The sequence below is a fragment of the Corynebacterium pilosum DSM 20521 = CIP 103422 genome (assembly GCF_000373805.1).
In the GTDB taxonomy this organism is placed as follows: domain Bacteria; phylum Actinomycetota; class Actinomycetes; order Mycobacteriales; family Mycobacteriaceae; genus Corynebacterium; species Corynebacterium pilosum.
In genome coordinates, this window is record NZ_KB892467.1 from 115,343 (window position 1) to 173,013 (window position 57,671).

The window sequence follows — 57,671 nt, forward strand, 5'->3', positions numbered from 1 at the left end:
GGCTGCGGTCCAAGTCATGGATGTGAATCAGGCCCTTGATGTGGGCGCGGCGCACATCCTCGGGAAACATCTGCAGCCCTTTGGCCTTGGTGATGGTGCCGGCCAGGATGTCGCGCTGCACGATGAAAGTGCGGGAGTCTTTGTTGCCGTTCTCGTTGAGCACCTTTACGTCGTTCAGGCGACCTAACTGGTGCTGCAGGTCGGTGGAATTAGCGATCTGTGTGTTCTGGATCTGCTTGTACTCACGAAAGGCCGCCAAGACGGCTGGGGAATCCGCAAGCTCGTCCTGCACGATATCGAAAAGCTCGGCGCTGGTCAGGGAGCCTGCAGCCTGTGCGCGTGACGTGACCGCCTCCACGATCTGGTGGGGAGTACGGTGAAACTCAACGTTGAAGACGCGCTGGGCCGATTTCAGGTCATTCAAGATCTTGGACGGAAAGAAGCGCACGGTGCGCCCGTCTTTCTTCGTGACGGTTGTGGTCGTGGCTGTCTTCACGGTCATCCTGAGTCGCTCTCCCCTACTGCGTAATTACATGGTTGTACTTTTCGTCTATAAAGATCACCCTATTGACTTTATCCACATAATGCATGATGAAAATGATTCCACCCGTTCGAACTTTTTATCTATGCAGTTCACGCCTATCTAGTGGGTGTCGACTGCCAGGGACACCACATCTAGTGCCTACCCCCTTTCAGGTTGGTCCGCCGCGCGATCGACAGACTAGGCTTGCTTCCATGAGCGAAGCACCCGAAGCAGTCCCCGCAAAAAACGATCGACTTGTCTGGATCGACCTTGAAATGACCGGCCTCGACGTCCACGAGCACGTGATCGTCGAAATCGCCGCCTTAGTCACGGACGCCAACCTGAACATCTTGCCCGGCTCCATCGACATGGTCATCCACGCCAGCGATGAGGATCTGGCAAAGATGGACGAGGTCGTCACCACCATGCACGCGGAGAACGGCCTGACCGAGCAGATCCGCACCTCCACAGTGACCATGGAGGAGGCTGAGAGGGCAGTCCTCGCGCTTATCGACGAGCACTGCGACCCTGCCCACCCCGCTCCGCTGGCGGGCAACTCGATCGCCACCGACCGCGCCTTCATCCGCGAGCAGATGCCCAACCTTGACAAGGCCCTGCACTACCGCATGATCGATGTGTCCTCCATCAAGGAGCTGACGCGCCGCTGGTTCCCGAAGGCCTACTTCAACCAGCCAGAAAAAGGCCTAGCGCACCGCGCCCTGGCCGATATCGTCGAATCCATCCGCGAACTCGGCTACTACCGCCGCGCCGTCTTCGTGGAGCAGCCCGGCCCCAGTAGCGAAGAAGCAAGCGAACATGCCACCGAAGCAACCGCCTCCTACCAGGCGTTTTTGTAAAACTTAGCTTCTGGGTTAAGGTAGATTCCGCTGTTTAAAAGCAGCGATGGTGGCTGTAGTTCAGCTGGTAGAGCACCAGGTTGTGATCCTGGGTGTCGCGGGTTCGAGCCCCGTCAGCCACCCCAAAGAATATGCCCCGGCCGTTTGGCCGGGGCATATTGTCATTTCGCTACATCACCAGTAGCTCTTCACTGCGGCGCTGGCCCGCAACATCCGCCATGCCGCCGGTGACCATCACCTCGTTCACACCGCAGTATTCACACAGCTGGCCAAGTTGATCACGCACCTGCTCTGGGCTGCCATAGATGCTCATGGCCAAGGATTCGTCGACACGCGCCTGCTGCGTTGCCGTGAGCCGCTGTGGAGCTGGATCCAATGCGCCGAAGGAGCCCGTGGTGCGCGACAGGACACCCGCCACGATTTGGGGCATCAGCAACTCCCGCGCCTCTGCCTCTGTGTCGGCGACGGCCACATCCACCGCCACCATCGCCTGGCCAGCCGGATGAAGCTCACGGTAGCGCTCCAGATAAGGATGGCGGGGCTCATCACGCGCAAAGAGGCTGGGCCCACCCACAATCACGTTGATGCCCAGCTGCGCAGCCGTCAGAATCGACTTGAACCCAGCCAGTAGCCACACGGGCGTCGCACCGGCGTTGGCAGGGCGCGCAGTGATCGCGGCCTCGCCGCGCAGGTAATCAAGCAGCTCCTCCACCTCGGAAGGAAAGGCCGCTTTCAGCTCCGTGGGATCACCTTGGCACAAAGCATCGCGCACCGGCTGCGTAAAACCCACCGAATTCCCAATCCCAGCGTCGATCCGGCCCGGGAACAGCGCCTCCAACACCCCGATCTGCTCAGCAACCACAAGCGGCTGGTGCGCGGGCAGCATAATCCCGCCTGTGCCCACGCGTATCGACGAGGTCTCCCCCGCAACGGCCGCTGCCAGAACCGTCGGGGCCGATCCTGGAATCCCCGGAACCCCGTGGTGCTCCGCCACAAAGAAGCGGGCGAAGCCGAGCTCTTCTACATGGCGGGCATGGTCGAGTGTTCGCCTTAAAGCGTCTGCGTCGGAATCACCGACGATAGATTGTGCACGGTCGAGGATAGAAAATTGCATCTAGGATGCGGAACCTGTGTCCGCGTTACCTTCCTTCCACGTGTCCCAATCGATATTCCAGTAGCCTAGGCCATCCCAGCCCGGCAGCGTATCGGCCGTGGTGTTTTTCACGGTGATTGGGTCGCCGCGCTTGAACGTCTGCTGGATCCAGGCGGCGTCGTCGACAGTCATATTGATACAGCCGTGGGACTGATTGTAGCTGCCCAGTGCGCCCACCGCCCACGGTGCGCCGTGGATGTAGATGCCCGAGTAGCTCATCTGCGTCGCATACTTCACCGGGGTGACATAGCCGCCCTCCTCAATGGAGTAACCGAAGGTGGAGGAATCCATCACCAAGGACTCGTGCTCATCGCCGACCACGTAGATGCCGTTCGGTGTGGCCCAACGCCCGCCGTCACGGCCGAGCGATACGGGGATCTCACGGATTGCCTTGTCGTTTTCGTACACGGTCATGGTCTTGGTCTTGTCGTCGACCACGCCACGAATATCGCTTCCCACAGTGAAGCTGGTCGCATTGTCATCGGAGCCGTACAGGCCCTCACCCATATCAAGACCGTAAATATCAGCGTTCACGGTGACCTCGGTACCCGGCTCCCAGAATTCGGCTGGGCGCCAGCGCAGCTCATAAGGATCAATCCAGTAGAAGCCGCCCTTAGTATCATTCGAGGTTTCCACGGTGATCGCTTCCTCGACGGCCTCGCGATCATTCGGCGCCGTGGCGAAGCGGAACGTGACGGCCTGGCCCACACCCACGGTCGAGCCTTCCAGCGGGCCCAAGGCAACGCCTGTGGTCGCACTCGGAGTGGAGGTGGAGAAGGTGATGGTCTCTGTTTCCCCGTCCTTGTCCGTGGCTTCAATGGTGTAGACGCGGTTGTAGCCCAACACCTCAGCGGTGGTCCACTCCTCGCCGTCGTCGCTCAGCTCGGACTCGACCACCTTGCCGTTCTCATTAGTCATCTCCACCGATTCCAGCCCCACGTTGGACGTTACGGTGACTGGTTCCGATGGATCTACGTCTTCGGCCCCATCTTTCACAGAAAAAGCTGGTGGCGCAGGTTCGGTGTTTTCCGGCGCCTCGGCTGTTGCCGCCGCGTCGGAAGAGCGGGCGGACGTGTCAATGGTGCAGGATGAAATCCCAACCCCCACAACTGCCACCAGCGCCAAAGCCACATATTTCTTTGCACGGAAGAAATTTCTCACAGGTACCCTTATGTAATGCAGTTTTGCTCCTGAAGTACGCGACTGATCCCTCGTCGCAACATGTTCACAACATCTTAAAGCCTACCGTGGCAAGAATCCACATCGACGCGACGTTATCTAATGTTTACTTTACGCCTCACTTTTAGGCCTGTGAGCTGGCGATTTTACGTTATGCAACGATCGGTGTTATATTTTTCTTCGTTGCCAACACAGCAGCACGCGCCATTAGCTCAGATGGTAGAGCAACTGACTCTTAATCAGTGGGTCCGGGGTTCGATCCCCTGATGGCGCACAACAGAAACAGTCCCCGGCTTGGATCACCAGGCCGGGGACTGTTTCGTTTCGCCCCTCGCCTACTCCGTGAAGCGTTCCACCTGCGCGTCGAAGACGGCAGCCACGGTAGGCTCAGTAAACCCCATCGATCCGACGACAACAGCGTGGTTACCAACCATCTGGTGCATCACCACCATCGTCGTCATCTCTCCCCAGCGGGAGCGGGATTCCACCACCATCCCAGTGACATCAGGGCCAGCATCGGTGAGCTGGTCCACGGTATATTCCATGCCGGTACCTTCATGGACGATCGGATCAGGGCAGTACGCCAGAATGTCGCTATAGAGACGCGCAACAGGTACGGCCTCCGGATCGTCGACAGAGTAGATGCCCGTGGCGATTTGATCGTTATCCGATACGAATACTTTGGATGCCGCCCCTACAGTCTGGATACGAGTATCCAAACCTTCCTGGATGACCTCGGCACAGTTGGTCTCCCCAACGACAGGCAGCATCGCCATGCCCGGCTGGATAAGGTCACCATCCGACCAGACCTCACTGTCGCTCGTAATACCTGTGATGGTGAGATCCTCGGCGGGCAGCAAGAATTGCGTCAGTTCTTCCCCGCTTTTCGGCGGAGCGCTTTCTGCCGACGAGCAAGCCGCGAGCCCGACAGTTGTCAGCACACACAGTGTGACTATGCCACGGCGCAGTGTGGAACTAATATGTGCAGGCATGATGGCTGCCTTTCTCGCTTTCTTTGGAGGCGTTCACTGTTAGCGTAGCCCCTCCGCCGGCTACGATTTACATAAGTCTGCACAAGTTTGGATCAAGTGGGTCCGCGTTTGGGCGACTAGTGTAGGAGCCATGGCCCACAAGCCGGGATCTTCTGTCACTATTTACGATATCGCTGAGGCAGCAGGCGTAAGCCCCTCAACGGTATCGCGCGCTTTTTCACGCCCAGATCGCGTCAGTTTCAACACTGCTGAAAAGATCCGCACCATCGCGGAGGAATTGGGCTATCGCACCAAGCTGGAAACGCGTAACTCGGTGCGCACCACGAAAGACGTGATCGGCTTTGTCGCCGCGGACCTAAGCAATCCGTTTTTCGTCGAGGTGCTGCGCGGAGCCTCTCACGCAGGGTGGGTTCAAGACGTATGGATTCATGCCAGCGACGTGCAGGAATCTCAGGAAAAGTCACGTGCGGCCGTCGATAAGCTCATGGGACATGTTGACGGACTACTGCTGGCGTCCGCGCGGCTGAGCAATTCGGAGATCCAGAAGATCGCCCGCACGGTCCCCACCGTGGTGATCAACCGACCAGTCAACGGGGTTCCCAGCGTGCTCGTCGACAGTTATGACGGCTCGATCCGCCTGGCCGCCCACCTTGCCGACCAGGGCGCGCGCACCGTCACTTACCTGTCGTGGCCGGAGGAATCCTGGATGGATTCCGTCCGCTGGCGCGGCTTGCGCGAGGCCACCGGCAGCGCTGCGGGCGACGAATCCCCGCTGTTTACCAGACATATCCCGCTTTCCGACGAGCGCCTGAACGCTGTAGCGCAAATGAGCGTGTCCAAAATTACTCTCGGGGCGCCGACGGCCCAGGGCGGACGGCGCGCCTTCATCGAGTGGAAGAAACATCCGACTGACGCCGTGGTGTGCTTCAACGACATGGTTGCTGTGGGCTTTTTGCATCAGGCGGCCCGTGAGGGGGTGCGAATTCCGGACGATGTTCTGGTAGCTGGTTTCGACAACAACGATGCGGCGCAGCTCGTCTCCCCTAGCTTGACGTCAGTCGCTGGTCCTCTCCGCGCGGTGGGCCGGGTTGCGGCAGCGAACTTGATCGCATTGGTGCAGGGAATTAAGAAGCCGATGGCGAAACCACGCGTTCTGCCCACGCGGTTAATTGTGCGCGAGTCCACGGCGGTGAAGAAAACTCGCCCCTAATTCGTTTAGTCAAAAGTTGGTGCAACTTCCGGCAACTTCTTGCAATGTGACCTATCTCTAACAGACAATAATCTTATGAGTAACTCACATGCATCACACCCCGACCGCCTCCTTCCGGCCGATCCGGGCACGCGTGATATCGCACGCCGCCTCTTGGCCCACGTAGAGGACCTTCCTATCATTTCCCCGCACGGACACCTGGATCCACAGATGTTCGTCGACGACGAGCCGTTTACTAACCCCACCAAACTGCTCATCTCACCTGACCACTACCTCACCCGCGTGCTGCACTCCGCAGGCTACGAGCTCTCCGAGCTCGGCGTCGGCGGGCATGAGTGCGATCCACGCGAGGCCTGGCGCATCTTCTGCTCCAACTGGCCGCTGTACACCGGTACCGCCACCGGCTACTGGGTAGAGCAGGAATTTGAGCACGTTTTCGGAATCAACCCGGACCGCATCTCCGGCGAAAATGCTGATGAGCTTTATGACGAGCTCGATGAGATCCTGAAGCGCCCGGACTTCCGCCCACGCGCCCTGGCAGACTTCTTCAACCTCGAAGTCCTAGCTACTACCGACGACCCATTGGATGACCTGGCAGCACACAAGGCACTTGCCGACGATGCTTCCTTCACCCCACGCGTCCTGCCAACCTTCCGCCCAGACGCCTACACGAAGTTCTACAACGCCAACTTCGCAGACAACGTCGAAAAGCTGATTGATCTGCACGGCAATGGCAAGACCGGCTACGAGGGCTACCTCGAGGCGCTGCGCGATCGTCGTCAGTTCTTCAAGGACGCCGGCGGCACCTCCACGGACCATGGCACCCACAATGCGGAGACCACTCCACTGGATGCCGATGAGGCGCAGCGCCTGTTTGACAAGGGACGCGACGGTTCTTGGACCCGCGAGGAAGCTCAGGCTTTCGAGGCGAACATGACCTTCCGCATGGCGGAGATGGCCCAAGACGACGGCCTGGTCATGACCTTGCACCCAGGCTCCTACCGCAACCACTCCACCTCTTCCTTCGAGAAGTACGGTGCGGACGTCGGCCACGACATCCCATTCCAGATGGAGTTCACCAACGCCCTGCAACCGCTGCTGAGCACCTTCGGCGAGAACAAGGACTTCAACTTCGTCATCTTCACGATGGACGAGACCACCTTCTCCCGCGAGATCGCTCCACTGGCTGGCTACTACCCGTCCGTCTACGCGGGCGCGCCATGGTGGTTCATTGACGAGATCGATGCGATGAACCGCTTCCGCCAGTACACCACCGGCACCACCGGTTTCAGCCGCTACTCCGGCTTCATCGATGACACTCGCGCCTACTGCTCCATCCCGGCGCGCCACAACACCTCGCGTCGTGTGGAGGCAAACTACCTGGCCCGTCTGGTTGCGGAGCACCGCATCACGGAGGACCGCGCTGCCGAAATCATCGTTGACCTGATCGACGCTTCCCCAAGGAGGGTGTTCAAGCTATGACCCAGAAACTCAACCGCACAAACTATGATGCACCTGCCGCACCAGTCCGTCTGGTTCACCTAGGCCTCGGTGCTTTCCACCGCGCCCACCAGGTCTGGTATACGCAGAAGGCTGATCCGAGCTGGGGCTACTGCTCCTTTACCGGGCGCTCCGCACGTATGTCGGACACGCTTGCGCCGCAGGATGGCCTGTTTACCCTGGTCACCCGCTCCGGCGAGGGCGATTCCCCTGAGGTGATTTCTTCGTTGGTGGAGGCGCAGCCCGCCTTCAACCTGGCACGCCTGAAGGAATTGCTTGCCGACGAGAACGTGGCTGTGGTGACCTTGACCATTACCGAAGCCGGATACCACCTGGCAGAAGATGGCAGCCTAGATACCACTGACACCGATGTCGTCCACGACGTCGAAGCGCTGCGGGCGGGTAACCCGGAGGAGCTGAAGACGGCAACGGGCCGCATCGTCGAAGGCCTGAAGGCGCGTAAGGAAGCCGGCAACGGCGGCATGGCGATCATGAGCTGTGACAACGTTGCCGACAACGGTCCGCTGACCAAGGCTGCTGTGATTGGCATGGCCAAGGCTGCGGACGAGGAGTTGGCGGACTGGATTGAGCAGAACGTCACCTTCCCGTCCACTTCGATCGACCGCATCACCCCTGCTACCACCGACGAGCTCATCGCCGACGTGGCGGAGGCGACTGGTTACGAGGACGCCTCCCCGGTTGTCACCGAGCCTTTCGCTTCGTGGGTCATCGAGGGCGAGTTCCCTGCAGGCCGTCCCGAGTGGGAGAAGGCCGGCGTGCTCTTCGTCGATGACATCGAGCAGTTTGAGCGCCGCAAGCTGTGGCTACTCAACGGTTCGCACTCCTTGATGGCGTACTACGCCCAGCTCAAGGGGCACGAGACCGTGGCGGACGCGATTAACGACGAGGACGTGCGCGCCAAGGTCGAAGCACTGTGGGACGAGGCAGCCAACCACCTGACTGCCGAGGGCCTGGACATTCCTGGCTACCGCGAGGATTTGATCGAGCGTTTCGAAAACCCACGCATTCGCCACAACCTGGCCCAGATCGCGATTGATGGTGGCACGAAGCAACGTATGCGTGCTGTGCCCATCATGAAGTCCGAGCTGGAGGCTGGCCGTGACGGTTCCGCCGCTGCTTTGTCTATCGCGGCGTGGATCGAGTATGTCCTGCGTGCCGACGAGATCCAGGACGCGCGTGCCGACGAATTGGACGCCGCGCGGAAGGCTGAGGACCCAGTCAAGGCCCTGGTCGCTGCGTTGGATGAGGAGCTCGCCTCGAATGAGGACGCTCTTGAGCGCATCCGCGGGCTACACGACGAGGTCAAGGACCTCTAAAACCTGCAGTGAGCTGGCACTGTTTTGGTGCCAGCCACACAATAATTCTCATATCTATTAATTTTTGGTCATGATAGGAGTTCACCTATGACCACCCAAACAAAGGCGCAATCAGCGCCTCCGTCTACGGCAAAATTGCCGAACCATAGAGTTCTTACCTATACCTTTGGTGACGTTGCTAACAACCTCACCTTCATGATGACCTCGATGTTCCTCATGGTGTACATGACGGACATCGCGGGGCTGTCCGCTGGCGTTGCCGGCATGATTTACGGTGTCACCAAGATTTGGGCCGGTGTTTCGGACCTGATCGCCGGTCAAACTGTTGACCGTGCTGACACCCGTTGGGGGCGCCTGCGCCCATGGATCCTGTGGGTCTCGCCCATCCTGGTCGTCATCTTCGTCCTGCTGTTCTCCACGCCTGCGGGCCTGCCAATGGCGGGTACCATCGCGTGGATCTTCCTGCTCGACGCCGCCTACCAGCTGTGCTATTCCTTCGTGAATATTCCGTACGGCTCCCTGTCTGCGGCAATGACGCAGGACCCGGTGGACCGTTCGAAGCTCTCGGGTGCGCGTTCGATCGCGTCCTCGCTGACCACAGTGGCCCTGTCGGCTGTTGTGGCACCACAGTTCGAGGACACCACGGCCGACAATATTCGCCTGAAGTTCACGCTGACCTGTGTTGCTCTGGCGATTATTGCGCTGATTCTTTACCTGATCTGTTTCGCTAACGCCCGCGAGGTTGTTCCCCGCGGCCAGGGCGAGATCTCGCTGAAGAATACCTTCCGCATGCTGAAGGAAAACAAGCCGCTGATCATTCTCTGCCTCGGCGCATTCTTCCTGCTGACCAGTATTTTCATCATCAACGCGATCGGTATGTACTGGGCGCGTGACGTGCTGGGTAATGCATCCTGGTACGTGTTCCTGACCTTGGCGCAGACCGTCGGCACGATCTTGGCAGCGTCCTTCGTTCCTACCGTGACGAAGCGCTTCGGTAAGCGCTATAGCTACATGGGCTTCGGCTTCGTGATTGCGCTCGGCTTCGTGCTTCTCTACTTCGTCCCTCCAGGTTCGCTGACCGTTGCGATTGTCGCTTGGTTCCTCTACGGCGTGGGCTCTGGCGGTACGAACGCCATGATGTTCTCCATGCAGGCAGACACCGTGGACTACGGCGAGTGGAAGACTGGCATTCGTTCCGAGGGTGGTTCCTACTCCATCCTGTCGTTCGTCCGTAAGGTCGGCCAGGGTGTCGGTGGCTGGTTGGGCGGTGCCCTGATTGGCTACTTCGGCTACGTTTCCGGCGCTGGTACGCAGTCGGCGGAGGCTCTCGACGGTATCCGCATCACCATCGGTTTTGTCACTGCTGGTTTCGCGTTGGCTGCTGTGCTGGTCATGTTCTTCTACCCACTGACCTCCGCTAACCACGAGGCGCTGGTGGCTGACCTCAACGAGCGCCGTACCCAGTCCGCGATTGGTAAGGCCAAGGGTGTCGATGCTGAGCAGACCATCAACAAGGACTATGCCGGTGACGGCCGCTCCACGTTGATGCGCCACCAGGATGCAAACCATCCTCCGATTGTCACCTTGTTCGGTCTCCGCGGCTCGGGCGCAACCGATATCGGCCCGATCTTGGCGAAGGAGCTCGGAGTCGAGTACATCGACCAAGCCTTCAGCTCCACGGAGCTGGCACAGGTTGATGAGAAGGACCTCATTTCGGACAGCGCATTCGACCGCTGGATGCGTGCCGTTTCCACCGCTGGTCTGGACGACGGTTCGCTGGTCACAGCAACCGAGCAGTCCGCGAACCGCAATATGGCTAACACCAACACGGAAAACGTGTTGCGCTCCGTCGAAAACGGTGGCGTGCTACTGGGACGCAATGGTGCCCTCGTGCTGGGCGATGTTGTTGGCGCCTTCCACGTCCGTCTGGTTGCACCGCTTGAGAAGCGTATCGAGCGAGTCCAAGCGCAGACCGGCCTGTCCTATGACGCAGCTCGTGAGCAGTGTCTGACCGAGGACCGGATCCGTGCAGAGATGGCGGACCGCCTGTACTCGTGGGATCCGAACCATGACTCGGACTACGACATGGTGATCAACACCGCGTCTGTGACCTATGAGCAGGTCGCGGAGTTCATCGCATACTCCTTCCGCTCGAAGTACCCTGAGTCGAAGCCAAATGAGGCATCGCTCGAGGCTGCTCCGGACGAGGCGGATCTACCGGATAAGGACAATCCGATGGAGCCAGACAAGCTGTAATTCGTCCCCTCTAAAACGGGCCCGCACCACCGTGCGGGCCCGTTTTCGCATCGCTAGACCAATACGGGATCATATGACCAATCGCTACGGGCGGTCAGGTACGGTGGAGTTATTACGGTATAACTCAGATTCATTTATTCGATCACACTCGTGCATAGAGAGGACAATGATAGCCATGGGAAAGCACATCGTCGTGATGGGTGTCTCCGGCTCCGGCAAGTCGACCATCGGCGAAATGTTGGGCGAAGCAATGGGCTTGCCCTACAAGGATGGCGATGACCTGCACCCGCAGCTCAACATCGACAAGATGGCGGAAGGCATCCCACTCACCGACGACGACCGCTGGCCCTGGCTCCAGCAGATCGGCGAATGGCTCGTCGCCCACCCAGACGGCGGCCTGATCGGCTGCAGTTCGCTGAAGCGCTCCTACCGTGACACGATCCGCGAGTTCGCCCCAGACGCCATCTTTGTCCACGTCCACGGGGACCGCGACGTCCTGTACTCGCGCATGTCCGAGCGCCCTGGCCACTTCATGCCGGCCTCAATGCTGGATTCGCAGCTGGCTACGCTTGAGCCGCTTGCCGACGATGAGCCCGGCAAAGTCTTTGATATCGAACACAGCCCCGCGGAGATCGTCGCGCAGGCGACTGTGTGGCTCGACGATGAGATCAAAGACGACACTGAAGACTAGAACCTGCACGGTTGGTCTTCGCTAGAATCGGGGCATGAGCACTCGCGCACTGATTCTTGTCGATGTCCAAAACGATTTCTGCACCGGCTCACTCGCTACGGCGCGCGGGCCGGAGGTCGCCAATGAGATCGCCGGTTATCTGCAGTCCGATACCCTGCCCGATTATGAGGCGGTCGTTGCCACACAGGACTGGCATATCGACCCGGGCGCCCATTTTTCTGAGGATCCTGATTTCGTCGACTCGTGGCCGGTCCACTGTGTCGCCGAGTCTTCGGGCGCTGAGCTCCACCCCGCCTTGAGCTCCGCCTCGATTGACGCATTTTTCCGCAAAGGTGCCTATGAGGCCGCCTACTCCGGTTTCGAGGGCACGCTTGCGCGTGACGACAATGACAAAGAGGCACCGAGCCTGAGCGCGTGGCTGCGTGATCGGGGCATTGACACCCTCGACATTTGTGGCATTGCCACGGACCATTGCGTACGCGCGACCGCACTGGACGCGCTCAAAGAGGGCTTCCAGGTGCGGATTTTGAGTGGCATGTGCGCCGCCGTGGACGACCAGCGTGGCGACGCAGCCCTCGTCGAGCTCAACACCGCTGGCGCTGAGCTGGTCTAACTACTTGCCGGCAAGGATGCGCTGCAGTTCCTTGAGCTCATTCTTCTTCTTGCGGTTATTTGCCACAGCCAGGCCGATCAGGCCGACAACAGCAACACCGACGCCAATCAGTACCTTCTGCACGGTAGGGTCGTTGAGCTTGTCCGTGGCTTGTGCCTTGGCATCGTCGACAATGTTCTGTGGCTTCGTGCGGTTCGCCAGCTCATCAAGGGTGCTTGCCAGCTTCTCGCGGGTGTGCTGAATGTCGCGTTCAATGTCGTTGATGTCTCGTGCCATCGTTGTTAACTCCCGTACGTGTCAAAGATTATTGATGTTTCCTTCCACAGTAGTGTAGTCGCCTATTTTGTGTCGCGGTAAGGTAATGGCCATGACCGATTCTTCACGTCTTTCCGTCGGCGATACCGCACCCGCCTTCACGTTGCTTAACGACGAAGGCCAGTCCGTGTCCCTCTCCGATTTTTCCGGCCAGCGCGTGCTGGTGTACTTCTACCCGCGCGCGAACACCCCGGGCTGCACCACTGAGGCTTGCGATTTCCGCGATAACCTGGCCCGCTTCAACGATTCCGATGTTACCGTGATCGGAATTAGCCCCGATTCCCCAGAGAAGCTGGCGAAGTTCCGCGCCGACCACGACCTGACTTTTACTCTCCTTTCTGATCCGGAGAAGGAGGTCATGACTGCCTGGGGCGCGTTCGGCGAGAAGCAGAATTACGGCAAGATCGTCCAGGGCGTGATCCGCTCCACCTTCCTAGTGGACGCTGAAGGGGTCATTGAGTCTGCACAGTACAACGTGAAGGCCACTGGCCACGTCGGCCGCCTGCTGCGGGACCTGCCACTTTCATAATGTCTGAGGACCAAGAGTTACTCGTTCCACGCCGCCGTCCCGCACAGGCTCGGTCGCGTGAACGGTTTGATCGGATCTTGTCGTCGGCACGCGCCGTGCTTGTCGATGTGGGCTTCGAATCATTTACTTTTGACGAGGTCGCCCGGCGCGCTGAGGTGCCGATCGGCACCTTGTACCAGTTTTTCGCGAACAAGTATGTGCTGATCTGCGAGCTTGACCGCGTGGATACCGCCGAGACGGTGGCCGAGTTGAAGAAGTTCTCGGAGCAGGTCCCAGCTTTGCAGTGGCCTGATATTCTCGACGAATTCATCGACCACCTTGCGCGGATGTGGCACGACGACCCTTCGCGCCGCGCTGTGTGGCATGCGATTCAGTCCACCCCGGCGACCCGCTACACGGCTAGTGTGACCGAGCGCGAGATGCTGGAGCTGATCGCGGACATCATGAAGCCGCTGGCCAGCCACGCCCCGTACGAGGTGCGCTATAACTTGGCAGGGCTGTTGGCGCACACCGCGCAGTCTTTGTTGAATTATGCGGTGCGCGACCTTGACCTCGCTGGGGGCGAGGAGGCCTTCCAGGGCGTTGTACCAGAGATTAAGCGGATGCTGGTGGCCTACCTCTTTGCCGTGGCGCAGGGCTAGAACAGAGCTAGTCCTGCACGAGGCAGACCGCTACGGCATAGTCCCCGTCGTGGCTAATCGATACTGACTGCGCCACCGGCGCCACCGCCGCGACGTGGCCTGAAAGCTGGATCGCCACCCGCCCGAAGCGGTCGGCGACCACCTCGATCTCGGCGAAATCCACGTGGTCCGGCTCAATAAGCGGCGGGCGGCCGTAGATGGACTGGCTCCACGCTTTGATGAAGGCCTCCTTGGCGGCCCACCTGCCGGCCAGGTGTTCGGCTCGGTCGGGTTTGGTGGCGGCCAGGCGCAACTCGCGGGCGGTGAACACGGCCTCAAACGTTGACCCGGGTACAGCAAGTTGCTCCCGGAACGCTGAGATGTGCACCATGTCCACGCCCACGTGCATTATTGCTTGCCTCCCAGGGTCAGTACGCCGTCGATCAGCCGGGCGGTATCGTCGAGAAGCACTGCCGCCTCCAGCTCCTTGCCTCCGCCGCCTAGGTTACGGTCGGCGGGTCGCTCATACAAAGCCTCGCCGCCATGAATGGCGTCCGCGATCCGCGCTAAGCCCTGTGCTTCACGACGACGCGCCTGCCGCTCCCAGCCGTCCGCATCCAATCCGGCGTTGCGTAGCGCCGACAGGAATGCAGCCGGGTGCACTACTGCCACCAGGGCGGAGACGTGGCCGAAGCCCAGTGAGGTCACCAGACCTGCCTTGGCGACCAGCTCGAGTGGTTCGCGCAACCAGACCATGTGCGCGTCCTTGCGCAGCGCCGGGTCGACGCAGTCGAGGGAACGGTTGGCCGGCACCACGCCGCTGCGCAGCACCTGGGTCAGCCCGACCAGCTGGAAGGCCGCCGCACCACCCTTGGCATGACCAGTCAACGTCTTCTGCGAGATCACGAACAGCGGGTTGCCCTCTGCGCGCCCCAGGGAGGCGGCGATGCGCTCGTGCATGTCGGACTCGTTGGGGTCATTGGCGTTGGTGGAAGTGTCATGCTTGGACACGATCGCGATCTCATCGGGGCTCACATCCAGTGCAGCAAGGCTCGTCGCTAAGCGCGACTGCCTCCCGCCACGTGCTGCCCCGAGCGCACCCAAGCCCGGTGCGGGGATGGAGGTGTGGGCGCCGTCGGCGAAGGATTCCGCGAACCCGACTACGCCAAGCACCGGCAGGCCCATCTCATAGGCCACCCGGCCGCGCGCAAGGATGAGCACGCCGCCGCCCTCGGACTCGATGAAGCCGCCGCGGCGCCGGTCGTTGGCGCGCGAGAAGTAGCGATGCTCGATGCCCTTGGCCTCCATGGAGGCGGAATCGGCGGTGGCGTTCATGTCGCCGAAACCGGTAATGCCCTCCACGGAGAGGTCGTCGATTCCGCCGGTGACCACCACGTCGGCCTTGCCCAGGCGCAGCTTGTCCACGCCTTCCTCCACGCTCACCGCGGCGGTGGCGCAGGCGGCAACTGGGTGGATCATCTGGCCGTAGCCGCCCACATAGTCCTGCATGATGTGCGCGGCCACCACGTTCGGCAGCGCTTCCTGCAGGATGTCGTTGGGGCGCGGTTCGGCCAGCAAGCCGTCGATATACAGCGAGCGCAGCGATTCCACCCCGCCCATGCCCGTGCCCATCGTCGAGGACACACGTGCAGGGTGCACCGCCCCTAGCAGCTCAGCGGGGCTGAACCCGCTGGAGAGGAACGCGTCGACGGTGGCCACCAAGTTCCACAGAGCCAGCCGGTCGAGGTTGTCGATCATATCGGCCGGGATGCCCCAGCGCGCCGGATCGAAACCTTCAGGCACCTGACCGCCGACAAAACGGCTCATCGCAACACGTCGCGGCACGCGCACCGGGGTTCCCGCCTTGCGCGTGACGACGAACTCCTCGCCCTGTGCCACCGCCACCGTGTTCTCGGGGTCGGAATCCACAAAGGTCTGCGCGGTGTCGCGGTCGGCGACCGTGAACGAGAGATCGCGCTCCAGGTAGATGGTGGTCAGCTCTGGTGCGAGGTTGTCCACCATGTGGAAATCATCGTGGTACTGGCGCACACCCACCCGGGCCAGGACATCGTCGTGAAGCACCTCGTAGAGGTCCTCTTCGGCGATCTCGTTGCCGTCCTGGTCCAGCCAGCCATTGTCGTAGGTGATCAGGCCCATCGACCAGGCAAGTTCGGTCACACCGGCAGCACTCAGCCCGCCGAGCTCGGCTTCGAAGCGAGTGCGCGAGGAGCCGTAGGGTCCGACTTCCGCGGCACCCACGATGACGACCATGTCGTCAATGGACTGCTCCACGTTGAACTCAGGCTGCGTCCACTCGATCGGCGCGGGCACGTTCGGCAAGGCCTTCACGGTCTCTGCCTCGTGCTTGTCGACGACTACCTCTTCCGCCTCGAGCGCGGTGAGGTCAATATCGGCCTCACCTAAACCACCAGTGAAGTCCGCCACCACCGGGGCCTGGGCGGCGTGAGTACGCACGTCCTCGCTGATCTGACTGATCAGCTTGTCGGCGATCTCCTCGGTAGAGTACGTGGTCACGCCTTCGGCTTCGACGGCTGCGACAAGCGGATCGTTGCCACCCATCAGGCCTGTGCCGCGCACCCAACCAATCAGTGCGTGGACCAGGCTTGTGCGCTCGCCCCACACCTTCTCGGCGTGCCAGCGGGTCACCACCGCGTCGAGTGCGGCCTTGGCTTCGCCGTAGGCACCGTCGCCGCCAAAGCGACCACGGTTCGGGCTGCCCGGGAGCACCGCGTGGAGGCGGTTGTTCACGTTGGTGTCCGAGCCTAGGGCCGATAGCCCGGCGATGAGGCGTTCCACCGACCACAGCAGCAGGCGCATTTGTGCTTCGGCGGCAGGGCCAGCGTCGGCAAGCGATCCGGTCACTCGCGGCGCAGCAAACGGGAAGAGCAGGGTGGGCACCAGCGCGGGCTTGGTGATCTTCTTATCCGCGCCCACGATCTCCGACTGCTCCGAGCCGATCCATTCGATCAGCTGGTCCAGGTCCCCCATGGCCGACAGGTTCGACGGTACCACCCACAGCTTTGCGGTGCCGCGGGCGTGGGTGCGGTAGAGCTGCTTATAAAACTCCAGGCGCGCATGCCCCAGGTTCGAGGTGGTGGCAATCACGGTGGCCCCGCCTTCCAGCAGCTTTCCTGCCACGGCGGCACCGATCCCGTTCGGGGAGGCACCGGTGAGCACGGCCACGTCGGCGGCATAGTCCAGCGGGCGCATATCACGGGCCTGGGCGGCTTGTTCGGTCTTGCCGTAGTGCTCGGCGATCAGCGCCACGGCTTCGCCAGCACCGGTGACATCAACATCGAGTCCGCGGGCAATGTCTTCGCGCGCGGTGGCCCAGCGGTCGTCGATTAGCACGGCCTCGCGCGCGTCGAAACGCGGCGCAACCTGGCGCGGCCAATCCGAACCAAGCTCGCGGGTGACCAGGTCGAGCAGGTTGTCATCGCTGTCCTCGAAGGTCTCCGCTGCGACGTGGTCGTGGCCGAGGCGGCGCAGCAGCTCACGCGCGGTCTCCGCCAGCACGTCCTCCTGCCCCGTCAGCTGCTTCGCGAATTCACCCAGCGCGGCCGAATCGACCACACCACCGGCGTTTCCTGCCTGCGGCAGGGCCACGGACAGTCCGCGAGAGGCGGCGACGGCCTCGACAGCGGCGTCGATCAGCGCATCCAGATCGCTTGCCGACGATACCTGCGGCAATGTTGCCAGCTCACCACCGCGCAGGGAGGCGCCTTCACGGGTGCCCATCACAATGGCGGCGGTGACGTGGTCTACCCAGCCGGGGCCGAGCTCCCACGTGCCGGTGACGCGCTCGGCGATATAGGCCGGTTTCTTACCCGCCGGCCCGGTGATGCGGCGCAAAGAATCTGCCACGGTATCGCCCAGGACTGGGCCGAAGGCGGTGTAGCCCTTGGCCATCTTCGTTACGGTCGCCTTCAGGTCATCAAGCTCAGCGTCGGCGGCGCCATCGATGGCGCCTAGGCCGAATTCCACGCCCAAGTCGAGCAGAAGCTGATTACGCCTGGACGACACACCCTCCACCAAAGTTTCGATGGAGTCGGTGGTGCCCATCTGGTCTGGGCGCACCTTCGTCCACACACTGATGAGCATTTCGGTGGCATCGGCCGGGGTGAAGGTGATGTCCGCCGGACGTTCTTGCTGCTGCCCAGCTGGCGCGGCAGGTGCCGCCTGCATTGCAGGCGTGCTCGGTGTTTCTGAGGCTGGCGCAATCTCTTCAGACGGTTCTGCCTCGTCCTCTGCCGCAGCCGGGATATCGCGGACGAACTCGTCGGTAGCAAAGACTGCGGCGCGGTCGCGCTCCACGTTGAGCACCGTAATCTCGGTGCCGGCAAACTTCGGCAGGGCCAAGGTCTGGCCCAGCATATTGGCCAGCGTTGGCGAAGCGCCCACGCCCACCTCGACGAAGCGCTCCACACCCAGGCTGGTCAGCAGCAGTTCCTGGGTTTCAATCCACCGCACAGGCGACGCGAACTGCCAGGCCAGAAGCTCAATCAGCAAGGTACGGCCCAGTTTGACCGGATCGGCGGCAGCGGCATCGAAGTCCGCCAGGATCTCTGCGATATATGGCGAATCGACCACCTCGGCGATCGACTCTGCAAATTCGCGCGTCAGCTCAAAGGGGCGCGCAACCAGGTTCGGGATGTACTGCCCCACCAACACGTCGAGGTCGACGTCCTGCGGGATCAAGGAATCAAGGTGGTCGCGGAAATCATCCACACCGCCGAGCAACTTGGAGGAGTGGAAAGGCACGTCGATGCCCGGGATCATCACCAATGCTTGACGGCCCGGCCCGCGGGTCTCGGCATCGTCGGCAAGCGCGCGCAACCCAGCCAAAGTGCCAGCTACGGCGTACTGGCGGCCATCGATGTTGTAGTTCACGATCTCCAGGAACTCGCCGGTGCGCTCCGAGAGCTCAGCCACGTAGGCCTCAACATCATCACCGGACAGGCCCATGCGGTACGGGCGCAGGGCGGCCAGCGCGTAGTTGGACACGCCCTCGTCGTTACGCTCCACAAGGCGGTGCATGGTGAGACCGCGGCGGTACACGAGCTCGACGACGGCCTCCAGCGACAGCACCTCCGCGTAGGCGGCCAGGGCGTTGTACTCGCCGACGGAGTGGCCGGCGAAAAACGCCTCCGAATTCAGCACGCCCGCTTCGCGCATTTCGGCAATCTGTGCGCAGCCCAGCGTGGCCATCGCGACCTGCGTGAACTGGGTCAAGAACAGCGCGCCATCTGGGTGGTGGAAAGCCTCGCCGTCCACCACGACCTCCGGCGGGTTGTTTCGCACGATTTCCAGGATGGAAAAGCCCAGCGCGGTGCGCGTGTGGCGGTCGGCGCGGTCCCACACAGCCCGGGCGGCAGCACTGGAGCTGTAGGCGTCCATGCCCATGCCCTGGGACTGGATACCCTGGCCCGGGAAGCCATAGAAGGTGGTCGGCGCGGCCATCACTGCGGTGGCGGTGACAGCCAGTTCGCCGTCGGCGGTCACGGTGACGGTGCGGACTTCCTCGCACCCCGGCCGGTTATCGATGCCGGTGCGCTCCACCGTCACCTCCAGCTCAGCACCCGGCGCGATCGGGGCGAGCATGGTGGCGGTGTATTCGACCACGCGCCCACCTGCCTCAGCCGCCATGAGCTGCCCGATTGCGCTGGTCCACATGCCGTGAACGATCACACCAGGCAAGCCGGCCAGCTGCGCTGCGGCATCGGAAACGTGGATGGGGTTACGGTCCCCGGAAACAATGGCGAAAGGCACCAAGGATTCCGGCGCAGACAGTTGCGCGTAGGAGCGGTGAGAGTGCGGGGCTTCGCTCACGCTCGGCAACACCGACACGTTGGCGTTGGTGTCGGCGGTGGCGGACCCGGCACGCCCTCGGATGGCGAAACGCTCCGTCAAGGTTGCCAGTTCCTCGCCATCGGCGGTGATCTCGGCGCGTACGACGACAACGCGGCCCAGCTCGGTATCGGAGACATCGTCGGCACGCGCGCTGACCTGCAGGCTCGCGGTGTCGGGCATCTCGCGCAGCATGGTCAGGTGGTGCTCAAGGTGGACCAAAGACAGCATGCCTTCGACAACCAAGCGATCGGTGCCTGGGATGCGCGCGTCGGCCACGGCGGCGAAAATGGCCGGCCAGGCCTTCCCGACCAGCACATCGGGCGCTCCCCCACCCACGCCAGGCAGGTAGCCGGCAGTCACATTGTCGTAGTCGGCGCGGTGCGCAGCACTCAGTTCGGCGCTCCAGGACGCGACGCCATCGGTGACAGGTGCGAGTTCGCCACCTGCGGCAACCCGTGTGAGTTCCAACATGGCGCGTTCGGCCTCGTCGGTAGTGACGATGGGGCTAAACGCTGGGTCGCGGGGTGCTTCGATCCGGATGCGCAGCTCCGCCTGGCCCACGTTGACGATGGCATCTGCATGCGTCTCGTCGACGTCGACAAGCTCACCCAGCTCAGCGAAACGGTTGGCTTGCTCACGGCCCGCCCAGTTCAGCGACGGTGCCGCGGCAATGCGCTCAGATGCGGTGCGCTTATCGACGACCGGCTGCTCCTCCGCTGCATCAACGCCCGCCTGTTCAAACCGAGCCAGAAGTTCGGCGACGGGCTCGTCGACACGCTCAATGCCATCAACAGCGACGATGCCAGGGATGATGCACACCCCGTCCGCATCAAAGCGATTGTCGTGCGCCTGCCAGAGACTGTCCGTACGGAAACTGCGGCGCACATCAGCACCGATCTCCTCGACGAAGCCCACCGGCTTCCCGGGACGGCGGCACAGAGCAATGAACCAGTCCTGATCGGAAGGAGTCAGCGTGGTTGTCGCCGCGTTGGGATAAGCGGCCAGCAGCTCGTCGATAAGCGACCCTGGCTCCACATCGGCATCTGCGGTGACGGCGGGAACAAACTCGCCGTGATCCAGCGGGTGCAAGCGGGTCTCAGCGCGCGCGAGCATGTCAGCAAAACGGGTGTACCACGTGCGGTCGACCCAACCATCCAGGTAGGACAGCTCCGCGTAACGACGAAGCCACTCCTCATACGTCATCTCATCGGTATCACCGAAATAAGGGCGGCAGGTATGCGACAACGCCTCAACGATCTCATCCTTGTGCTCTAAGGCGCCCTCCGCATCCCCGACGAAACGGTCCAGCAGGCGGCCTGCGCGCGCCCAGGAATTATCGATCTCATAGAGGTCCGCACCCAACTGGCTCAGAGCCGAGGCCATACCGTCGCGCCCCTGGCCCTGGCCCACCCAGCCCTCGATCCCGCGGGTCTCGGCCAGCAGCTGCTTCACCGAATCAGAAGCCGTGGACTCCTTCGTCGCCATAGCCGCGGTGCCAACGAGGATCCCGTCGACAGGCATCGCCGGCAGATCATAGCGCTTCGACCACGCGCCCGTCAGATACTCCGCTGCAGCCTCCGGGGTACCAATACCGCCGCCGACGGCCAACACCACGTTGTCACGAGCTCGAATGTCCTCATACGTGGCGATTAGCAGCTCATCCAGGTCCTCCCACGAGTGGTGACCGCCCGCCTTACCCCCTTCGACCTGGACGATGATCGGGGTGTCCGGAAGATCGTCGGCCACCTGCAAAATCTTAGAAATCTGGGCGACTGCACCCGGCTTAAACGCCACCCACGGGAAACCCTCATCGCGCAAAGTGCGCACCAAAGCCACCGCGTCCTCGTGCGGCGGAATGCCAGCCGAAACCACAATCCCGTCAACCGGCGCACCATTCGCGCGGGCCCGCGGGACAAGACGCTTGCCCTCAATCTGCATACGCCACTGCTGCGGATTCAAAAACATGGCGTTAAACTGGGCATTCGCGCCGGGCTCCAGCATGTCATTCAGTCGCTCGAGGTTCTCACCGAGGATCTCGTCAGTGACCTGGCCACCACCGGCCAGCTCTGCCCAGAATCCGGCGTTTGCTGCCGCTGCGACGATCGCCGGATCAACGGTGGTGGGGGTCATGCCCGCCAGCAGGATCGGGCTGCGCCCAGTGACCTCAGTAAAACGGGTCTGCAGGCGATCGGCCCCGCCCCGAGTGACCACGCGCGGGGCGAAATCGGAGTACGGGCGCGGGCGATGCGGGGCAAGGCCGACATCAAAGAGCTGTGCCTGCCCCTCCACATCGTCCACGGCCAACACACCGATGCCCAAGCCTGCGGTATTGGCGCGCGTCAACGCGGCAGCCCCACCCGCCGGCCCAAGCTCCAAGACCCAGGCCACCTGCTCGTCGGCAAGCGCGCGCGTCTCCTCTACCCAGTCAATCGGGTTGACCAACACGTGCTGGGCAAGCTCGCGGGCCAGCGCCTCGTCGATACCCGCAGCTCCCGCCCATTCCACGACCTGATCGGCGGCAGCCTGCATCTGCGGGTGGTGGAAAGCCGCCTGCACACGCAGTTGATTCAGCGACGGGGCGAAGGGGCGGCCGCCGCGCTCCTTCGCATCGACGGCCTTCTTGTCTGCATCCGCGGTGGCCTGCAGGCGCGCCGAGACCAGCTCAATCTCGGCGGGTGTACCGCACACCACAAAAGAATCGCGCGTATTGCGCAGGCCGATTACGACATCGGTGCCAGCCAGTGCTTTTTCGATGTGCTCGCGGCTGGTCCGGCCCACGGCCAGCATGGGCGAGGTCTCTGCGGCCCGAATCAGGCCGGTGGAACGCGCGGTACGCGTCATTGCCGCGCCGATCAGCTGGGCGATCGCCAGCACCTCCGCCGGGTTGTTCTCGAGGGCTGCTACGGCCAGCACGCCCTGGGAATGGCCAATCGCCGCGGCACGCGCGTCAACGTCGAAGCCTTGGCGTTTCAGCGACTCCAGCACCGCCAGTTGAGCCACAAGAATGCCGGGCACGCTGACCGCGGCGTCAGTGGTATCGCACGCAGGAGGGGTGTCGGCCCACGCCAATGGGTCAAAACCGTGGGGATAGAAGGCGGCCAGCTCGTCGTTAAGCGGAGCGAGCAGCTCGGCAGTACCTGCGACGATCTCAGACAGCGGCGCGGTGACCCCCGTGGCCAGCGCTGTGCTCAGTGTATCCAGCCACGAGAATCCCTGCCCCGAGAACGAGAGTGCAAATCCTGCACCGCCTGGTCCTTCTAGTTGGCCGATCAGGCGGTCGTCGCGTTGGTTGCTGCTCAGATCGTTCACGTGGAGCTCTCCTCTTGGTGGGGTGGTCGAAGACGGACAAAGGCTAGGTTTCTAGGTTTAAGGCCCAGCACATAAGTTGAGGGAACCGTCGTCTTTTGCTTTGGCGCAAAACACTACCCGCTTCCCGTCCCTAAGTCATTTCGCCTAGCTAACAAGTTCAGGGTTTAGTGCCTTCATCGTAATTTCGCCTCCTTTGGTTACACCACAGGGTAACCTAACCATGCACTTGTAATTTTTCGAAAGTTTTTCCTATGGCAAATATGAAAAGACGAGCCCACGACGTTGTTTCGTCCATGCAACAATATCCACATTCGATCCATCCGGCGATCGTCCCCGGCGTGTCTATCGAAGATCAAAAGGTCCGGTACCGGATCGACATTCCGATTGTCACCATCGTTGGACTTCTCATCATTGGATTCGTCGCCTGGGGCATCGCCGCCCCAGACCAAGTCTTCGAAGTCTCCAGTGCCGCCCTGAACTGGGTGATGGTCAACCTGGGGTGGATTTTTACCTCCCTGGCCGCCTTCCTCATGTTCTTCCTGCTCTTCCTGGCGGTCTCGAAGTACGGAAAAATCCCGCTGGGCCTCGACAATGAGAAGCCGGAGTACTCCACCCTGTCGTGGGCCGCGATGCTTTTCGCCGCCGGTATCGGCATCGGCATCATCTTCTTCGGCCCTTTTGAACCGGCCACCTACTACTTGTCGCCGCGGCCCGGCGCCTACGAGCCCGCCTCCGAAGAAGCCATCACCGGCGCGCTGGCACAGTCGGCCATGCACTGGGGCATCAACGCCTGGGCCATCTACGCGATCGTGGGGCTCAGCGTCGCCTACGTTTCTTATCGACGAGGGCGTGTGCCTTTGATGAGCTCCATTTTGACGCCACTGTTCAAGAATCCTTCGTCGAAAAGCGTGCCTGCCCGCATCATCGACTCCCTAGCGATCATCGCCACCCTATTCGGCACGGCCGCATCTCTAGGCATCGGCGCCCTGCAGATTTCGGCCGGCGTCGAGGTGGTCTCGGGCTGGTCGCCAGAAGGCAACGCGCTGGCGCTGGGCATCATCGTCATTTTGACCATCGGCACGATTGTCTCGGCGGTCTCGGGCGTGGCGAAAGGGATCCGCTGGCTGTCGAACATCAACCTGGTTCTGGCCGTTGGGCTGGCTGTGTTTTTCTTTGTCGTGGGCCCAACAGCGTTTCTGGCCAACGTTTTGCCGGCGACCATCATCGAATACATCGGCTCCAGCCCCGAGATGCTGGCGGCGAACATGGCCCAGGGCGAAGACATGCAATCCTTCCTCTCCAGCTGGACCACCTTCTACTGGGCCTGGTGGGTGTCCTGGTCACCATTTGTGGGGGTCTTCGTCGCAAAGATCTCGCGCGGACGCACCATCCGGCAGTTTGTCTTCGGCGTGCTGTTCATCCCGTCGGCGATCATCGTCTCAGCCTTCGTGCTGCTGGGCGGAACGACGATCTGGCTGCAGCGTGAATACGGCACCATCGCACCCGACGGCACTGCTGAGAGCCTACCGGCCCCGGAGCACATCTTCTTCCGCGTACTCGAGCAACTGCCTGGTGCGGAGATCGTCGCGCCAATCGTGATCATCATGCTGGCCGTCTTCTTCATCACTACGGCCGACTCCGCATCCCTGGTCAACTCCCAGCTGTCTCAAGGCGGCGACCCGAACCCGAAGAAATGGGTCACCGCGTTCTGGGCCGTGTGCATGGCTGGTATTGCCGTGGTCATTCTGCTCTCCGGCGGCTCCAACGCACTGCAGGGGTTGCAGAACTTCATCACCGTCACGGCACTCCCCTTCGCCGTGATTTTGATCGGCATGTGCGTGGCTTTGGTAAAGGAACTGCGCAATGATCCATTCGTGATCAGGAACCAGTTTGCCCGGGCCGCCGTGTCCAACGCGGTGCGCTCCGGCGTGCAGAAGTATGGCGATAACTTCCGTATTCCCGTCGAGGAAACCGACGCGGGCTCAGAGTATGCAGCCGGTGCCGACTTTGACTCCACCGCCGAGGAACACACGGAGTGGTACACGCGTACCGACGAAGACGGCAACCCCGTCGAGTTCGACTATGAAACCGGTGAATATATCGAGGAAGCCGGAGAGACAGACGCCACCAAGGATTAAATAACAAATGGGCCCATCCATATGGATGGGCGCATTTTATGCTGTGGGCCTGGGGAGACTTGAACTCCCACGTCCGAAGACACTGGAACCTAAATCCAGCGCGTCTGCCAATTCCGCCACAAGCCCGAGGCTGCGATCTAGTGTACATGCCATACTGCCCCACCAAAAATCGAGACATACCAGCACGGATTCTACAACTTTTGGAGGAATTGCTAGACTCGCTGGTGTGAGTGAGACAGTGAGTGAATCAATGGAGGAACACCTGGACGATGGGCAGGACCCTGCCCCCAAGCGCCAGAAGATCAAAATCAAGGCGTGGCACGTCATCCTGCTCGTTCTTGCCGTCATCACCACAATACTTTTGGCCTGGTGGCAATGGACCCGCTTCCAGTCCGGCACGGGCACCTTCCAAAACTTAGGCTATGCACTGCAGTGGCCCTTGTTCGGCTTCTTCTTCGTCTATGCCTACAGGATGGGCATCAAGATGGAGAACGAGAAAATCGAAGCGGAAAACGCGGTCGACGACTTGGACTACCTCTACCAGGCCGACTTGGAAGAATTCGGTGACGCAGACGGTGAGCCGGCCATGACGGAAATCGACGAGGATTTCCTCCCCTCACGCCCCGAGATCGACGTGGCCGAATTCAACGCTCTCAATCAACCACGGCGCGGCCGCAACACTGACGAAGACTGACGAAGAAAGTTCCTACATGACAACAGCAAACCAACCCAAGATCCACCCTGAGCGCAAGCGTCGCGTCAAGCAGGCCTTGACGCTTTTCTCTATCACCGCGTGGGTCACCGGCGTCATGCTCTTGCTCCTAGTCATCCGCATGGTGATGGAATACATCCTGCACATGGACGTGGGCGCGCTGAACTGGGTCGCCATTGCCCACGGCTGGTGCTACCTGTTCTTCTTCCTAGCTGCACTCAACCTGGGGCTCAAGGCGCGCTGGACGATGCCACAGTGGGTGGTCACCGTGCTTGGTGGCGTGGTGCCATTCCTCTCCTTCTTCGTCGAGAAATGGCGCCGCGACGAGGTGGCCACCAAGTTCCAGCTCAACCAGTCCTAAGGGCCACTAGCCAGCTAGTGCCGCGATATGCGGAGCTAGCTTAGTCAACGCCTGCTTCCTATGGGAGCGGGCGTTTTTCTCTTCTGCGCTCAGCTCCGCCGACGAGCGCCCAGGGGTATCGGCTGGCTCGAACAGCGGGTCATAGCCGAAACCGTTGTCGCCGCGTGGTTCGTCGAGAAGCGTGCCCTCCCACCGGCCCTCAGCGACAAACTCCTGCCCGTCGGGAGTGACCAGGGCGCAGCACGAGACGAAGGCGCAGTCACGCACAGCGATATCGTGCATTTGGGCAAGCAGCAAAGAGTTGTTGGCGCCGTCATCGCCATGTGTGCCCGACCACCGCGCGGAGAGCACCCCAGGCATCCCGCGAAGCGCTTTGACGACGAGGCCGGAGTCATCCGCCACACACGCAAGGCCCGTGGCACGAGCGCCCGCGCGCGCTTTGATCAGGGCGTTGTCCTCGAACGTCAGCCCATCTTCGACGGGTTCGTCATAGGGTGCAACGTCACGCAGCGAGACAAGTTCCACGCCCGTGATGTTCTGGTCGATAAGGACCTGCTCCAACTCACGTAACTTCTTCGCGTTGCCGGAAGCAACCAGGATTTTTACCATCCCAACGCTGCCTTTTGGGCGGCGATCAGCTCCTCGCAGCCAGCCTGGGCCACGTCGAGCATCTCATTGAGTTCCTTGCGGCCGAACAGGCCGTGCTCGCCGGTGCCCTGGATCTCAACGAAGTTACCGCCCTCCTGCATGACAACGTTGAGGTCCACCTCTGCGCGGGAATCCTCCTCGTAGGGCAAGTCGAGGCAGACGTGGCCGTCGACGATGCCCACAGAGATCGCGGCGATCGGGTCCAGCAGCGGCTCGCCGGGGACGACGCCACGTTCCTTGAGCACGGCAATGGCGTCAGCAAGTGCCACATAGGCGCCAGTGATGGACGCGGTGCGAGTACCGCCGTCGGCCTGCAGCACATCGCAGTCCAACTGGATGGTGTTCTCGCCAAGCTGGCTCAAATCCACGGCGGCGCGCAGTGCACGGCCCACTAGCCGGGAAATCTCATGCGTGCGGCCCTTGACCTTGCCCCGCATGGATTCGCGGGGCATGCGCTCGTGGGTGGCTGACGGCAGCATCGCGTACTCGGCGGTCAGCCAGCCCTCGCCGGAATCCTTCTTGAAGCGGGGCACGCCCTCCTCCACGCTGGCGGTGCACATCACGCGGGTGTTCCCGAATTCCACCAGCACTGAGCCGGCTGGGTTATCAGTAAAACCGCGGGTGAGGCGGACGGCGCGGAGCTGGTCTAGATCGCGCCCATCGGCGCGGGTAAAAGTATCAGTCATAGCGCCCAGGGTACCCGCCTAGACGTTGAACTCCATGCCGGGCTCGGCGACAATAACTTCACCATCAAACTGGGCGGCGGCAGCGGCGGCGGTGTCCTTCTTGCTCACCCACGGCTGGATATGCGTGAGCACCAGCGTCTTCACTTCTGCGTGCGCTGCCGCCAGGCCGGCTTCCTCACCGGACAGGTGCATGCCCTCTGGGCGGCCTTCTGCGGTGGGGCCCCATGCGGCCTCGCAGAGGAGGATGTCAGCGCCACGGGCGGCGTCGACAAGCGCGGGCGTGTAGGCGGTGTCGCCCGAATAGGTGATGACGGCACCAGTCGCAGGTTCTTCCACACGCAAAATGCGTGACCCCGCGGCTGGGTGTTGTGCGGGATATGGCGTAATCGTCAGGTCGCCCAGGATCTCGCGCTGCCCATCCACCCACGGTGCGAAGGCGAAAGAATCGGAGATGTCGTCGAAGTCGTCGGGGCCGTCAGCGCCCATGCGCCCAAAAAGTTCGGGGGTGTGAGCGGGCCCAAACATGAGGTTGCGTCCCTGCGAGGCGTGTTCCGGGTGGTAGCGGCGCCAGACCATCAGCGACACGAAGTCGGAACAGTGGTCCGCGTGCAGGTGGGAGAATACCGCGTGCACGTCCGATGGGTTTTCTTCCTCAATCAGCTTGGCCAAGGAGCCAGGTCCGAGATCCATGACCACGCTTGGTGCATTGTCGACGCTAAGAAGGTACGACGAGCCGGGGTTTCCCGGCGCCCCGAGCGAGCCCGAACAGCCCAGAATTGTCAACTTCATATAGTTACTGTCCCATGAATTTCCCATTTATGACAGATAAAACACCAAAATGGGCGAAATTCGGGTTCCTTTCAGCTTGGATCGGCGTGGTTGATCGTCGGCAAGCTCGGCCCTAAAAAGCGTTCTGCAAGGTGAGAGAAGGTGGCGGGGTCGCCCGTCGATTCAAAGCTACGGACAGGGGCGTGCTCAGGGTCGGCGAACATGTCTGCCTCCGTCAGCACGCGCATGACATCCTTGGTGGTCTCTTCGGCGGAAGACACCAACGTCACATGATCGCCGATGGCCAGCTGGACCACGCCGGACAACAGCGGGTAGTGGGTACAACCAAGCACGAGCGTATCGACGCCCGCGGCCTGCAAAGGCTCTAAGTAGCCCTCAGCGACACCCAGAATTTGACGGCCGGAAGTAATCCCCCGCTCGACGAATTCGACGAAAAGAGGGCAAGCAACCGCGGTCACGTCCACATCCGGGTTCAGTGAGAAGAGATCCTGGTAAGCACCAGATTTGATAGTTCCCTCCGTGCCAATCACGCCGACCTTGCCGTTGCGGGTGGTTGCCATCGCGCGGCGCACAGCGGGCCGAATCACTTCAACCACCGGGATGCTGTACCGCTCCCGCGCGTCATGCAGGAACGCTGCGGTAGCGGTATTGCAGGCGATGACGAGCATCTTGCACCCGCGTGCCACGAGGTCGTCGGCAATGCGCATGGCATGGCTGCGGACCTCGGCGATCGATAACGGGCCATAGGGGCCGTTCGCGGTATCCCCCACATACAGAATGGATTCGCCCGGAAGCTGCTCCATCATTGCGCGTGCGACGGTCAAACCGCCGACGCCGGAATCAAACACCCCAATGGGCGCGTTACGATCAGGTTGCGGAGAGGAAGAAGAGGGACTCACGCGCACGATCCTACGCTGCGTGCTCCGAGTTCATCGCATCGACGATCTTGGCCATGGCAGAAGACATAGCGCGACTCTCTTCCTCAGTCAGGTTGTCGAAGACGAGGCGACGAACCTGGGAGACGTGACCAGGGGAAGCCTTATTCACAGCTTCCCAACCCTCCTCGGTGAGCTCCGCCAATGTGGAGCGGCCATCATTCGGATCGGGCACGCGCTCGACGTAGCCCTTCTTCTCCAGGCGGGTGATCACGCGCGAGAGGTGGGACAGGCTCATGTCCGATGCCTCAGCGAGTTCGCTCATGCGCAGCGAGCCCTCGTCGGTAGCGGCGATATTGATCATTGCGTAGAAGTCAAAATGGCTGATGCCGGCATCCCGCTTCAGCTGCGCATCGAGCTTCGTCGGCAGGCCAACATAAAACGACCACACGTTTTCCCAGGTCTCATTTTCTTCCTCGGTGAACTTCGGATTCATCTTCTCAGTCATAGGAAATATGATACGCGACAACTTAAGAAAATAAACTTAGGAACACTTAGATACGCCCAAGCAATCCCCCCTGACAGCCGCCCAAACTGGGACTATTAAACTTTATTCATACTCTTAAATACCCCTTAGCAGAGAAATCTTCTTAGTTTCCTAGGCAACTGCCAGGAACCTGCCTGGACTACCGTTCCAATTTCTTCCGCTGTCGTCGAGCCTGCAATGCAGGAGGATCATCCGAGGTAATGAATACGCCTGCAGCCAGCCCGCCGAGCGCTCCAAACAGGTGCGCCTGCCAACTGACACCCGGAGTTCCCGGCAGCACTCCCCAGACCAGGCCCGAATAGGAAAACCCAAGGATAACGCCCAAGAGGATCTGCCGGAATGAGCGGTTAAAGATGCCGCGGATCAGCAGGTAGGCCAGCCAGCCGTACACCAAACCCGACGCGCCGATATGGTTCGTGCCTATTCCGCCGAACATCCACACGCCTGCCCCACCGACGACCGCGGCGATCAGCGTGACCTCCCAGAACACACGGTGACCCGAGTATCCGATGATGAAACAGAAAATCGCGCCAGGCACCGTATTGGAGATCAGGTGTTCCCAACTGCCGTGCAGCAACGGCGAGGTGAACACGTTGAGCAGGGACGAGGGGTCCAGGGGGTGGATACCAAACGCGATCAGGCCGCCACCAAAGAAGAACATGTTGATGATGTGGACCGCCCAGATCACCACCACGTAGCCGATGGCGTAGCGCAGCCCGGTTCTGAAGCCATAACTGCGCGCGTGACGGACAGCGGGCTGGCGCTGCCGTCCCAACGGTGCTCCGGAGCTGGGTCGCGGGGGCTGGGAAGAATATGGAGAGTACTGGTAGTTAGTCATCCCCATTGATCATAATTGTCTTAACAGACGATGTCGTTCCAGCAGGCCACACCGTATCCCGGCGTGGCGGAACGCACCGCATTCACGATCGCTGCCTGCACACACTCGGCGGCGGCTTCGCAGAGCGTGCCGACGAGTTCGGCCTCCTGCGGGCTTGTGCTTTCCGCCGTGGAGACCGCAAATAGTGTGTCCCCATCCAGCGGCGAGTGGGCCGGCCGCACAGCGCGCGCCAGTCCATCATGCCCGGTCATCGCCAGACGTTGGAGTTGGGCCACGGGCAGAGGCGCGTCAGTAGCTACCACGCCGATCGTAGTATTTAGTTTCGGCATCGACCGCTCGAGGGCCCCAAATTTTTCAAGGTCCACCCGTGGGCCGTCCGGATCGCCGTACAAAGCGCCGGTGGCCGGATCGATCACACTGCCCATTGGGTTCGCCACCACTCCGGCAGCCACGGTGTATTCGTCGATAAGCACAGACGCCTGCCCGAAGCCGCCGCGCAGCACTCCCGCGGTAGCCCCGCAGCCTGCCCCGATGCTTCCCGACGAACGGTCGTCGCCCTCGCGCAGCGCCACGTCAATCGAGGCCCTGCCGTCGCGAGCTGTGGGGCGTGACGACGATTCCCCCACGACAAGGTCGAAAATGACGGCAGACGGGACGATTGGCACGCGCGGGCCCGGGTTACCCTCACCAAATACGGGAAACCCATAACCGTGTTCTTCTAGGGCTTCCATAGCGCCGCTAGCGGCGGCCAATCCAAAAGCAGAACCTCCAGCCAGGGTGATGGCGTGCACGCGCTCGACCGTGTTGTGCGGGGCCAGCAAGTCCGTCTCGCGGGTGCCTGGGCCACCACCACGTACATCGACGGCCCCCACCATGCCCTGCTTCGCGCGCGACACAACCGATGTCACGCCGGTATCCCCCAGCGAGACATGCCCGATTGCTAGGCCGGGGACGTCGATCAGCGCCCCTGCCATCAGTTCATCAACGCTTCCAGCAGAGATTCCTGACAAAAGCCCATCCACTCCACTAGGTTCTGACGGTCCTGGGCTGCGCCCTCACCACCGGATTCGTCGGCTGCCACGTACAGGCGCAGATCATTCAGCCCGGCGAGGAAGCGGTGCGCCTCCTCCTCATCGAGTGAGACTTCAACGCCGCCGGTGGGACCCAAGGCGGCGTTCACTACCTGCAGGTTTTCCAGTTTCGACTTGATGATGTCAGTCTCATTCATGCTGCGCAGCAGGGAGTTATCGCCTTCAAACTCCTGGTCGTCGGCGCGCTCGAAGTCTGGCAGAAGACGCGCAAGCCTGGGGTCCTCTGGTGCGTCCTTGTGCCCGGTGGGCATATCCACTAGCTCGGCGAGCTCGTCTTTTGGCGCCGACTGCGCGCGCTGAATTAATGCCTCGGACACGGTAGCCGTGAGATCACCGAGGACTTCACGCTCCATCGGGTCCAGCCTGGTCATATATTTCGGCGCCCGCATCAGGCCCTTTTTCTTCCGCCACGCTTCCATTTCTTTCCTTTCAGTTGTCGCCGGGGCTAGCCGGCCTGCTGCATCGTCGCCCACAGCCCGGCGGTGTGCAGCTTCTTCACGTCGCCTTCCACCTTGTCTTTCTCCCCGGAAGACACGACGGCTTTGCCCTCGGTGTGGACTTGCATCATCAATTCGGTGGCGCGCTTCTTGTCGTAGCCCAGCACGGTTTGGAAGACGTAGGTGACATAACTCATCAGGTTGACGGGATCATCCCACACGATGCACATCCACGGCAGGTTTTCGGCGGTGGCTACATCGAGCTCAATGTCCTCATCCAACTCGGGGGTGGCCATAGGCGAACCCATTTTTGGTGATCGATTCATATCCTAAGGGTAACCAATTTCCGTCAATCCGCGCGTACCCGGGGAGGGTAGACTATCGTCGATTTCAATAGCATCGGCTTTTGACACTGATTAAGGACAGGTTGAGGACAGTTCATGAACCGGCTATCCAGTAACTTTGCCGGCAACTTTGCCAACCTCGACGAGTTTCTGCGTGCGCTCGCGGGTGTGTTCAGCGTCGTCTTCGCGCTTCTGGCGACGATTCTCGCGGCAGTCGGTGGCTCCTCAGATGAGGATGCCGGATCCTCCCGCTCAGACGGCTACGTCTCCCCCGGCCTGGATGATTCCATCGACCTCGAGTTCATCCGCGGGGACATGTTATACGCGATCAACAAGGTGCGTGCCGACGAAGTCCGCGCCGATGTTCTTCCTGTCACCTCTGACTTGAAGCTGCAGTACATGGCCCAAAGCCACGCCGAAGGAAACGCGATGACCGGCACCTTCGCACCTCTCGACGCCGACGTGGCTATGATGCAGGCCTCCCTGAGCAAGAGCCAGGCCACTAGCCACAATGTGATGAACGAGTTCTTGCTCGACCAGCCCAACACGGATCTCATGATCAGCCCTGAACACGCCCATCTGGGTGTGGGCGTGGCCCAGGGGCAAGACCGCGTGTGGGTTGTCGTCGTCTTTTCCCGCCAATAGCGGCCGCATGTCCGGATGGTGGGTTAGTCTGGTTTCGTGACTGAATATTCTTCCCATGGCCAAGATCGTTCTACTTCCTTCCTCACGGATAAGTATGAGTTGACGATGTTGCAGGCAGCCCTGCGCGACGGAACAGCCGGGCGCCAGTGCGCCTTCGAGGTGTTCTCCCGCAAGCTGCAAAATGAGCGCCGCTACGGGGTCGTCGCCGGCACCTCCCGTGTCCTGCGCGCAATCCGAGACTTCCGCTTCACCGATAAGCAGTTGGAAACGCTCGACTTCCTCGACGACGAAGCGAAGGAATTCTTGCGTGACTACAAGTTCTCTGGCGACATCGACGGTTATTTGGAAGGTGACCTCTACTTCCCTTATTCGCCGATCCTCTCCGTGCGCGGTACCTTTGCAGAATGCGTCGTGCTGGAAACGGTGATCTTGTCGATCATGAACGCGGACTCCGCAGTCGCCTCGGCCGCTTCAAGGATGGTGACCGCGGCGGATGGCCGCCCAATCATTGAAATGGGCTCGCGCCGCACACACGAGTACTCTGCAGTGACCGCCGCCCGCGCAGCTTACCTGGCTGGCTTTGAGGCAACATCCAACATGGAAGCCTCTTACCGCTACGGCGTCCCCGCCTCCGGTACCTCGGCGCACGCGTGGACGCTGCTGCATGTCAACGAGGGCGGTACGCCGAATGAGAAGGCGGCGTTTCAGTCGCAGATCGACACTCTTGGCAAAGAGACCACCCTGCTCGTCGATACGTACGACATCACCCAGGGCGTGGCCAACGCCATCGAGGTGGCAGGCACTGAACTTGGCGGAGTGCGTATTGACTCGGGCGATTTGGGCGCTGTGACCCGCCGGGTGCGCCGCCAGCTCGATGAACTGGGTGCCTACAACACCAAGATCGTGGTGTCCTCGGACTTGGACGAATTCGCTATTGCTGGCCTGCGTGGCGACCCTGTCGACGTGTACGGCGTAGGCACGTCTGTGGTCACCGGCTCCGGTGCTCCGACCGCCGCCATGGTGTACAAGCTGGTCGAGGTGGACGGCCACCCCGTCGCTAAGCGCTCGCGTGGAAAGGCGATGACGGGTGGCGCCAAGACCGCCCTGCGCGCCTACCGCAGCACCGGTGTGGCGGTGGAAGAGGTGGTCTCCCCCTTCGATAAGCCAGCACCGGAGCTCCCTGGTTTGAACACGCGCCAGCTGGTTGTTCCCATGCTGCGCGACGGTGAACTTGTCGGCACGCCCCCAACTCTGGAGGAATCGCGCAACCACCTGGCGGAGCAGATCCGCACCCTGCCGTGGGAAGGTCTGGCTTTGTCGCGCGACGAACCCGCGATCAGCACCCGCTTTACCGGCTTCCCGGCTGACCCAGAAGATTAGGGCGCTACACTCTCCTGTGTGAGTGATCAGCCGTTGACTCAAACAACCACCGACCTGCTTGCCACTGCCGTCGACGCCCTCGGTGGTGCCCGGCGCGACGGGCAGGTGTCGATGGCCGAAGCAGTCACCAAGGCACTCGACACTGAACGCCACCTCGCCGTGCAGGCAGGCACGGGCACGGGTAAGTCCTTGGCCTACCTGGTCCCTGCCATCCGGCACGCGCTGGCTGCTGACACCACGGTGATTATCTCCACTGCCACGTTGGCTCTGCAGCGCCAGCTCGTCGAGCGCGACCTGCCCAGGCTTGCTGACGCCCTTGAGCCCGTGATGGAACGCCGCCCGACGTTTGCCATCCAGAAGGGCCGTTCCAACTACGTCTGCCTGCACAAACTTTCTGTCGAGGACGAAGCACCGGATGCCCTCTTCGAGGATTCGACTACCAGCTGGATGGGCAAGCATGTTGCTCGCGTCCACGAGTGGGCCCAGGACACTGAGACCGGTGACCGCGATGACCTCGACCCCGGTGTGCCTGATCTAGCGTGGCGCCAAGTGTCCGTCACCGCCGCCGAGTGCCTCGGCGCGACGCGCTGCCCCCATGGCGAGGAGTGCTTCGCGGAACTGGCGAGGGCTAAAACCCGTGACGTTGACATCGTGGTAACGAACCACGCCCTCCTGGCCATCGATGCGCTGGCTGACGTAGACATCCTGCCGGAGCACGATGTCGTCGTCATTGATGAGGCCCACGAACTCGACGGACGCATCACCTCAGTTGCAACCTCGGAGATCTCCGCCAACGCGCTTACCCTGTCTGCCCGCCGCGCCGGCAAGTTGGACGCGACGAAAAAGAAGCAGGACCTCGAAGAAGTCATCGACGATTTCACAGCCGTGGTGGACCTTGAGGAACCGGGCCGCTGGGAGGACATTTCGGATTCTGCACGTGGTGCTTTCGTCGCCGTGCGCGCCGCCCTGTGGCGCACCCGCGAGGAGATCGCACGTGCCCCCGAAGGCGAAAACACGAACGATCCTGAGCGTTTCGCCGAACGCGAGAACTTGAGGAATCATCTCCAAGACCAGCACGATGCCGTGGTGCGCATCCTCGCGGTCTTCGACGAGGACAACCCGGCAGAATACGACGACGTGGTCTGGCTGGAGCGTTCCGAGCGCTACGGCGACACCGTGGCGGTGGCCCCGCTGTCTGTCGCAGGATTGCTGCACGATCGCCTCTTCGGCGAGCAGACCGTAGTTCTGACTTCTGCCACGTTGACCATCGGCGGCAACTTTGAGGCCATGGCTGCCAGCTGGGGACTCCCGCATGGATCGTGGGACAGTTTGGACGCGGGCACCCCGTTTGACCCACGCAAGTCCGGCATTCTCTATAACGCGGCCCACCTGCCCACGCCTGGGCGCGAGGGGCTTGCCGACGACACCCTCGACGAGATTGCCGGCTTGATTACCGCCGCTGGAGGCCGCACCCTGGGGTTGTTTTCTTCCAAGCGTGCCGCCCAGCAGGCCGCCGAGGCGATGCGCTCTCGGCTGCCGTTTGAGATCTATGTCCAGGGCGAGGATTCGATTGGGTTGCTCGTCGATAAGTTCGCGAAGAACGAAAACTCGTGCCTGTTTGGCACGCTGACCCTGTGGCAGGGCGTGGATGTGCCGGGCCGTGCCTTGTCGCTGGTTCTCATTGACCGGATCCCGTTTCCGCGGCCCGATGAACCGCTGCTGCAGGCCCGCTCAAAGGCTGCCGACGCGGCGGGGCGTTCCGGTTTCATGGAGGTCTCCGCCACGCACGCTGCGCTGCTGATGGCCCAGGGCGCGGGGCGTTTATTGCGCCGCGTGACTGACCGCGGCGTGGTGGCCGTGCTGGATAATCGCTTAACGACGAAGCGCTATGGTTCTTTCCTGCGCAAGAGTCTGCCGGACTTCTGGACCACAACAGACCCCGATGTGGTGCGCGGTGCTTTAAGAAGGCTGGTCGCACCGCCCACATCGGCGGACTCTAAGCAGTAGGTCCAAAAACCGCCGTCGTGATCGAGTCCGGCGCGATTTCGGTGAAACCGGCATCCCTGACGCATACTGCTCCCGGCATCTCGGTTGCTCGAATAAATTCGTCATCCTCGCACTCGATCACGTTGAGGGGAAAGCCTGCGTTTGCCCATGCGAGGGCCTCGTTCGTCGGCAACTGAGCCGCCCACAGCATGGAGGCATGGCCCACTTGTGCTGCAGCCTTGCCCACCGTCATCTCCAAGGCTGCGTCCACGGCGATCGTCGGCACGCGAGGATCTGGCTCAGGCTGTTCCGAACCGGGGAGGTCGGTGCCTTGGATCTGCAGTTTCTTTAACGGCGCAGGGACGTCGTGGACCGAGGAGGGAACGAACGCGCGGGCCTGTGCCCCCTCCGCGTCCACGGTGACACCGGGCAGCGTTTGGACGTCCTCCCACGCCTTGTTGCGGCCCCGACGGGCGACCTTGCGGATCAGATGGCTGTACCAACCCATCAGTCCCTCGCGCCACGGACCCTCCTGCCCTGCCTCCGGTGCCATGCACACGGCGACGACGGCCCTAGCGGCGGCGACCAGCATGGCGTTGCGATCAGGCGGGGTCTGCTTTGGGATGTGCAGCGCGATTTGCATCGCCTGGACCGTCGACGGGTCCGCGGGATCCTCGTGGCGTTCATGACGATCCGCCGACACGCTCGAGGCAAGCAACTGGTGGGCAGAGGCGATCAGTGAATCTGACTCTTGGGCCATTAGTTCAGCGGCACCTTGCGGAACGTACCGTCCTTGAGGTCCGAGTCGTCGATCTCGCTGCGGGGCACACCAAGGATGTACAGGACCGAGTCCAAGAAGGGCGTGTTCACCGAGGTGTCAGCGATTTCCTTTAGCGCCGGCTTGGCGTTGAAAGCGATGCCAAGACCCGCGGCCGACAGCATATCGATGTCATTGGCACCATCGCCCACGGCGACGGTTTGCTGCATAGTGAGGTTCGAGTCTTCGGCGAACTCGGCCAAGAACTCTGACTTGGCGGCGCGGTCAACGATTTTGCCGACGACATTGCCAGTGAGCTTCCCGTCCACGATCTCGAGGGTGTTCGCGCGCATGTAATCCAGCTGCAGGTCTTCCGCAAGATCTTCGAGAATTTGGACGAAACCGCCCGAGACGACGGCTGTGCGGTAGCCCATCTTCTTCAGGGTGCGGATCGTGGTGCGTGCACCTGGTGTCAGTTCGATATCGCGGGCGACTTCGTCGATGACAGACGCATCGAGTCCGGCCAGTGCCTTGACGCGCTCGCGCAGGGACTCTTCGAAGTCCAGCTCGCCGCGCATGGCGCGCTCGGTAACCGCAGCGACTTCTTCCTCCTTGCCGGCGTGGGCGGCGAGCATCTCGATGACTTCGCCGGTGATCAGGGTGGAGTCACAGTCGAAGCACACGAGGCGCTTTGCGCGGCGTGCAAGCCCTGCCCCTTCGATGGCTAGGTCTACGCCAAGCCGTGGGGTCAGTTCGGCGAGTGCTTCGCGGATCGCCTTACCGTCGCCCGGGGTGTAGTTCGGGATGGTGCAGTACAGCTCCAGGCCGGTGACTGGGTAGTCCGAGATGCCGCGAATGCGGTCGATGTTGGCGTCGAAGTTGGCCAGGGTGCGGCCGACTTGGGAGACGTCGGAGGCAGTGACGGGGTTACCCAGCATCACGACGACGTGTGTGGAACGCGGCTGGCCGGAGGAGGCGACGTGCTCTCCCACCTCGATGGTGACGCGCTGGTGGTAAGTCTCCAGGGTGTCTTTGAGGCCCTTTTCTAAGGTGTCTAGGCCATCGGTCTTGATGCCGACAAAGGCGGCGAGGAAGAGGTTGCCTCGGAAGTTGGCCTGCTCGACGTCGAGAAGCTGGACACCGTGGGAGGACAGGACACGAAACGCCGAGGCGGAAACGCCGGGCCGGTCGGGACCCGTGATGGTGATGACGGCGTGGGTGAGCCCTGGCTGGAGGTCTACGACATCTGTCGTGGGTGTAGTCACTGCGACTGTTCTTTCTGCTGTGAAATGAGATGGGTACAACGTGATGAGTGCGGGGCGGGATTGGTAGCCCCATAATCCCCAAAACCCCCGGTCTCAACTTCTGGAGTTGAGCCGGGGGTTGTGAACCGTAGTCAGTTTCGGATCAGATGCTTTGGGGTGAAGCCGTGGCCCTTAGACGTGGGCTTCCTTTCGCATTCGCTCCACCATGTGCGGGTAGTGCAGCTCGAACGCTGGGCGCTCGGAGCGGATACGTGGCAGGGAGGTGAAGTTGTGGCGTGGTGGTGGGCAGGAGGTTGCCCACTCGAGAGAGTTGCCGTAGCCCCATGGGTCGTCGACGGTAACGATCTCGCCGTAGCGCCAGGACTTGAAGACGTTCCAGACCAGAGGGATCACGGAGGCACCCAGGATGAAGGAGCCAACAGTGGAGATCTGGTTGAACAGGGTGAAGCCGTCGGAGTCCAGGTAGTCGGCGTAACGACGTGGCATACCCATGTTGCCCAGCCAGTGCTGGATCAGGAACGTGGTGTGGAAGCCGATGAAGGTCAACCAGAAGTGCCACTTTGCCAGACCCTCGTCGGCCATGCGTCCGGTGATCTTCGGGAACCAGAAGTAGACGCCTGCGAAGGAGGAGAACACCACGGTGCCGAAGAGGGTGTAGTGGAAGTGAGCAACCACGAAGTAGGAGTCATGCAGGTGGAAGTCCAGTGGTGGGGAGGCCAGCATAATACCGGTCAGACCACCGAACAGGAAGGTTGCCATGAAGCCCATTGCCCAGATCATTGGCGACTGCCAGGTGATGTGGCCGTTCCACATGGTGCCGACCCAGTTGAAGAACTTCACGCCGGTTGGAACTGCAATCAGGAACGTCATGAACGAGAAGAACGGCAGCAGGACCGCGCCGGTGGCGTACATGTGGTGAGCCCACACAGCCATGGACAGGCCAGCGATCGACAGGGTTGCGAAGATCAGGCCGATGTAGCCGAAAATTGGCTTACGGGAGAACACCGGGATGACCTCGGAGATGATGCCGAAGAATGGCAGTGCAAGGACGTACACCTCAGGGTGACCGAAGAACCAGAACAGGTGCTGCCACAGAATGGCGCCGCCGTTCGCGGTGTCAAAGATGTGGCCGCCAAGCTTGCGGTCGTAAAGCACACCCAGTGCCGCAGCGAGCAGCAGCGGGAAGATCATCAGGGAGATCAGGGATGCAGCGAAGATGGTCCAGGTGAACACTGGCAGGCGGAACATGGTCATGCCCGGTGCGCGCATCGTCAAGATGGTGGTGATCATGTTGATCGCGGAGGCAACGGTACCGATACCGGTTGCACCCACGCCGATGATCCAGAGGTCAGCGCCCACGCCTGGGGTGTGAACCTGGTCAGACAGTGGTGCGTACATGGTCCAGCCGAAGTCTGCCGCACCACCTGGGGTGAGGAAACCTGCGAGCATCGCGACGACACCGATCTGGGTGATCCAGAAGCCGAAAGCGTTCAGACGTGGGAAGGCCACGTCAGGTGCGCCGATCTGCAGCGGCAGGACGTAGTTGGCGAAGCCCCAAACGATTGGGGTACCGAATGCAAGCAGCATGATCGTGCCGTGCATGGTGAACAGCTGGTTGAACTGCTCGTTGGACAGGAACTGCAGGCCCGGGGAGAACAGCTCCGCGCGGATCAGCAGTGCCATGAGGCCACCAACGAAGAACCAGATGAAGGACATGACTAGGTACCAAGCACCCAGAGCCTTGTGGTCCGTTGTGGCAAGAATTTGATAAAGCTTCGAACCTTTTCGGTCATAACCGAAAGGTTGAGGGCGTTCTGGCTGGACATAGTCGTCTAGCCGAGGCGCAACTGCGGTCATACGATCCTCCTGACTACTGACGTCGACGGCCGTAGTTAGCCGCGACGCCTTATGATACCCCCTCACACTATGGCGCGAGGAGACAACTATTTCTAGCCACACAGGGCTAGCAACGATTAAGAGTCTATAGCGTTACGGGCATACTGCCGAAAAAATCTTCACTAGCTTCGCAGAAAGCTCCCAGCTAAGTGCAATATGCAGGACTTTTAAGATCTGATAGTACTTATAGGGGCTTTTTGGCCACCGGCCAGCCGCGAACGATGCCCCCAAATGGGGTTCAAACCAAAGATTGATGGGTGTGGCGCGGCCGCCAGGTACTACGACAAAACTGAATATATCCTGTATATGGCGCATAAACGCCCTCCCCCACCGCTTTGGTGGGACAGGGCGCGTGGTGCCAATGTGACTGCTGGGGCGAACAATCTAGCCTAGAAATCCCAGTCGTCGTCCGTGGTGTCTTCGGCCTTGCCAATCACGTAAGACGATCCGGACCCGGAGAAGAAGTCATGGTTCTCGTCCGCGTTCGGAGACAGCGATGCGAGGATGGCCGGGGACACCTTGGTTTCGTCGGAAGGGAAGAGTCCTTCGTACCCAAGGTTGTTCAGAGCCTTGTTGGCGTTGTAGCGCAGGAACCGCTTCACATCCTCGGTCCAGCCGATCGGATCGTAAATGTCCTCGGTGTACTGAGTCTCATTCTCGTACAGGTCGTACATGAGATCGAAGGAGTACTCCTTGAGCTCATCGCGACGCTCCTGGGCCTCCCCGGCAACCCCCAGCTGGTACTTGTAGCCGATGTAGTAGCCGTGGACGGCCTCATCGCGAATGATGAGTCGAATGATGTCTGCCGTGTTCGTCAGCTTGGAATGCACCGACCAGTTCAGCGGCAGGTAGAAACCGGAGTAGAAGAGGAAGGATTCCAACATCACGGATGCGACCTTCTTCTTCAGCGGGTCGGAACCCTCGTAGTAAGACTGGATAATCTTCGCCTTGCGCTGAACCTCTTCGTTTTCTTCGGTCCAGCGGAATGCATCGTTGATCTGCGGCGTGGTCGCCAGAGTCATATAGATATTGGAGTAACTCTTGGCGTGCACCGATTCCATGAAGGAAATGTTGGTGTACACCGCCTCCTCGTGCATGGTGCGGGCGTCCGGGATAAGCGATACCGCGCCGATGGTGCCCTGGATAGTGTCGAGCAGGGTCAGGTTCGCGAACACGCGCATGGTCGCCAGCTGCTCAGCTTCGTTCAGGGTCTTCCACGACGGAATGTCATTAGATACCGGGATCTTTTCTGGGAGCCAGAAGTTACCGGTCAGGCGGTCCCACACCTCGAGGTCCTTCTCATCCGGAATCTCGTTCCAGTTGATCGCCTTGATCGGTTCAGTGTGGGCCTTTAAATACGCGTCGTAGTCGTGCTGGTCAGACATGTTTCCCCTCAGAGACTTTCAAAATTGGCTTTATACACTAAGCCACCACCCTACCCCAGTGAGAAACTATGACCACCGCAACCACAGGCAGCGCGTTTACTATCCCCCGGATCCAACATTGGGTTGGCATTTCGTGCCTGTCTAGCAGAGAAATTCTTGCCCCCCTTTTTTTCACGTCGTTATCAATTTGGACAGCAATACGCGTAAGGTAACAACTATAGACACCACCAGTACAACAACATTCAAGGATGGTTGAGCAATGCCCACCCCTGAGTCGCCTGCAGCACCACTGCTGACATCAGTCTTGGATCAGCTTGGTGGTGAGATCGTCGCCGGGGAGCTCCCCGAGGGACGAACATTCACACTGCAAGACATCTCCTCCCGCTTTGGCATTTCACGCACCGTCGCCCGCGAAGCGATGCGCGCTTTAGAGCAACTGGGGTTGGTGTCGTCGTCACGCCGCGTCGGAATCACCGTGTTGCCACAGACCTCCTGGGCAGTCTTCGACCCGTCCGTGATCACCTGGCGCCTCGCCGCGGATGAGCAGCGAAACGAGCAGCTGAAATCCCTCACGGAGCTGCGCATTGCCCTGGAGCCGATTGCTGCCTTCAATGCTGCACACCAGGCCACCCAAGAGCAGTCGGACAAGCTCGTCGCCCTCGCCGAGGAGTTGCGCGAGCTCGGCTCCCGCGACCGGGGCGCCTCCGACGAATTCCTCAAGGCGGATAAAGAGTTCCACCAGCTGGTCTTCCTAGCCAGTGGTAACGAGATGATCATCGCCTTGGCACCTTCGCTGCTCCACGCGTTGGAAGGCCGCACCCGCTATGGCCTGCAGCCTTCAAACCCTGTTGAGGAAGCACTCGACCTGCACGAAACGCTGGCAACAGCAATAGCCGAAGGCAACGCAGAGGCAGCTGAGGCAGCCTCCCGCAATCTCCTTGCTGAGGTACGTGACGCCCTCTACGAATAAGCACGCTTAACGACGAGTCCCTCGCTCCCCAATGTGGGCGCGAGGGTTTTTCTTTCTCATTTTCATTCATCGGCAAGCCCGATTCCATGAAAATATTAGACAGGTCGGTCTCATAGCGCTAGACTTCAGCGTCTAGTACATGAAATTTTGAGGAACTGGAGACCCCATGAAGATCTTTTCGCGCGCGGCAACAGCCATCGTCGCTGCTTCGCTCAGCCTTGGATTAGCGTCGTGCTCGTCGTCGGAAAGCGATGACCAGACCATCCGCGTCGGCACCTCGCCTGGCCCCTACTCTGTCCTCTTCCAAGACGGGATCGATCCGATCCTCTCTGAACAGGGCTACACCATCGAATACACCGAGTTCTCGGACCTGCAGCAGGCCACCACGGCCGTTGCCGAAGGTTCTGTTGACCTCAACGTGGACCAGCACTCCGCGTACACGGGCGTTTTCAACGAGGAGACCGGATCGGACCTGATCAACTTCACTGAGATCCCCACCGTCCCTGCAGGCCTGTACTCGGAGCGCCATGATTCCCTCGACGCGGTCGCCGACGGCCAGACCGTTGCCGTGCCCATCGACGCATCCAACCTTTCGCGCGCACTAAACATGCTGGCGGAGGCAGGCTGGATCACCCTCAACCCAGACGCGGACCCAGCCCTGCTGTCGGTCAACGACATCCAGGACAACCCGCACAACCTGTCGATCGAGCCGATGGATTCCGCGACCATCCCGCGCGCCCTGCCGGACATCGACTGGGGCGTTATCCCTGGCTCCATGTCCTTCGCATCGCAGGTGGATCCGAACCTGCAGCTCTTCCAGGAGACCTTGCGCCCCGAGCTGATCCTCGCCGCCGTCACCCGCGCCGAGGAAGAGGACTCGGAATGGGTCCAGGCCGTCTCGGATGCGTACCGCAACGAAGAGTTCCTGCAGTTCGTGGAGGAAGAAAACGTCAACGATTACTGGTTCATCCCAGAGTCCTTGAAGGGATAGTTTTATGGCTGAAGCGGCTGTGTCCTTCCGCGACATTTCACGCGTCTACGGCGGCGGCGACCAGCAGATCGTCGCGCTGGATTCCATCACTTTCGACGTGCCCGCCGGCTCCATCTACGGGGTCGTTGGCACCTCCGGTGCTGGTAAGTCGACTCTGCTGCGCACCGCCAATGGTTTGGAAACGCCGTCGTCTGGCGAGGTCAGCGTCCTGGGCCGGCAGCCAGCCGAGCTTTCCGACGCTCACCTGCGCGAATTACGCCGCGAAGTAGGCATGATTTTCCAGCACTATAACCTGCTAAATTCACGCACCGTCGCCGATAACGTGGCGATGCCCCTGGTGCTGGCAAAAACTCCGCGCGAGGAGATCAACCGCCGCGTCACCGAGGCCCTGGAACGGGTGGGGTTGGCCGATCGCGCCAACCACCGCCCGCGCCAGCTGTCGGGCGGGCAGCGCCAACGCGTCGGCATCGCGCGGTCCCTGGTGACCAACCCGAAGGTACTGCTGTGCGACGAACCCACCAGTGCCCTCGACCCGTTGACCACCTCCCAGATCCTGGATCTGTTGACCGACATCAATGAGGACCTCGGGCTGACCATCGTGATCATCACCCACCAGATGGACGTGGTGGCCCGGATCGCGGACTATGTCGCCGTCCTCGAGCAGGGCAGGCTGATCGAAAATGGCCCGGTCGAGCAGATCTTTGCGCAACCTCAGGCCGCCCTGACACGCCGCTTCATCGAGACGGTCGTGCCGCAGCGCTTGCCGGAGCCCGTCGTCGATGAGCTACGCCGCGCCCGCCCCGACACTCTCGTGCGCGTGGTCCATACCGGCGGGGCCGCTCGCACCCTGATCCCCGACCTGCAGCGCCTCGGCGTCACCGTCAACCTCTACCAGGCATCCGACGCCCCACTGCGGCGCACAACGGTCGGCACGATGGTGCTCGGGTTGGATGGGCAACGCACGCTTATCGACGAAGCGCTCGCCCATATTGCTGACACGGAAGGACTCAACGCGGAGGTGCTGCCATGAACTGGATGGAAACGTTTAACACGCGCGTCAGCCCCCAGCAATACCTCGATGCGGGCCTAGAAACCCTTTATATGGTCGGCATCGCGCTAGCGATCGGCTCGCTGCTGGGTATTCCGCTGGCGCTGATCTTGGTGATCTTCCGCCCCGGCGGCCTGCGCCCAAATCAGGTGATCTACTCAATCACCAACCTGGTGGTCAACATCATCCGCTCACTACCTTTTGTGATTCTGATGGTGGCCATCGTTCCGCTGACCCGCGCGATCACGGGCACGTCGATCGGCACCACCGCAGCACTGGTCCCCCTGACCATCTACATTGCGCCTTTCATCGCGCGGCTGATTGAGCAGTCCCTCCTCGAGGTCGACCACGGCATCATCGAGGCGGCCGAGTCCATGGGCGCAACACTGTGGCAAACCATTCGCTACTTCATGCTGCCGGAGGCCCGCGCCTCCATCATCCTGGCGCTCACGACCTCGACCATCGGCCTGATTTCGGCGACCGCCATGGCCGGCTATATCGGCGGCGGTGGCGTCGGCGACTTGGCCTTGAGCTACGGCTACCAGCAGTTCGACACCTTCGCGATGTTGGTCACCGTGATCATCTTGATCATCGTCGTCCAAGGCATCCAGTCGCTGGGCAACTGGCTGGCCCGCCGCGCTCGCGACGCCTAAGTTCGCTTCACGACGAGGAAACCCCTCGCTTCCAGTTCATCTTCTGGAGGCGAGGGGTTAATCGTCGTTATGCCTGCTTCTTAGAGCATGCAGGACACGCAACCCTCAATCTCAGTGCCGGCGAGCGCCATCTGACGCAGGCGGATGTAATAGAGGGACTTGATGCCCTTCGTCCACGCGTAGATCTGGGCGCGGTTGATGTCGCGGGTGGTCACCGTGTCCTTGAAGAACAAGGTGAGCGACAGGCCCTGGTCGACGTACTTGGTGGCTACCGCATAGGTGTCGATGACCTTCTCATAGCCGATCTCGTAGGCGTCGTCGAAGTATTCGCCGTTCTCATTATCCAGGTGAGGTGCCGGGTAGTAAACGCGCCCGATCTTGCCTTCCTTGCGGATCTCGATCTTGGACGCGATCGGGTGGATCGAAGAAGTCGAGTTGTTGATATAGGAAATCGAACCAGTCGGAGGTACCGCCTGCAGGTAACGGTTGTAGATGCCGTCACGCATGACGTCTTCCTTCAGCTGCGCCCAGTCCTGCTCGGTCGGGATCTGGGCCGTGGAGTTCGCGAACAGCTCCTTGACCTTGTCGGTGGTCGGCTGGAAGTCAGCAGGGTTGTAGCGGTCGAAGAACTCACCGGTGGCGTACTCGGACTTATCGAAGTCCTTGAACCTCTCCCCCGTCTCCACCGCGATCTTGTGCGACGCCTTGATCGACTCGTACATCACCGTAGCGAAATAGGCGTTGGTGAAGTCCAGCCCTTCCTCGGAGCCGTAGTGGATGTGCTCGCGGCCAAGGTAGCCGTGCAGGTTCATCTGGCCCAGGCCGATGGCGTGGGAAGCGTCGTTGCCCTCACGGATCGACGGCACAGAATCAATCGAAGTCTGGTCCGCCACCGAGGTCAGCCCGCGGATCGCGGTCTCGATCGTGCGGGAGAAATCCGTGGAATCCATAGTCATCGCAATATTGAGCGAGCCCAGGTTGCACGAGATATCCTCGCCGATCGTCTCGTAGGTTAGGTCGTCGTTCAGCGCCGACGGGGAGTTCACCTGCAGAATCTCGGAGCAGAGGTTCGACATGTTGATCCGGCCCGTCTTGACCGGGTTGGCCTCGTTCGCGGTGTCCTCGAACATGATGTACGGGTAACCGGACTCGAACTGGATCTCCGCGATCGTCTGGAAGAACTGGCGCGCGTTGATCTTCGTCTTGCGGATGCGTGGATCTTCCACCATCTCCTCGTACTTCTCGGTCACCGAGATGTCCGCGAAAGGCACACCGTAGATGCGCTCAACATCGTACGGGGAGAACAGGTACATGTCGTCATTACGCTTGGCCAGCTCAAAGGTGATGTCCGGGATGACCACGCCCAGCGAGAGAGTCTTGATGCGGATCTTCTCATCAGCGTTCTCACGCTTGGTATCCAAAAAGCTCAAAATATCTGGGTGGTGTGCGTTGAGGTACACAGCACCAGCGCCCTGACGCGCGCCCAGCTGGTTGGCGTAGGAGAAAGAGTCCTCTAACAGCTTCATCACGGGGATCACGCCGGAAGACTGGTTCTCGATGTGCTTAATCGGCGCACCGGACTCGCGGATATTGCTGAGCAGCAAAGCAACGCCACCGCCGCGCTTCGACAGCTGCAGCGAGGAGTTAATTGCGCGACCGATCGACTCCATATTGTCCTCAATACGCAGGAGGAAGCAGGACACGAGCTCGCCGCGCTGCGCCTTACCGGCATTCAAGAACGTCGGGGTCGCCGGCTGGAAACGGCCGGTCATAATCTCGTCGACAAGCGCCGACGCTAGATCCTCATTACCGCGCGCCAAGAACAGCGCCGTCATCGAGACGCGGTCTTCGAAACGCTCCAAGTAACGCTTCCCGTCGAAGGTCTTCAGCGTGTAGGAAGTGTAGTACTTGTACGCGCCCAGGAAGGTCTTGAACCGGAACTTGAAGGCGTAGGCGCGTTTGAAGGTCTCCTTGACGAAGTCCCAGTCATACTGCTCGACAACCTCGGGCTCGTAGTACTTGTTGTCGATCAGGTACTTCATCTTCTCTTCCAAGTCATGGAAGTAGACGGTGTTCTGGTTAACGTGCTGCAGGAAAAACTGGTTAGCTGCCTCACGGTCCTTATCGAACTGAATCTGGCCGTTCTCGTCGTACAGGTTCAGCAGAGCGTTAAGTGTGTGGTAATCCAGCTGGTCCTTCGGATTCGCGGGTTCAGCAACATTCTTACCAAGAGTGGGGGAAGACAAATTGGGGTGGCCTTTCTAAACGGAAAATTATCGGATGGATATCTGCACTACTTATGAAATTATTTTTAAGTCAGTTGCGAACCCGATTGTCGTAGCGAGCGCGCAATCGCGCAAGGGTGTCCGCCTTTTCCTGCTCTTTCTTCGCCTGCTCGGCGCGAACGGCGTCCAGCTCGGTCGGATCCATGGGTTGCAGGCCCAGCCGCTCAGCGTTGTCGATGAGCTCATCGCGGACCCGTTCCACATCCTCCGGCATACCCAGCAGCTCGAAGCGGTAGAGGTACGGCACCTTGCACTTCTGGGAGATCACATCGCCCGCGATGCAGTAGTCGGGACCGAAGTTGGAGTTACCCGCCGCGATCACCCCGCGGATCAGGCTGCGGTTGTGTTCGTTGTTCAGGAAGCGGATGACTTGCTTGGGCACCGGCCGGGTGTTCTGGTGGCTGATGGATGCTCCGCCACCGTAGGTTGGGCAGATCAGCACATAAGGCTCATCCACGATCAACGGCTCATCGGAGCGGTATAGGGGAATTCTTTTGCTTGGTAGGCCAAGCTTGTCGACGAACCGACGAGTGTTCTCCGTAACAGAGGAGAAATACACGACGAGCACGAACGACTCACGTCCCTTCTAAAAGTGATGCAATAAAGAAAAGCCACCGAAAGTCGAGGGGGATCGGTGGCCTTAAAGCTGCAGAGAGAGACGCTGCTCAGACTGGGGTTCCGCGCGTTGCGGCCGGCCTGTGCAGCGGAGGTGGTGCGCTACGCCGCCTGCTCAGCGAGACCGCGGATGCGATCTGGGCGGAAACCGGACCAGTGCTCACCATTAACCTCAACCACAGGTGCTTGGAGGTGGCCCAGAGCCAGGACGTAGTCGCGTGCCTCATCATCCATGCTGATGTCGACGAGGGTGTAGTCCAATCCGGCCTTGTCGAGGGCCTTGGTGGTGAAGTTGCATTGCATGCAAGCTGGCTTGGTGTACACGGTGATGGACATGGAATCCCCTTCTTCGAAACTCTCTCCGTCAACACCGCTTTGGGTGGCGGCGTGGCGAACATTTTTAACTTGGCCCCTGTTCGGGGCGACACCACAAAACCCTATACTTTGTGCCACCTTTAAGCAACTGACACTACATGTAGTAGTTACAGGTGTGGAATTCCCAGGATGGGACGAACAGATCACCTACATGTAGTTCGCACCCGGACGGTCTTCACTTCGGCCGGAATGACATCGCTGACATTTGAGCTGCACCGTCAATTATTATTCACTTATCCTTAACCTGCTCGTCGATTCAGCCCTCCCCCATTTCGGGTGAGCACCGCCTGGACTCCACCGCCCGGCGCGCCCACCGATCCGCACACTGCTGGAACTGAAATGTTGGAACAGGGACATTTGGAGGCCTTGCAGCGCCAAAACCGCCCTGTTCCAACAGTTGAGGTCCAACAGTGTGGCTCAGCGCCAGTGGCCCGGCGGTAGCACGAAGGAGTCCGAACACTCCCAGAAAACACTTCTGCCCCAAACACCACTCCACTAAGGGGGTGCCTGGGGCAGAGGACAGAGTTTCCTGCGCTATTTAGCCCTGACGAGCCTTGAAGCGTGGATCCTTCTTGTTGATCACGTAAAGCTTGCCGCGACGGCGCACAACCTGAGCGCCCGGCTTGTTCTTCAGCGACCGAAGTGAATTGCGGACCTTCATCGGGCGCTCCTTTCTATCGACAGTGAATAAGTAATGGGCTGCCACCTCAGTGAGGGGCCTCCCGCACCGACCAGCCAGAACATGACTAGTCGTGACACGAGGGATCATATTACCCGACCGCCCGGCCAGAACCAAACCTGTCCCGGCTCCACTAGAGCTAGGAGGCCTTAGAGTACTTGCGCTCCAGCTCGTGGCTGACGTCCTCCAGGCTGCGCCCCATCGTCTCGGGCACCATCGTACGCACGAAGCCAAGAGCAACAAGACCGAGCACCGCGAACATGACAAACGTGTTTGTCGCACCCAGGGACTCCACCAGAGGCAGGAAGAATTGGGCGACTGCCCAGTTGGCCGACCACAGCGCCAAACCCGCAAGCCCCATTCCAAGGCCACGAATCTGGGTGGGCACCAGCTCCGAGATGAGCAGCCACGTCGTCGGCGACACCGCCGCCTGCTGGGAGGCGATGAAGAACGCCATCAGCGCCAGCGACACCAGCGCCAACGTCGTATTACCCTGTGCTGCCCCATACACCGGCGCCAAGATCGCCAGCGCCACTACATTGCCGACCAGGCCGATGGTCAGCAGCCTCTTGCGCCCGATGCGGTCAATCACCTGCAGGCCCACCCAGCAGGCCACAACAGACACCAAACCGATCACGATCGAGGTGTAGACCGAGTTCTGCGTCGACAAGCCCACTTGGTTCATCATCGTCGGCGCGAAGTAGACGATCGCATTCACGCCCGTGATCTGCTGCGTCACACCCAGCAAGGCGGCAACCACGACGGTAATCCGCAGCCAGCGATGAGAGCGCAGGCGGCTCCACTGCCCTTGTTGCGCCTGACGCTCAGCCGCATCCTGCTCGCTGATCTCGGTAAGTTCCGCCAAGTCCATCCCGGAACGCGTTGCGGTGGCGCGGGCTTCGTCGATACGCCCCTTGCGCGCAAGCCACACCGGGGTATCAGGGAGGAAGAACATCCCGACGGTCAGGATGAGACCCGGAACGGCCGCGAGCCCCAGCATCAGCTGCCAGTTCTCCGTCGGCGCGAGCAAAGAATTCACCAGGTAGGCGGCGAGCTGGCCCACCACGATCATGAAGGTGTTCAGGGAGACCATCTTGCCGCGCACTTTCGCCGGCACCATCTCCGAGATATACATCGGCGCGACAATACTGACTGCGCCCACCGCGACGCCGAGCAGGGTGCGTGCCGACGAAAGCATCAGCACCGATCCCGAAACGGCACACCAGAGGGAACCAACGATGAAGATGATGCCGCCCACCATCAACGTGGCGCGGCGCCCGATCCGGTCCGCGATCGTCGAACCGGTCAAAGCGCCGACAGCTGCGCCGACCAACAACATGGAGGTGACCATGCCCTCTTCGGCGGCCGACATGCCGAACTCGGGGCTGACGAAGAGCAAAGCGCCGCTCATCACGCCGGTGTCATAACCAAAAAGGAGGCCGGCGAAGGCGGCGATTCCAGCGACGGTGCGCACGAAGCGTTTTTGCTGGTCTGTTGTGGGGGTGGATCTGGCTGTACTCATACGCACATCTTGGCCTTTAACTACGATGGTTGTCATGTCTCTCCCCGGCGATGAAACCCAGAAATCCATCATCAAAGCGCTGGTCACACGGTCCTTGATCGATCCAGCTGAAGAGGTGGATAAACGTATCACTTTTTTGGTGGATTACTTGGAGGCCACCGGAGCCGCGGGCTACGTCCTCGGCATTTCCGGCGGCCAGGACTCCACCCTGGCTGGCAAACTTGCGCAGCTGGCCGTCGAAAAGCGCCGCGAAAACGGGCATGATGCCACGTTTTGGGCAGTGCGCCTGCCCCACGGCATCCAATCCGACGAAGACGACGCTCAGGCAGCCCTCGAGTTCATCCAGCCGGATCGGCGCCTCACCGTGAACATCGCCCCAGCCACCGCGGAGATGAATGCTGCGGTGTCCGAATCGCTCGGCGTGGAACAGCTCGGAGACTTCAACAATGGCAATGTGAAAGCTCGCCAACGCATGATCGCGCAGTACGCCATCGCCGGCGAAGTGGGCGCGCTAGTGATCGGCTCTGACCACGCCGCTGAAAACCTCACCGGATTCTTCACCAAACACGGCGACGGCGCAGCAGACCTAGTCCCCCTCGCCGGCCTGACCAAGCGCCAAGGCGCCCAACTCCTCCAACACCTAGACTGCCCACCGGCACTCTACGAGAAGGTGCCCACCGCCGACCTCGAGGATGACCGCCCGACGCTTCCCGACGAAGAGGCCCTCGGCATTACGTATCAGGCTATCGACGATTACCTCGAAGGCCTCCCCGTCAGCGACACCGACCGGGCCCGGATCGAGGAACTATGGGCCAAAGGCCAGCACAAACGCCACCTGCCACCTGGCCCCAATGACACCTGGTGGCGCTAGCCCTCCAGCAGATTCATGGTCGCCTCAGCGGCCTGAACTAGGTCAAAAGCATAGGAACGGCCGTGGGTCTGCGTGTGCACCGCCAACGGGTGCAGCTGATGCAGCGGAATCTGCTCACGCCAGCCCTCATCCAACGGAGACACGGACTCATAGCCGGCGATGATCTCTTCAAAAAATGGCGCACCAAACAGCGCCAACATGGCAAGATCCGTTAGAGCATGACCACCGTGGGCAGCCGGGTCAATGAACCACGGGCCGTCGGCCGCAAACATCAGGTTGCCACTCCACAAGTCACCGTGGATGCGTGAGACCGCGACATCCTCGTCGGCACGCTCAATGGCCTCACATGCGCGCCGCACCGTGGCGAGGCCTTCGTCGGAAAGTGTGCCCCCAGCATTCGCCGCCTCGGCTGGGGGAAGCACGCGCTGGCGAGTATAGAACTCAGCCCACCGCTGCGTAGGCGTGCATTCCTGCTGGATGCGGCCGATGAAGTTCGGCCCATCCCAACCAGCGGGAGGTGCGCCGAAAGCCTCGGCCCCGCAGGCGTGGATCCGGGCGAGCTCTGCTCCGGCGGTGCGGGCCGCGTCTACGGTGGGGCGGCTGCGTCGGATCCGGGGAATGGTCAGCGTGTTGTTGGCCGCATCCACGTCGAGCACGTCGACGACTCGATCCGAGCCTTCCCTCAACCAGCGCAAGCCGGCTGCTTCTGCAGCGGCGGAGTCGGGGGCGGATCCTGTCTTAGTAAAAGTTTCGTTCCTCATCACTTCACCAGAGTAACGAAAAACCCGGGGTGCGCGCTGTGTGTTGCGTCGCACTCCGGGTGCTGGTGGAGCATATGGGATTTGAACCCATGACCCCCACAATGCCATTGTGGTGCGCTACCAACTGCGCCAATGCCCCTTAGAAGGTGATGAAGCCACTATACCCCGCTCTCCCGAACGAACAAAATCACCTCCGGCGCCCCGCAGGTTGCGGGGCACCGGAGGTGTGAAATCAGCGTTGAACGCTCGCTCTAGAGTGCAACCTCGCTGACCCAGTTGTTAATGTCCTCGCCCTCGGCGTCCTGGCCGTCGACCAGCACGCGTGGCGAAGAAACGTTACCGGTCTGCTCGTTGAGGTAGTCAGCGTTAGACTGCGCAACCGACTTCGCCTCTTCGAGGTACTCGCCATTGCGGATCGCGTCCACGGTCTCGCTGTCGGCACCGTAGGACTCGGCCAGATCAGCGAACTGGTCGTTGCTCCACTGGTTGTAGATCTGCTGCTGCTGATCCATCATCGTCTTGCGGAAGTTCCAGTACAGCTCCACATCCCCGGAGTTCACGGTAGCCAGCACTGCAGCCAGCACGTTGGTGGAGTTGCCTTCCTCGCCACGGTCTAGGAAGTTCAGGCTGCGGATTGCAACCTCGAGGTCGCCTGCCTGGATCTCGTCCAGCATCTGCTGGTCAGTGTTTTCCGCCAGCTGAGCACAGTAGTCACAGGAGAAGTCCTCGAACAGCTCGGCGTGAGGAGCTTCCTCGCCACCCTCAGCTGCGGACAGCACGATCGTGCCTTCATCCTTGTTGTAGTCCATTTCGACGCCCTCAACTGGCACCATGTTTTCCGCCAGCTCCGCTGCCTTCTGGCTACGGCCGTTAAACACGATGAAGCCGATGACGATCGCAGCGATCACGACAACTGCGATGATCGCCCAAATGAAACCAGTATTGGAACTCTGGTTTGGGTTCTGAACCTTCTTTGTACTCACTCTTACACCTTATTTTTGAGATTGTGTGCGATTGGGCGCGGCTGCGAACCGCTTGTCATTATGGATAAATTGCCCATTTCCGAAACGGACGGTAGACGGTCCATAGTGACATTGCCACAAATAGAACGTCACGCAGAATCGTCGTCAAGTAATCTGTCGAAGGCTCGGCACCGGCCGGAGAGAAACATCCGCAGTCAATTTCCAAGCCACGCGCCCACGCCTGCGATAGACCGATAATGAAAAGCACCAAGACCACGGCGGATAGCTTGCCTGCCGGCCGCAGCCACAGGCCCAGCAACAGGAACAATCCACCGGCCAGCTCTGCTGGGCCAATGATGCGGGCCAGCAAATCAGACCAGTAGGGCGTAAATATTTCATAGGCCACGATGGACTGAGTGACATCCATATGGTTGCCAATTTTCGTCGCACCGCCGGCGATCCACACCACCGCCAACCCGAATCGACTAATCGCGCTGATGACATCAAGCACCAGCGTTTGCATATCACGGGCAGGCGCCTCTTGGCGCGTTTCTATCACGGTCACACTTGAACTTTAACGCACCCTACCCAGGGAGACCAGAGTAGGCGCTGTGAACACCCTGGATACTTGCAGCGTATTACTTCTTCAGCACCTCAGAGACAACCTCCTGTGCTTCCTTTTGGACCTGCGCCAAGTGGTCTTCACCCTTGAAGCTCTCGGCATAAATCTTGTATTTGTCTTCGGTGCCAGACGGACGCGCCGCAAACCACGCGGACTCCGTGGTCACCTTCAGCCCACCGATGGGGGCATCGTTGCCAGGAGCGTTCGTCAGCTTATCGACGATCGGCTCGCCGGCCAGTTCCGTTGCCGAGACATCCTCAGGCGACAGCGCCTTGAGCTTGGCCTTCTGTTCACGGTTGGCTTCTGCGTCGGTACGCGCGTAAGCAGGAGCGCCGAACTTCTCTGCCAGTTCGGCGTAGCGCTGCGATGGGGTCTTGCCCGTCTTCGCCGTGATTTCTGCGGCGAGCAGGTCCAGGATGATGCCGTCCTTGTCGGTGGACCAGACGGTGCCATCGTGGCGGAGGAAGGAGGCACCTGCGGACTCCTCACCGCCGAAGCCGACGGAACCGTCAATCAGGCCCGGCACAAACCACTTGAAACCAACTGGCACCTCCACCAGCTTCTTACCCAGGGACTTCACCACGTTGTCGATCATCGACGAGGAGACCAGGGTCTTGCCCACTGCCGTGCCCTCGCCCCAGTTCGGGCGGTTGGAGAACAGGTACTCGATAGCCACTGCGAGGTAGTGGTTGGGGTTCATCAGGCCGTGGTCGGGGGTGACGATGCCGTGACGGTCCGCGTCGGCGTCATTACCGGTAGCGATGTCGTACTTATCGCGGTTGGCGATCAAGGATGCCATCGCATTGGGGCTGGAGCAGTCCATGCGGATCTTGCCGTCAGTATCCAAGGTCATGAAGCGCCAGGTTGCGTCGACCTCCGGGTTCACAACAGTGAGGTTGAGCTTGTGCGTCTCAGCGATCGCACCCCAGTAGTCCACGGAGGCGCCACCCATCGGGTCAGCACCGATCGACAGGTTGGAGCTGCGGATCACGTCCAAGTCCAGCACATTCGGCAGGTCATTGACATAATTGCCCATGAAGTCAAACTTCACAGCACGATCATCCAGCACGCCCGTGACCGAGGTGCGCTTCACACCGTCAAGGCCCTTGCGCAGGTACTCGTTGGCGCGGTCAGCGATCCAGTCGGTGGCGTCCGTATCTGCTGGGCCACCTGAAGGTGGGTTGTACTTGAAGCCGCCATCGCGCGGTGGGTTGTGCGACGGGGTAATCACGATGCCGTCAGCACGCTTCGGGTCCGTGCCCGTCACACCGCCGTCCAGCTTCGCATTGTGCGCCAGAATCGCATGGGAGACGGCAGGAGTTGGGGTGTAGCGGCCCCGATCGTCGACAAGCACCTCGACCTCATTGGCAAGCAGCACCTCCAGCGCGGAGACCATCGCCGGCTCCGAAAGAGCGTGCGGGTCGCGACCAACATAGACCGGCCCGCCGATGTTGTTGTCGCGGCGGTAATCGACGATCGCCTGGGTGGTGGCCCAGATGTGCTGCTGGTTGAAGGCGTTGTCCAGCGAGGAACCACGGTGGCCGGAGGTGCCGAACGCTACTTGCTGATCAGGATTGTCCGGGTCAATATCGCGGGTGTAGTAGGCGGTGACCAGCTCCGCAATATCGATCAGATCCTCGGGGCGGGCAACTTGTCCGGCACGTTCGTGAGCCATGGCAATACTCCTTAATCAACTTAAGTAACGAAAGGAAAAGCTCCTTTCCTCCCATTTTGGTCGCAATCGTCACATTTATCTATCAAAGTTGACCTTTTTCACCTATTAGCCTTGTTCGCCTGCCACTTTCCGCCACTCCTCCCCCGAAACGGGGTAATTTAAGTGCCACCTTAATGAAAAGTGTTCCACGCCACAGTTGATCGTCGGTAGTTTCTTTACATGCTTGACAACCTTCACTCCATCCTCAGCACCGCCTCCTCCTTCGTCTGGGGGCCGTGGCTGCTCATTCCGCTCCTCTTGGGCACCGGCTTATTCCTCACCTTCCGCCTCAGCGGTATCCAATTCCGCACCCTGGGAAGATCAATGCGCCACGCGCTGATCGACAAGCAGGAAGACGGCGAAGGCGATATCTCCAATTACCAAGCCCTCACCACCGCGCTTGCCGCCACCGTGGGTACCGGCAATATCGTCGGTGTGGCTACCGCCATCGCGCTCGGCGGCCCAGGTGCCCTCTTTTGGATCTGGGTCACGGGCGCCGTCGGTATGGCATCAAAGTACACCGAGGCCTACCTCGGCGTCCGCTTCCGCGTGACCGACGCGAAGGGGGCCCAGTCCGGCGGCCCGCAGGAATACCTGCGGCGCGGCATCCCCGGCCCGGTCGGGCAAATCCTCGCCTTCCTCTTCACTGTCTTCGCAATCTTTGCCTCTTTCGGTATCGGCAACTTGACCCAGGGTAACTCCGTGGCCGCAGGCATGGAAGACACGTTCGGCGTGGACCCATGGATCACCGGCATCATCATGTTTGTCGCCGTGGGCGCGGTCCTGCTGGGTGGCATTCAGGCCATCGGCAAGATCACCTCCGCCTTCGTGCCTCTGATGATCTTCGTCTACGTCACCGGCGGCATCGTCGCCCTGGTCTTGATGGCTGACCAGATCCCCGCAGCCTTGGGCGCGGTCTTCACCGATGCCTTCACCGGCACCGCAGCCACCGGCGGCTTCCTTGGCGCCGGAATCATGATGGCCGTGCGTTTCGGTGTGGCCCGCGGTATCTTCTCCAACGAGTCCGGCATGGGTTCCGCCGCCATCGCAGCAGCCGCGGCGAAGACTTCGCACCCCACCCGCCAGGCTCTGGTCTCCATGACCCAGACCTTCATCGACACGATGATCGTCGTCTCCATCACCGGCCTGGTGATCGTCACCTCCGGCGTGTGGGACCAAGGCGCCGACCATGCGGCCACCATGACCGCCGACGCCTTCTCCACCGTGCTGGGCAGCCAGTGGGGCGGCACGATCGTCTCGGTCTCTCTGATCTTCTTCGCATTCTCCACGATCATCGGCTGGTCTTACTACGGCGAACGTTCCATCGTCTCGCTGCTTGGCCAGTGGGCGTCCCTGCCCTACCGTCTCTTCTTCACCTGCGTGGTCTTCATCGGCGCGATCACCCAGATTGAGATCGCCTGGACCTTCTCCGACCTGGCCAACGGCCTAATGGCACTGCCGAACCTGATCGGCTTGCTCATTCTCTCCGGTCTGGTGGCACGCGAGACCCGCGAATACCTCAAGTTCGACCCGCATCTGAAGCGCTCGCCCGAAGAGGTTGCGGAGTTCGTCGCAAAGCAGCAGATGAATTGGAAGTAAGATCGTGTAAATGATCAAAGAGGGGCTACTGGTGGGCGCAGGCGCTGCCCTCGGCGCGCTCGCCCGCTTCGGGGTTTCAAGCATGCTTAACGACGACATCCCCACCACCCTCGCCATCAATATCTTCGGCTGTTTCCTCATGGGGCTGTTGGCCCCTGGAGTCTTTTGGGGCACCGGATTCTTGGGTGGGTTTACTACCTTTTCCGCGTTCGCTCTGGCTACGGCGACCTCGTCGGCAAGTGAGGCCGCCGTGCTGGTCGTTGTAACGC

The 57,671-nt window shown here is 60.9% G+C and carries 50 protein-coding genes, 4 tRNA genes and 1 pseudogene (2 of these 55 running past the window's edge); 24 read left to right on the top strand and 31 right to left on the bottom strand.

Features of this window, described 5'->3' with window-relative positions; genetic code table 11:
* Positions 1-502 carry the 5' portion of an anaerobic ribonucleoside-triphosphate reductase gene (gene nrdD, locus B097_RS0109005; protein WP_018582200.1) on the bottom strand. The gene continues 1,613 nt to the left of window position 1, outside the view, so the window shows 502 of its 2,115 coding nt (coding positions 1-502); it begins with the start codon at positions 500-502; the stop codon falls past the left edge of the window.
* A gap of 233 nt (positions 503-735) precedes the next feature.
* Here nrdD and orn point away from each other — a divergent pair, with 233 nt between their 5' ends.
* Both orn and B097_RS0109015 read left to right on the top strand, forming a co-directional pair.
* Positions 736-1,380 carry an oligoribonuclease gene (gene orn, locus B097_RS0109010; protein ID WP_018582201.1) on the top strand — a complete coding sequence of 215 codons (645 nt, stop codon included), beginning with the start codon at positions 736-738 and terminating at the stop codon, positions 1,378-1,380.
* A gap of 49 nt (positions 1,381-1,429) precedes the next feature.
* Positions 1,430-1,505: transfer RNA gene (locus B097_RS0109015), tRNA-His, on the top strand.
* Between the two features lie 44 nt (positions 1,506-1,549).
* Here B097_RS0109015 and B097_RS0109020 read toward each other — a convergent pair.
* Together B097_RS0109020 and B097_RS0109025 are read right to left on the bottom strand one after the other, a co-directional pair.
* Positions 1,550-2,494 carry an MsnO8 family LLM class oxidoreductase gene (locus B097_RS0109020; protein WP_018582202.1) on the bottom strand — a complete coding sequence of 315 codons (945 nt, stop codon included), beginning with the start codon at positions 2,492-2,494 and terminating at the stop codon, positions 1,550-1,552.
* A complete protein-coding gene (locus tag B097_RS0109025; RefSeq protein WP_026254420.1) occupies positions 2,495-3,694 on the bottom strand; it encodes a L,D-transpeptidase in 1,200 nt (399 codons plus the stop codon).
* Positions 3,695-3,913: 219 nt separating this feature from the next.
* Between B097_RS0109025 and B097_RS0109030 the strand changes: the two genes are divergently transcribed.
* Positions 3,914-3,986 (top strand) — tRNA-Lys (locus B097_RS0109030).
* A 61-nt stretch (positions 3,987-4,047) separates the two neighbouring features.
* Here B097_RS0109030 and B097_RS0109035 read toward each other — a convergent pair.
* Complete coding sequence (locus B097_RS0109035; protein ID WP_147287062.1) at positions 4,048-4,704, bottom strand: hypothetical protein; 657 nt, start codon at positions 4,702-4,704, stop codon at positions 4,048-4,050.
* A 130-nt stretch (positions 4,705-4,834) separates the two neighbouring features.
* On the opposite strand from B097_RS0109035, the gene B097_RS0109040 reads away from it, so the two are divergent.
* From B097_RS0109040 to B097_RS0109065, 6 genes are all read left to right on the top strand, one after another.
* Complete coding sequence (locus B097_RS0109040) at positions 4,835-5,914, top strand: LacI family DNA-binding transcriptional regulator (protein WP_018582205.1); 1,080 nt, start codon at positions 4,835-4,837, stop codon at positions 5,912-5,914.
* A gap of 75 nt (positions 5,915-5,989) precedes the next feature.
* Positions 5,990-7,396: a glucuronate isomerase gene (gene uxaC, locus B097_RS0109045; RefSeq protein WP_018582206.1), complete on the top strand. Its 1,407-nt coding sequence runs from the start codon at positions 5,990-5,992 to the stop codon at positions 7,394-7,396.
* Positions 7,393-8,751, top strand: coding sequence for a mannitol dehydrogenase family protein (locus tag B097_RS0109050; RefSeq protein WP_018582207.1), 1,359 nt, complete (start codon positions 7,393-7,395; stop codon positions 8,749-8,751). Before uxaC ends, B097_RS0109050 begins: the two co-directional genes overlap by 4 nt.
* 87 nt (positions 8,752-8,838) lie before the next feature.
* Positions 8,839-11,007, top strand: coding sequence for a cytidylate kinase family protein (locus B097_RS13145; RefSeq protein ID WP_018582208.1), 2,169 nt, complete (start codon positions 8,839-8,841; stop codon positions 11,005-11,007).
* Between the two features lie 175 nt (positions 11,008-11,182).
* Positions 11,183-11,698, top strand: a complete 516-nt coding sequence (locus tag B097_RS0109060; RefSeq protein WP_018582209.1) for a gluconokinase — start codon at positions 11,183-11,185, stop codon at positions 11,696-11,698.
* 34 nt (positions 11,699-11,732) lie between these two features.
* Entirely contained in the window at positions 11,733-12,311 is a 579-nt protein-coding gene (locus B097_RS0109065; protein WP_018582210.1) for an isochorismatase family protein, read from the top strand.
* On the opposite strand, the gene B097_RS0109070 is transcribed toward B097_RS0109065, so the two are convergent.
* On the bottom strand, positions 12,312-12,587 hold the full coding sequence (locus tag B097_RS0109070; protein ID WP_018582211.1) for a DUF3618 domain-containing protein: 276 nt from the start codon (positions 12,585-12,587) through the stop codon (positions 12,312-12,314).
* 91 nt (positions 12,588-12,678) lie between these two features.
* Here B097_RS0109070 and bcp point away from each other — a divergent pair, with 91 nt between their 5' ends.
* Both bcp and B097_RS0109080 read left to right on the top strand, forming a co-directional pair.
* On the top strand, positions 12,679-13,155 hold the full coding sequence (gene bcp / locus B097_RS0109075) for a thioredoxin-dependent thiol peroxidase (RefSeq protein WP_018582212.1): 477 nt from the start codon (positions 12,679-12,681) through the stop codon (positions 13,153-13,155).
* Positions 13,155-13,796: a TetR/AcrR family transcriptional regulator gene (locus tag B097_RS0109080; protein ID WP_026254422.1), complete on the top strand. Its 642-nt coding sequence runs from the start codon at positions 13,155-13,157 to the stop codon at positions 13,794-13,796. The genes bcp and B097_RS0109080 overlap by 1 nt, the downstream gene beginning before the upstream one ends.
* 7 nt (positions 13,797-13,803) lie before the next feature.
* Here B097_RS0109080 and acpS read toward each other — a convergent pair whose 3' ends face one another.
* On the bottom strand, positions 13,804-14,184 hold the full coding sequence (acpS, locus tag B097_RS0109085) for a holo-ACP synthase AcpS (RefSeq protein WP_018582214.1): 381 nt from the start codon (positions 14,182-14,184) through the stop codon (positions 13,804-13,806).
* The gene (locus B097_RS0109090) at positions 14,184-22,955 is read right to left on the bottom strand and encodes a type I polyketide synthase (protein ID WP_018582215.1); all 8,772 of its coding nucleotides are present in this window, start codon (positions 22,953-22,955) and stop codon (positions 14,184-14,186) included. The genes acpS and B097_RS0109090 overlap by 1 nt, the downstream gene beginning before the upstream one ends.
* Positions 22,956-23,248: 293 nt before the next feature.
* Here B097_RS0109090 and B097_RS0109095 point away from each other — a divergent pair, with 293 nt between their 5' ends.
* Complete coding sequence (locus tag B097_RS0109095) at positions 23,249-25,093, top strand: BCCT family transporter (RefSeq protein ID WP_018582216.1); 1,845 nt, start codon at positions 23,249-23,251, stop codon at positions 25,091-25,093.
* Positions 25,094-25,137: 44 nt separating this feature from the next.
* Here the strand turns inward: B097_RS0109095 and B097_RS0109100 are convergent.
* Positions 25,138-25,219, bottom strand: a tRNA-Leu gene (locus B097_RS0109100).
* Positions 25,220-25,343: 124 nt separating this feature from the next.
* Here B097_RS0109100 and B097_RS0109105 point away from each other — a divergent pair.
* On the top strand, positions 25,344-25,787 hold the full coding sequence (locus B097_RS0109105) for a hypothetical protein (protein WP_018582217.1): 444 nt from the start codon (positions 25,344-25,346) through the stop codon (positions 25,785-25,787).
* A 16-nt stretch (positions 25,788-25,803) separates the two neighbouring features.
* On the top strand, positions 25,804-26,166 hold the full coding sequence (locus B097_RS0109110) for a DUF3817 domain-containing protein (RefSeq protein ID WP_018582218.1): 363 nt from the start codon (positions 25,804-25,806) through the stop codon (positions 26,164-26,166).
* A gap of 6 nt (positions 26,167-26,172) precedes the next feature.
* Here B097_RS0109110 and rdgB read toward each other — a convergent pair whose 3' ends face one another.
* From rdgB to clpS, 9 genes are all read right to left on the bottom strand, one after another.
* A complete protein-coding gene (gene rdgB / locus B097_RS0109115) occupies positions 26,173-26,775 on the bottom strand; it encodes an RdgB/HAM1 family non-canonical purine NTP pyrophosphatase (RefSeq protein ID WP_018582219.1) in 603 nt (200 codons plus the stop codon).
* On the bottom strand, positions 26,769-27,500 hold the full coding sequence (rph, locus tag B097_RS0109120; RefSeq protein ID WP_018582220.1) for a ribonuclease PH: 732 nt from the start codon (positions 27,498-27,500) through the stop codon (positions 26,769-26,771). The genes rdgB and rph overlap by 7 nt, the downstream gene beginning before the upstream one ends.
* Before the next feature lie 18 nt (positions 27,501-27,518).
* Positions 27,519-28,289: an MBL fold metallo-hydrolase gene (locus B097_RS0109125; RefSeq protein ID WP_026254424.1), complete on the bottom strand. Its 771-nt coding sequence runs from the start codon at positions 28,287-28,289 to the stop codon at positions 27,519-27,521.
* A gap of 71 nt (positions 28,290-28,360) precedes the next feature.
* Entirely contained in the window at positions 28,361-29,188 is an 828-nt protein-coding gene (gene murI / locus B097_RS0109130) for a glutamate racemase (protein WP_018582222.1), read from the bottom strand.
* A gap of 10 nt (positions 29,189-29,198) precedes the next feature.
* Positions 29,199-29,672 carry a MarR family winged helix-turn-helix transcriptional regulator gene (locus B097_RS0109135; protein ID WP_018582223.1) on the bottom strand — a complete coding sequence of 158 codons (474 nt, stop codon included), beginning with the start codon at positions 29,670-29,672 and terminating at the stop codon, positions 29,199-29,201.
* Between the two features lie 178 nt (positions 29,673-29,850).
* Complete coding sequence (locus B097_RS0109140; RefSeq protein WP_081618041.1) at positions 29,851-30,549, bottom strand: rhomboid family intramembrane serine protease; 699 nt, start codon at positions 30,547-30,549, stop codon at positions 29,851-29,853.
* Positions 30,550-30,569: 20 nt separating this feature from the next.
* Positions 30,570-31,523: a P1 family peptidase gene (locus tag B097_RS0109145; protein ID WP_018582225.1), complete on the bottom strand. Its 954-nt coding sequence runs from the start codon at positions 31,521-31,523 to the stop codon at positions 30,570-30,572.
* Complete coding sequence (locus B097_RS0109150) at positions 31,523-32,059, bottom strand: DUF2017 domain-containing protein (protein WP_018582226.1); 537 nt, start codon at positions 32,057-32,059, stop codon at positions 31,523-31,525. Before B097_RS0109150 ends, B097_RS0109145 begins: the two co-directional genes overlap by 1 nt.
* A 26-nt stretch (positions 32,060-32,085) precedes the next feature.
* Positions 32,086-32,385 carry an ATP-dependent Clp protease adapter ClpS gene (clpS, locus tag B097_RS0109155; protein WP_336884559.1) on the bottom strand — a complete coding sequence of 100 codons (300 nt, stop codon included), beginning with the start codon at positions 32,383-32,385 and terminating at the stop codon, positions 32,086-32,088.
* A gap of 132 nt (positions 32,386-32,517) precedes the next feature.
* Between clpS and B097_RS0109160 the strand changes: the two genes are divergently transcribed.
* Genes B097_RS0109160 through B097_RS0109170 form a run of 3 tightly spaced genes read left to right on the top strand, consistent with a single transcriptional unit; the run spans position 32,518 to position 36,453 of the window.
* Entirely contained in the window at positions 32,518-33,066 is a 549-nt protein-coding gene (locus B097_RS0109160) for a CAP domain-containing protein (RefSeq protein ID WP_018582228.1), read from the top strand.
* A gap of 36 nt (positions 33,067-33,102) precedes the next feature.
* Positions 33,103-34,446 (top strand): nicotinate phosphoribosyltransferase, encoded by a 1,344-nt coding sequence (locus B097_RS0109165; RefSeq protein ID WP_026254426.1) that lies wholly within the window; start codon positions 33,103-33,105, stop codon positions 34,444-34,446.
* Positions 34,447-34,464: 18 nt separating this feature from the next.
* Positions 34,465-36,453 (top strand): ATP-dependent DNA helicase, encoded by a 1,989-nt coding sequence (locus tag B097_RS0109170; RefSeq protein WP_018582230.1) that lies wholly within the window; start codon positions 34,465-34,467, stop codon positions 36,451-36,453.
* Here B097_RS0109170 and B097_RS0109175 read toward each other — a convergent pair.
* From B097_RS0109175 to nrdF, 4 genes are all read right to left on the bottom strand, one after another.
* Entirely contained in the window at positions 36,443-37,192 is a 750-nt protein-coding gene (locus tag B097_RS0109175) for an aminoacyl-tRNA hydrolase (protein ID WP_018582231.1), read from the bottom strand. The genes B097_RS0109170 and B097_RS0109175 overlap by 11 nt on opposite strands.
* Positions 37,192-38,454, bottom strand: a complete 1,263-nt coding sequence (serB, locus tag B097_RS0109180; RefSeq protein WP_018582232.1) for a phosphoserine phosphatase SerB — start codon at positions 38,452-38,454, stop codon at positions 37,192-37,194. Before serB ends, B097_RS0109175 begins: the two co-directional genes overlap by 1 nt.
* Positions 38,455-38,625: 171 nt before the next feature.
* Positions 38,626-40,311 carry an aa3-type cytochrome oxidase subunit I gene (gene ctaD, locus B097_RS0109185; protein ID WP_018582233.1) on the bottom strand — a complete coding sequence of 562 codons (1,686 nt, stop codon included), beginning with the start codon at positions 40,309-40,311 and terminating at the stop codon, positions 38,626-38,628.
* A gap of 428 nt (positions 40,312-40,739) precedes the next feature.
* A complete protein-coding gene (nrdF, locus tag B097_RS0109190) occupies positions 40,740-41,735 on the bottom strand; it encodes a class 1b ribonucleoside-diphosphate reductase subunit beta (protein WP_018582234.1) in 996 nt (331 codons plus the stop codon).
* A 259-nt stretch (positions 41,736-41,994) separates the two neighbouring features.
* Between nrdF and B097_RS0109195 the strand changes: the two genes are divergently transcribed.
* From B097_RS0109195 to B097_RS0109210, 4 genes are all read left to right on the top strand, one after another.
* Positions 41,995-42,705, top strand: coding sequence for a FadR/GntR family transcriptional regulator (locus tag B097_RS0109195; RefSeq protein ID WP_018582235.1), 711 nt, complete (start codon positions 41,995-41,997; stop codon positions 42,703-42,705).
* 166 nt (positions 42,706-42,871) lie between these two features.
* A complete protein-coding gene (locus tag B097_RS0109200) occupies positions 42,872-43,696 on the top strand; it encodes a MetQ/NlpA family ABC transporter substrate-binding protein (RefSeq protein ID WP_018582236.1) in 825 nt (274 codons plus the stop codon).
* Positions 43,697-43,700: 4 nt separating this feature from the next.
* Complete coding sequence (locus B097_RS0109205; protein WP_018582237.1) at positions 43,701-44,726, top strand: methionine ABC transporter ATP-binding protein; 1,026 nt, start codon at positions 43,701-43,703, stop codon at positions 44,724-44,726.
* Complete coding sequence (locus B097_RS0109210) at positions 44,723-45,397, top strand: methionine ABC transporter permease (RefSeq protein WP_018582238.1); 675 nt, start codon at positions 44,723-44,725, stop codon at positions 45,395-45,397. The genes B097_RS0109205 and B097_RS0109210 overlap by 4 nt, the downstream gene beginning before the upstream one ends.
* An 80-nt stretch (positions 45,398-45,477) precedes the next feature.
* Here B097_RS0109210 and nrdE read toward each other — a convergent pair whose 3' ends face one another.
* The 5 genes and pseudogenes from nrdE to B097_RS0109235 all read right to left on the bottom strand — a co-directional run bounded on the left by nrdE (position 45,478) and on the right by B097_RS0109235 (position 50,873).
* Positions 45,478-47,643 (bottom strand): class 1b ribonucleoside-diphosphate reductase subunit alpha, encoded by a 2,166-nt coding sequence (nrdE, locus tag B097_RS0109215; RefSeq protein WP_018582239.1) that lies wholly within the window; start codon positions 47,641-47,643, stop codon positions 45,478-45,480.
* A 184-nt stretch (positions 47,644-47,827) separates the two neighbouring features.
* Positions 47,828-48,250: pseudogene (gene nrdI / locus B097_RS12800) on the bottom strand (class Ib ribonucleoside-diphosphate reductase assembly flavoprotein NrdI); the annotation flags it as partial.
* A gap of 149 nt (positions 48,251-48,399) precedes the next feature.
* Positions 48,400-48,633 (bottom strand): glutaredoxin-like protein NrdH, encoded by a 234-nt coding sequence (nrdH, locus tag B097_RS0109225; protein WP_018582241.1) that lies wholly within the window; start codon positions 48,631-48,633, stop codon positions 48,400-48,402.
* Positions 48,634-49,210: 577 nt separating this feature from the next.
* Positions 49,211-49,333, bottom strand: a complete 123-nt coding sequence (ykgO, locus tag B097_RS0109230) for a type B 50S ribosomal protein L36 (RefSeq protein WP_018582242.1) — start codon at positions 49,331-49,333, stop codon at positions 49,211-49,213.
* 157 nt (positions 49,334-49,490) lie between these two features.
* On the bottom strand, positions 49,491-50,873 hold the full coding sequence (locus B097_RS0109235) for a sugar porter family MFS transporter (RefSeq protein WP_051078023.1): 1,383 nt from the start codon (positions 50,871-50,873) through the stop codon (positions 49,491-49,493).
* Positions 50,874-50,898: 25 nt separating this feature from the next.
* Here B097_RS0109235 and nadE point away from each other — a divergent pair, with 25 nt between their 5' ends.
* A complete protein-coding gene (gene nadE, locus B097_RS0109240) occupies positions 50,899-51,744 on the top strand; it encodes an NAD(+) synthase (protein WP_081618042.1) in 846 nt (281 codons plus the stop codon).
* Here the strand turns inward: nadE and B097_RS0109245 are convergent.
* The 5 genes from B097_RS0109245 to pgm all read right to left on the bottom strand — a co-directional run bounded on the left by B097_RS0109245 (position 51,741) and on the right by pgm (position 55,764).
* Complete coding sequence (locus tag B097_RS0109245) at positions 51,741-52,505, bottom strand: fructosamine kinase family protein (RefSeq protein WP_018582245.1); 765 nt, start codon at positions 52,503-52,505, stop codon at positions 51,741-51,743. The two genes, nadE and B097_RS0109245, sit on opposite strands and share 4 nt — an antisense overlap.
* 63 nt (positions 52,506-52,568) lie before the next feature.
* Positions 52,569-52,644 (bottom strand) — tRNA-Ala (locus B097_RS0109250).
* A gap of 112 nt (positions 52,645-52,756) precedes the next feature.
* Positions 52,757-53,488 carry a DsbA family protein gene (locus tag B097_RS0109255; RefSeq protein WP_018582246.1) on the bottom strand — a complete coding sequence of 244 codons (732 nt, stop codon included), beginning with the start codon at positions 53,486-53,488 and terminating at the stop codon, positions 52,757-52,759.
* A gap of 58 nt (positions 53,489-53,546) precedes the next feature.
* Positions 53,547-53,990, bottom strand: coding sequence for a MauE/DoxX family redox-associated membrane protein (locus tag B097_RS0109260; protein WP_026254428.1), 444 nt, complete (start codon positions 53,988-53,990; stop codon positions 53,547-53,549).
* Between the two features lie 115 nt (positions 53,991-54,105).
* Positions 54,106-55,764 (bottom strand): phosphoglucomutase (alpha-D-glucose-1,6-bisphosphate-dependent), encoded by a 1,659-nt coding sequence (gene pgm / locus B097_RS0109265; protein ID WP_018582248.1) that lies wholly within the window; start codon positions 55,762-55,764, stop codon positions 54,106-54,108.
* A 219-nt stretch (positions 55,765-55,983) separates the two neighbouring features.
* Between pgm and B097_RS0109270 the strand changes: the two genes are divergently transcribed.
* Both B097_RS0109270 and B097_RS0109275 read left to right on the top strand, forming a co-directional pair.
* The gene (locus tag B097_RS0109270) at positions 55,984-57,402 is read left to right on the top strand and encodes an alanine/glycine:cation symporter family protein (RefSeq protein WP_018582249.1); all 1,419 of its coding nucleotides are present in this window, start codon (positions 55,984-55,986) and stop codon (positions 57,400-57,402) included.
* Positions 57,403-57,412: 10 nt separating this feature from the next.
* A protein-coding gene (locus B097_RS0109275; protein ID WP_018582250.1) for a fluoride efflux transporter family protein crosses the window boundary here: on the top strand, positions 57,413-57,671 show its 5' portion. The gene runs 59 nt beyond the window's last position; only the first 259 of its 318 coding nucleotides appear in the window; its start codon is at positions 57,413-57,415; the stop codon falls past the right edge of the window.

Excerpts from the sequence above, each read along its gene's own strand:
- orn (WP_018582201.1), top strand. The coding sequence starts at position 736 with ATGAGCGAAGCACCCGAAGCAGTCCCCGCAAAAAACGATCGACTTGTC.
- B097_RS0109020 (WP_018582202.1), bottom strand. The coding sequence starts at position 2,494 with ATGCAATTTTCTATCCTCGACCGTGCACAATCTATCGTCGGTGATTCC.
- B097_RS0109035 (WP_147287062.1), bottom strand. The coding sequence starts at position 4,704 with ATGCCTGCACATATTAGTTCCACACTGCGCCGTGGCATAGTCACACTG.
- B097_RS0109040 (WP_018582205.1), top strand. The coding sequence starts at position 4,835 with ATGGCCCACAAGCCGGGATCTTCTGTCACTATTTACGATATCGCTGAG.
- uxaC (WP_018582206.1), top strand. The coding sequence starts at position 5,990 with ATGAGTAACTCACATGCATCACACCCCGACCGCCTCCTTCCGGCCGAT.
- B097_RS0109050 (WP_018582207.1), top strand. The coding sequence starts at position 7,393 with ATGACCCAGAAACTCAACCGCACAAACTATGATGCACCTGCCGCACCA.
- B097_RS13145 (WP_018582208.1), top strand. The coding sequence starts at position 8,839 with ATGACCACCCAAACAAAGGCGCAATCAGCGCCTCCGTCTACGGCAAAA.
- B097_RS0109060 (WP_018582209.1), top strand. The coding sequence starts at position 11,183 with ATGGGAAAGCACATCGTCGTGATGGGTGTCTCCGGCTCCGGCAAGTCG.
- B097_RS0109065 (WP_018582210.1), top strand. The coding sequence starts at position 11,733 with ATGAGCACTCGCGCACTGATTCTTGTCGATGTCCAAAACGATTTCTGC.
- B097_RS0109070 (WP_018582211.1), bottom strand. The coding sequence starts at position 12,587 with ATGGCACGAGACATCAACGACATTGAACGCGACATTCAGCACACCCGC.
- bcp (WP_018582212.1), top strand. The coding sequence starts at position 12,679 with ATGACCGATTCTTCACGTCTTTCCGTCGGCGATACCGCACCCGCCTTC.
- B097_RS0109080 (WP_026254422.1), top strand. The coding sequence starts at position 13,155 with ATGTCTGAGGACCAAGAGTTACTCGTTCCACGCCGCCGTCCCGCACAG.
- acpS (WP_018582214.1), bottom strand. The coding sequence starts at position 14,184 with ATGCACGTGGGCGTGGACATGGTGCACATCTCAGCGTTCCGGGAGCAA.
- B097_RS0109095 (WP_018582216.1), top strand. The coding sequence starts at position 23,249 with ATGCAACAATATCCACATTCGATCCATCCGGCGATCGTCCCCGGCGTG.
- B097_RS0109105 (WP_018582217.1), top strand. The coding sequence starts at position 25,344 with ATGGAGGAACACCTGGACGATGGGCAGGACCCTGCCCCCAAGCGCCAG.
- B097_RS0109110 (WP_018582218.1), top strand. The coding sequence starts at position 25,804 with ATGACAACAGCAAACCAACCCAAGATCCACCCTGAGCGCAAGCGTCGC.
- rdgB (WP_018582219.1), bottom strand. The coding sequence starts at position 26,775 with ATGGTAAAAATCCTGGTTGCTTCCGGCAACGCGAAGAAGTTACGTGAG.
- rph (WP_018582220.1), bottom strand. The coding sequence starts at position 27,500 with ATGACTGATACTTTTACCCGCGCCGATGGGCGCGATCTAGACCAGCTC.
- B097_RS0109125 (WP_026254424.1), bottom strand. The coding sequence starts at position 28,289 with ATGAAGTTGACAATTCTGGGCTGTTCGGGCTCGCTCGGGGCGCCGGGA.
- B097_RS0109135 (WP_018582223.1), bottom strand. The coding sequence starts at position 29,672 with ATGACTGAGAAGATGAATCCGAAGTTCACCGAGGAAGAAAATGAGACC.
- B097_RS0109140 (WP_081618041.1), bottom strand. The coding sequence starts at position 30,549 with ATGACTAACTACCAGTACTCTCCATATTCTTCCCAGCCCCCGCGACCC.
- B097_RS0109145 (WP_018582225.1), bottom strand. The coding sequence starts at position 31,523 with ATGGCAGGGGCGCTGATCGACGTCCCCGGCCTAGCAATCGGGCATGTC.
- B097_RS0109150 (WP_018582226.1), bottom strand. The coding sequence starts at position 32,059 with ATGGAAGCGTGGCGGAAGAAAAAGGGCCTGATGCGGGCGCCGAAATAT.
- clpS (WP_336884559.1), bottom strand. The coding sequence starts at position 32,385 with ATGGGTTCGCCTATGGCCACCCCCGAGTTGGATGAGGACATTGAGCTC.
- B097_RS0109160 (WP_018582228.1), top strand. The coding sequence starts at position 32,518 with ATGAACCGGCTATCCAGTAACTTTGCCGGCAACTTTGCCAACCTCGAC.
- B097_RS0109175 (WP_018582231.1), bottom strand. The coding sequence starts at position 37,192 with ATGGCCCAAGAGTCAGATTCACTGATCGCCTCTGCCCACCAGTTGCTT.
- ctaD (WP_018582233.1), bottom strand. The coding sequence starts at position 40,311 with ATGACCGCAGTTGCGCCTCGGCTAGACGACTATGTCCAGCCAGAACGC.
- nrdF (WP_018582234.1), bottom strand. The coding sequence starts at position 41,735 with ATGTCTGACCAGCACGACTACGACGCGTATTTAAAGGCCCACACTGAA.
- B097_RS0109195 (WP_018582235.1), top strand. The coding sequence starts at position 41,995 with ATGCCCACCCCTGAGTCGCCTGCAGCACCACTGCTGACATCAGTCTTG.
- B097_RS0109200 (WP_018582236.1), top strand. The coding sequence starts at position 42,872 with ATGAAGATCTTTTCGCGCGCGGCAACAGCCATCGTCGCTGCTTCGCTC.
- B097_RS0109205 (WP_018582237.1), top strand. The coding sequence starts at position 43,701 with ATGGCTGAAGCGGCTGTGTCCTTCCGCGACATTTCACGCGTCTACGGC.
- B097_RS0109210 (WP_018582238.1), top strand. The coding sequence starts at position 44,723 with ATGAACTGGATGGAAACGTTTAACACGCGCGTCAGCCCCCAGCAATAC.
- nrdH (WP_018582241.1), bottom strand. The coding sequence starts at position 48,633 with ATGTCCATCACCGTGTACACCAAGCCAGCTTGCATGCAATGCAACTTC.
- ykgO (WP_018582242.1), bottom strand. The coding sequence starts at position 49,333 with ATGAAGGTCCGCAATTCACTTCGGTCGCTGAAGAACAAGCCGGGCGCT.
- B097_RS0109235 (WP_051078023.1), bottom strand. The coding sequence starts at position 50,873 with ATGAGTACAGCCAGATCCACCCCCACAACAGACCAGCAAAAACGCTTC.
- nadE (WP_081618042.1), top strand. The coding sequence starts at position 50,899 with ATGGTTGTCATGTCTCTCCCCGGCGATGAAACCCAGAAATCCATCATC.
- B097_RS0109245 (WP_018582245.1), bottom strand. The coding sequence starts at position 52,505 with ATGAGGAACGAAACTTTTACTAAGACAGGATCCGCCCCCGACTCCGCC.
- B097_RS0109260 (WP_026254428.1), bottom strand. The coding sequence starts at position 53,990 with ATGCAAACGCTGGTGCTTGATGTCATCAGCGCGATTAGTCGATTCGGG.
- pgm (WP_018582248.1), bottom strand. The coding sequence starts at position 55,764 with ATGGCTCACGAACGTGCCGGACAAGTTGCCCGCCCCGAGGATCTGATC.
- B097_RS0109270 (WP_018582249.1), top strand. The coding sequence starts at position 55,984 with ATGCTTGACAACCTTCACTCCATCCTCAGCACCGCCTCCTCCTTCGTC.